This is a genomic window from Rhizorhabdus antheiae (assembly GCF_049889055.1).
Classification (GTDB): Bacteria; Pseudomonadota; Alphaproteobacteria; order Sphingomonadales; family Sphingomonadaceae; genus Rhizorhabdus.
The window spans coordinates 618,341-676,011 of record NZ_JBLTWO010000002.1 but is presented as its reverse complement, the minus strand read 5'-3'; the positions used below and the strand labels follow the sequence as shown (position 1 = coordinate 676,011).

The 57,671-nt window shown below is 65.5% G+C and carries 42 protein-coding genes and 2 riboswitches (2 of these 44 running past the window's edge); of the genes, 21 read left to right on the top strand and 21 right to left on the bottom strand.

Annotated elements, in window-relative coordinates; genetic code table 11:
* The 9 genes from bglA to ACNI3R_RS07470 form a co-directional block, all read right to left on the bottom strand.
* Nucleotides 1-1,422 carry the 5' portion of a beta-galactosidase BglA gene (gene bglA, locus ACNI3R_RS07510; RefSeq protein ID WP_426181405.1) on the bottom strand. The gene continues 204 nt to the left of window position 1, outside the view, so 1,422 of the gene's 1,626 nt are visible here — the first part of the coding sequence; the start codon lies at nt 1,420-1,422; its stop codon lies beyond the left edge, outside the window.
* Nucleotides 1,419-3,389, bottom strand: a complete 1,971-nt coding sequence (gene glgX / locus ACNI3R_RS07505; RefSeq protein ID WP_426181402.1) for a glycogen debranching protein GlgX — start codon at nt 3,387-3,389, stop codon at nt 1,419-1,421. Before glgX ends, bglA begins: the two co-directional genes overlap by 4 nt.
* Nucleotides 3,386-4,849 (bottom strand): glycogen synthase GlgA, encoded by a 1,464-nt coding sequence (glgA, locus tag ACNI3R_RS07500; protein ID WP_426181400.1) that lies wholly within the window; start codon nt 4,847-4,849, stop codon nt 3,386-3,388. Before glgA ends, glgX begins: the two co-directional genes overlap by 4 nt.
* 6 nt (nt 4,850-4,855) lie before the next feature.
* Complete coding sequence (gene glgC / locus ACNI3R_RS07495) at nt 4,856-6,139, bottom strand: glucose-1-phosphate adenylyltransferase (protein ID WP_426181398.1); 1,284 nt, start codon at nt 6,137-6,139, stop codon at nt 4,856-4,858.
* Entirely contained in the window at nt 6,136-8,295 is a 2,160-nt protein-coding gene (gene glgB / locus ACNI3R_RS07490) for a 1,4-alpha-glucan branching protein GlgB (protein WP_426181395.1), read from the bottom strand. The genes glgC and glgB overlap by 4 nt, the downstream gene beginning before the upstream one ends.
* Before the next feature lie 78 nt (nt 8,296-8,373).
* Nucleotides 8,374-10,842 carry a glycogen/starch/alpha-glucan phosphorylase gene (locus ACNI3R_RS07485; RefSeq protein ID WP_426181392.1) on the bottom strand — a complete coding sequence of 823 codons (2,469 nt, stop codon included), beginning with the start codon at nt 10,840-10,842 and terminating at the stop codon, nt 8,374-8,376.
* A 96-nt stretch (nt 10,843-10,938) separates the two neighbouring features.
* Nucleotides 10,939-12,183: an amino acid permease gene (locus tag ACNI3R_RS07480; RefSeq protein ID WP_426181390.1), complete on the bottom strand. Its 1,245-nt coding sequence runs from the start codon at nt 12,181-12,183 to the stop codon at nt 10,939-10,941.
* Nucleotides 12,184-12,245: 62 nt separating this feature from the next.
* Nucleotides 12,246-14,657, bottom strand: coding sequence for a TonB-dependent receptor (locus tag ACNI3R_RS07475; protein ID WP_426181387.1), 2,412 nt, complete (start codon nt 14,655-14,657; stop codon nt 12,246-12,248).
* Between the two features lie 50 nt (nt 14,658-14,707).
* A complete protein-coding gene (locus ACNI3R_RS07470; RefSeq protein ID WP_426181493.1) occupies nt 14,708-16,555 on the bottom strand; it encodes a sulfotransferase in 1,848 nt (615 codons plus the stop codon).
* A 197-nt stretch (nt 16,556-16,752) separates the two neighbouring features.
* Here ACNI3R_RS07470 and ACNI3R_RS07465 point away from each other — a divergent pair, with 197 nt between their 5' ends.
* The 3 genes from ACNI3R_RS07465 to ACNI3R_RS07455 all read left to right on the top strand — a co-directional run bounded on the left by ACNI3R_RS07465 (nt 16,753) and on the right by ACNI3R_RS07455 (nt 22,108).
* Entirely contained in the window at nt 16,753-18,096 is a 1,344-nt protein-coding gene (locus tag ACNI3R_RS07465) for a Xaa-Pro dipeptidase (RefSeq protein ID WP_426181384.1), read from the top strand.
* A gap of 134 nt (nt 18,097-18,230) precedes the next feature.
* Entirely contained in the window at nt 18,231-21,047 is a 2,817-nt protein-coding gene (locus ACNI3R_RS07460; RefSeq protein WP_426181382.1) for a TonB-dependent receptor, read from the top strand.
* Nucleotides 21,047-22,108, top strand: a complete 1,062-nt coding sequence (locus ACNI3R_RS07455; protein WP_426181379.1) for a phytase — start codon at nt 21,047-21,049, stop codon at nt 22,106-22,108. Before ACNI3R_RS07460 ends, ACNI3R_RS07455 begins: the two co-directional genes overlap by 1 nt.
* Before the next feature lie 4 nt (nt 22,109-22,112).
* On the opposite strand, the gene ACNI3R_RS07450 is transcribed toward ACNI3R_RS07455, so the two are convergent.
* From ACNI3R_RS07450 to ACNI3R_RS07430, 5 genes are all read right to left on the bottom strand, one after another.
* Nucleotides 22,113-23,318 carry a hydrolase gene (locus ACNI3R_RS07450; RefSeq protein ID WP_426181490.1) on the bottom strand — a complete coding sequence of 402 codons (1,206 nt, stop codon included), beginning with the start codon at nt 23,316-23,318 and terminating at the stop codon, nt 22,113-22,115.
* A 14-nt stretch (nt 23,319-23,332) separates the two neighbouring features.
* The gene (gene astD, locus ACNI3R_RS07445; RefSeq protein ID WP_426181487.1) at nt 23,333-24,733 is read right to left on the bottom strand and encodes a succinylglutamate-semialdehyde dehydrogenase; all 1,401 of its coding nucleotides are present in this window, start codon (nt 24,731-24,733) and stop codon (nt 23,333-23,335) included.
* Complete coding sequence (locus ACNI3R_RS07440) at nt 24,733-25,737, bottom strand: arginine N-succinyltransferase (RefSeq protein ID WP_426181377.1); 1,005 nt, start codon at nt 25,735-25,737, stop codon at nt 24,733-24,735. Before ACNI3R_RS07440 ends, astD begins: the two co-directional genes overlap by 1 nt.
* Nucleotides 25,738-25,803: 66 nt before the next feature.
* Nucleotides 25,804-27,078, bottom strand: a complete 1,275-nt coding sequence (locus ACNI3R_RS07435) for an N-succinylarginine dihydrolase (protein ID WP_426181375.1) — start codon at nt 27,076-27,078, stop codon at nt 25,804-25,806.
* Entirely contained in the window at nt 27,075-28,076 is a 1,002-nt protein-coding gene (locus ACNI3R_RS07430; RefSeq protein ID WP_426181374.1) for an arginine N-succinyltransferase, read from the bottom strand. The genes ACNI3R_RS07435 and ACNI3R_RS07430 overlap by 4 nt, the downstream gene beginning before the upstream one ends.
* Before the next feature lie 104 nt (nt 28,077-28,180).
* Here ACNI3R_RS07430 and ACNI3R_RS07425 point away from each other — a divergent pair, with 104 nt between their 5' ends.
* Both ACNI3R_RS07425 and ACNI3R_RS07420 read left to right on the top strand, forming a co-directional pair.
* On the top strand, nt 28,181-28,807 hold the full coding sequence (locus tag ACNI3R_RS07425; RefSeq protein WP_426181372.1) for a trimeric intracellular cation channel family protein: 627 nt from the start codon (nt 28,181-28,183) through the stop codon (nt 28,805-28,807).
* Nucleotides 28,808-28,887: 80 nt separating this feature from the next.
* On the top strand, nt 28,888-29,532 hold the full coding sequence (locus ACNI3R_RS07420; protein WP_426181369.1) for a hypothetical protein: 645 nt from the start codon (nt 28,888-28,890) through the stop codon (nt 29,530-29,532).
* A 19-nt stretch (nt 29,533-29,551) separates the two neighbouring features.
* On the opposite strand, the gene sppA is transcribed toward ACNI3R_RS07420, so the two are convergent.
* The 5 genes from sppA to ACNI3R_RS07395 form a co-directional block, all read right to left on the bottom strand.
* Nucleotides 29,552-31,432 carry a signal peptide peptidase SppA gene (gene sppA, locus ACNI3R_RS07415; protein WP_426181366.1) on the bottom strand — a complete coding sequence of 627 codons (1,881 nt, stop codon included), beginning with the start codon at nt 31,430-31,432 and terminating at the stop codon, nt 29,552-29,554.
* A 67-nt stretch (nt 31,433-31,499) separates the two neighbouring features.
* Nucleotides 31,500-32,327: a transglutaminase family protein gene (locus ACNI3R_RS07410; protein WP_426181364.1), complete on the bottom strand. Its 828-nt coding sequence runs from the start codon at nt 32,325-32,327 to the stop codon at nt 31,500-31,502.
* A gap of 1 nt (nt 32,328) precedes the next feature.
* The gene (locus ACNI3R_RS07405; RefSeq protein WP_426181361.1) at nt 32,329-33,264 is read right to left on the bottom strand and encodes an alpha-E domain-containing protein; all 936 of its coding nucleotides are present in this window, start codon (nt 33,262-33,264) and stop codon (nt 32,329-32,331) included.
* Nucleotides 33,264-34,709 (bottom strand): circularly permuted type 2 ATP-grasp protein, encoded by a 1,446-nt coding sequence (locus tag ACNI3R_RS07400; RefSeq protein ID WP_426181358.1) that lies wholly within the window; start codon nt 34,707-34,709, stop codon nt 33,264-33,266. Before ACNI3R_RS07400 ends, ACNI3R_RS07405 begins: the two co-directional genes overlap by 1 nt.
* 184 nt (nt 34,710-34,893) lie before the next feature.
* The gene (locus ACNI3R_RS07395) at nt 34,894-36,942 is read right to left on the bottom strand and encodes a lytic transglycosylase domain-containing protein (RefSeq protein ID WP_426181355.1); all 2,049 of its coding nucleotides are present in this window, start codon (nt 36,940-36,942) and stop codon (nt 34,894-34,896) included.
* 46 nt (nt 36,943-36,988) lie between these two features.
* Here ACNI3R_RS07395 and dapA point away from each other — a divergent pair, with 46 nt between their 5' ends.
* From dapA to ACNI3R_RS07355, 8 genes are all read left to right on the top strand, one after another.
* Nucleotides 36,989-37,864 carry a 4-hydroxy-tetrahydrodipicolinate synthase gene (dapA, locus tag ACNI3R_RS07390; protein WP_426181353.1) on the top strand — a complete coding sequence of 292 codons (876 nt, stop codon included), beginning with the start codon at nt 36,989-36,991 and terminating at the stop codon, nt 37,862-37,864.
* Nucleotides 37,865-37,998: 134 nt separating this feature from the next.
* On the top strand, nt 37,999-38,481 hold the full coding sequence (gene smpB, locus ACNI3R_RS07385; protein ID WP_426181351.1) for an SsrA-binding protein SmpB: 483 nt from the start codon (nt 37,999-38,001) through the stop codon (nt 38,479-38,481).
* Nucleotides 38,482-38,494: 13 nt separating this feature from the next.
* A complete protein-coding gene (locus ACNI3R_RS07380; protein ID WP_426181348.1) occupies nt 38,495-39,067 on the top strand; it encodes a DUF2062 domain-containing protein in 573 nt (190 codons plus the stop codon).
* 58 nt (nt 39,068-39,125) lie between these two features.
* Nucleotides 39,126-41,147 (top strand): M13 family metallopeptidase, encoded by a 2,022-nt coding sequence (locus ACNI3R_RS07375; protein WP_426181345.1) that lies wholly within the window; start codon nt 39,126-39,128, stop codon nt 41,145-41,147.
* Nucleotides 41,148-41,189: 42 nt separating this feature from the next.
* Nucleotides 41,190-43,598: a hybrid sensor histidine kinase/response regulator gene (locus ACNI3R_RS07370; protein WP_426181343.1), complete on the top strand. Its 2,409-nt coding sequence runs from the start codon at nt 41,190-41,192 to the stop codon at nt 43,596-43,598.
* A 109-nt stretch (nt 43,599-43,707) separates the two neighbouring features.
* On the top strand, nt 43,708-44,781 hold the full coding sequence (recA, locus tag ACNI3R_RS07365) for a recombinase RecA (protein WP_426181340.1): 1,074 nt from the start codon (nt 43,708-43,710) through the stop codon (nt 44,779-44,781).
* On the top strand, nt 44,774-45,145 hold the full coding sequence (locus tag ACNI3R_RS07360) for a VOC family protein (protein WP_426181337.1): 372 nt from the start codon (nt 44,774-44,776) through the stop codon (nt 45,143-45,145). The genes recA and ACNI3R_RS07360 overlap by 8 nt, the downstream gene beginning before the upstream one ends.
* Before the next feature lie 37 nt (nt 45,146-45,182).
* Entirely contained in the window at nt 45,183-45,809 is a 627-nt protein-coding gene (locus tag ACNI3R_RS07355; RefSeq protein WP_426181335.1) for a glutathione S-transferase family protein, read from the top strand.
* Nucleotides 45,810-45,829: 20 nt separating this feature from the next.
* On the opposite strand, the gene ACNI3R_RS07350 is transcribed toward ACNI3R_RS07355, so the two are convergent.
* Nucleotides 45,830-46,681, bottom strand: a complete 852-nt coding sequence (locus ACNI3R_RS07350) for an FkbM family methyltransferase (protein ID WP_426181333.1) — start codon at nt 46,679-46,681, stop codon at nt 45,830-45,832.
* A gap of 220 nt (nt 46,682-46,901) precedes the next feature.
* Between ACNI3R_RS07350 and ACNI3R_RS07345 the strand changes: the two genes are divergently transcribed.
* The 4 genes from ACNI3R_RS07345 to bluB all read left to right on the top strand — a co-directional run bounded on the left by ACNI3R_RS07345 (nt 46,902) and on the right by bluB (nt 52,341).
* A complete protein-coding gene (locus ACNI3R_RS07345; RefSeq protein ID WP_426181331.1) occupies nt 46,902-47,741 on the top strand; it encodes a LytTR family DNA-binding domain-containing protein in 840 nt (279 codons plus the stop codon).
* A 114-nt stretch (nt 47,742-47,855) separates the two neighbouring features.
* Nucleotides 47,856-50,519 (top strand): alanine--tRNA ligase, encoded by a 2,664-nt coding sequence (alaS, locus tag ACNI3R_RS07340; RefSeq protein ID WP_426181329.1) that lies wholly within the window; start codon nt 47,856-47,858, stop codon nt 50,517-50,519.
* 76 nt (nt 50,520-50,595) lie between these two features.
* Nucleotides 50,596-50,823: riboswitch (cobalamin riboswitch) on the top strand.
* A gap of 268 nt (nt 50,824-51,091) precedes the next feature.
* The gene (cobO, locus tag ACNI3R_RS07335) at nt 51,092-51,700 is read left to right on the top strand and encodes a cob(I)yrinic acid a,c-diamide adenosyltransferase (RefSeq protein ID WP_426181326.1); all 609 of its coding nucleotides are present in this window, start codon (nt 51,092-51,094) and stop codon (nt 51,698-51,700) included.
* 8 nt (nt 51,701-51,708) lie between these two features.
* Entirely contained in the window at nt 51,709-52,341 is a 633-nt protein-coding gene (bluB, locus tag ACNI3R_RS07330; protein WP_426181323.1) for a 5,6-dimethylbenzimidazole synthase, read from the top strand.
* Here bluB and ACNI3R_RS07325 read toward each other — a convergent pair.
* Complete coding sequence (locus tag ACNI3R_RS07325) at nt 52,328-53,176, bottom strand: ABC transporter substrate-binding protein (protein ID WP_426181320.1); 849 nt, start codon at nt 53,174-53,176, stop codon at nt 52,328-52,330. The genes bluB and ACNI3R_RS07325 overlap by 14 nt on opposite strands.
* 47 nt (nt 53,177-53,223) lie before the next feature.
* On the opposite strand from ACNI3R_RS07325, the gene ACNI3R_RS07320 reads away from it, so the two are divergent.
* From ACNI3R_RS07320 to ACNI3R_RS07305, 4 genes are all read left to right on the top strand, one after another.
* Complete coding sequence (locus ACNI3R_RS07320; protein WP_426181318.1) at nt 53,224-54,231, top strand: FecCD family ABC transporter permease; 1,008 nt, start codon at nt 53,224-53,226, stop codon at nt 54,229-54,231.
* The gene (locus ACNI3R_RS07315; RefSeq protein WP_426181315.1) at nt 54,225-54,998 is read left to right on the top strand and encodes an ABC transporter ATP-binding protein; all 774 of its coding nucleotides are present in this window, start codon (nt 54,225-54,227) and stop codon (nt 54,996-54,998) included. The genes ACNI3R_RS07320 and ACNI3R_RS07315 overlap by 7 nt, the downstream gene beginning before the upstream one ends.
* Before the next feature lie 29 nt (nt 54,999-55,027).
* Nucleotides 55,028-55,222: riboswitch (cobalamin riboswitch) on the top strand.
* A 143-nt stretch (nt 55,223-55,365) separates the two neighbouring features.
* Entirely contained in the window at nt 55,366-57,324 is a 1,959-nt protein-coding gene (locus ACNI3R_RS07310) for a TonB-dependent receptor plug domain-containing protein (protein ID WP_426181311.1), read from the top strand.
* A gap of 112 nt (nt 57,325-57,436) precedes the next feature.
* Nucleotides 57,437-57,671 carry the 5' portion of a DUF1636 domain-containing protein gene (locus ACNI3R_RS07305; protein WP_426181308.1) on the top strand. The gene runs 176 nt beyond the window's last position, so 235 of the gene's 411 nt are visible here — the first part of the coding sequence; its start codon is at nt 57,437-57,439; its stop codon lies beyond the right edge, outside the window.

Here is a 57,671-nt window from a genome sequence, read left to right as displayed (position 1 = left end):
GTCCGTCTCCACGAAGCTCAGATCGCCGCGCTGCAGCGCCTGGCTGTTGCGCCGGAAGGCGAGCGCTTCGCGGTAATAATTCAAGACCGACCGGCGGTCGGCTTCCTGCACGGCAACAGCCCGGGCCCGATGTTCGGCTGGAACGGGAAGCCAAGGCTTTCCGCTCGAGAAGCCGCCATTCTCACCATCGGTCCACGGTATCGGGGTGCGGCAGCCGTCGCGGCCCTTGAACGCCGGCCAGAAGCGGATGCCATAGGGGTCGCGCAGATCCTCGAAGGCGATCTCGGCCTCGGGCAGCGCCAGTTCCTCGCCCTGATAGAGGCAGATGGCGCCGCGCAGCGCGATCAATATGGCGAGCGCCATCCGGGCGATGCGCGCCGGGTCGTCGCCCTTGCGCGCGAAGCGCGTGGCGTGGCGGGGCACGTCATGGTTGGACAAGGCCCAGCAGACCCATCCATCGCGCGTCGCCTCGTCGAATTTCTCGACTGTCGTCCTGAACAGGACGGGGACGAAGTCGCTGCCGAACAGGTCGAAGGTATAGCAGAAATGGAGCTTGTCGCCTCCGCCGGTGTAGAGGCCGACCGTTGCGGGGGAGCGGTCCCCGTCGCCGACCTCGCCTACAGCCACGCTGCCCGGATATTCGTCGAGCAGCGCGCGGATACGCTGAAGGAAGGGCAGGTTCTGCGGCTGGGTCTTGTCGTAGAGATGCTCCTGAAAGCCATAGGGGTTGGTGTCGGGCACGTCATGGCCCGCCGCGCGCGGGGCAGGGGGATTGTCGCGTAGTGCCGCATCGTGAAAATAATGGTTGCAGGCATCGAGACGGAAGCCGTCCACGCCCCGGTCGAGCCAGAAGCGCATGATGTCGAGCAGCGCGTCGCAGACGTCCGGATTGTGGAAGTTGAAGTCGGGCTGCGACGCCAGGAAGCTGTGCATATAATATTGCATCCGCGTCCCGTCCCATTCCCAGGCGGGACCGCCGAAGATCGACAGCCAGTTATTGGGAGCGGTGCCGTCGGGTTTCGGATCGGCCCAGACATACCAGTCCGACTTCGGGTTGGTGCGATCGCGGCGGCTCTCGCGGAACCAGGCGTGCTGGTCCGAACTGTGGCTGAGCACCTGATCGATGATCACCTTCATGCCGCGCGCATGGGCTCCGGCGAGCAGTGCGTCGAAATCGGCGAGCGTACCGAACATCGGATCGACGTCGCGATAGTCGGACACGTCATAGCCCATGTCGGCCATGGGCGACTTGAAGAAGGGCGACACCCAGATCGCGTCGACGCCGAGCGAGGCGATATGGTCGAGCCGGGCGGTGACGCCCTTGAGGTCGCCGATGCCGTCGCCGTCGCTGTCCTGAAAGGAGCGCGGATAGACCTGATAGATGACGGCGCCGCGCCACCAGTCGGGATCACTGCCGGTCATGCGATATCCTCTTCGGCGAAATAGGCGACGCTGCGCGGCTCGACGGGCGCGGTCGGTTCGAGATCGGCATCGAGCCGCACCCAGCGCCGGCCCTCGTTGCTGGGAATCTGAACGGGCGCGGGATCGGCCGAGCGGTTGATCGCCACGGCGATGCGGGCCGGCTGCTCGGGCAACTGGACCAGCATGACGATCCGTTCGGCCGCAGGATCGTGCCAGTTGCCCGCTTCGAAGGGACGTCCGCCGAAGTCGAGCCAGTCGACATCCTCGGGGGTTACAAACAGCGGATCGGACAGTGCCGGATGGTCGCGTCTGATCTGCGCGAGCCGGGCGACATGCGCTTCGAGTGCCGTGTCGCGATCCGCCCAGTCGAGCCAGCTCAGCGCATTGTCCTGCGCATAGGCATTGTTGTTGCCCTGCTGGGTCCGCCCGAACTCGTCACCCGCCGTCAGCATGATCGTTCCTCGCGAGGCGAACAGCGTCGCCAGCAAAGCGCGCAGATCGCGGCGGCGGGCGTCGATCACCGCCGGGTCGCTCGATGGCCCCTCGACACCGTTGTTCCAGCTGAGATTGTCGTCATGGCCGTCGCGATTCTGCTCGCCATTGGCGTCGTTGTGCTTGTGGCGAAAGGCAACGAGGTCGGCCAGCGTGAAGCCGTCATGCGCGGCGATGAAGTTGACGCTGCGCGTATGCGTTCGCCCCGGCCGGGCGAAGATGTCGGAAGAGCCGGCGAGGCGGGTGGCGAGGTCGCCGATGGTATAGGGATCGCCGCGCCAGAAGCGGCGGACATCGTCGCGATAGCGGTCGTTCCATTCGAGGAACTCGGGGGAGAAATTGCCCAGTTGATAACCGCCGGGGCCGATGTCCCAGGGTTCCGCGATCAGGACTCGGTCGGCCAGCAGCGGGTCGCCCCGCATCGCCCGGAACAGCGCGGCGTCGGGCTCGAACCCGTCGGGTACGCGACCGAGGATCGGGGCGAGGTCGAAGCGGAAGCCGTCGACGCCCGCTGCCGCGACGAAGTGGCGCAGGCTGTCGAGGATCAGCCGCCGGGTCGCCGGGTGATCGCAGGCGAGCGTGTTGCCGCAGCCGCTGTCATTGGCGAGCGATCCCGGTTCGTCCCGCAGAGTGCGGAAATAGGCGCGGTTGTCGATCCCGCGCAGCGACAGGGTCGGGCCGTGCCGATCGCTCTCCCCGCTATGGTTGAAGACGACATCGAGGATCACGCCGATCCCGGCCTCATGGAGTGTACGAACCGTGTCGCGCAGTTCGACCAGGCCGCCGGGAGCAAGGCGCGGATCGAGCGCCATGAAGCTGACCGGGTTGTAGCCCCAGCTGTTGGTCAGGCCGAGCGGGGGCAGGTGGCGCTCATCGATCCAGGCGGTGATCGGCATCAGTTCGATCACGTCGACGCCGATCCGCTGGAGATGGGCGATGATCGCGGGGTGGGCGAGCGCGGCGATCGTTCCGCGCTGCGCCGGGTCGACCTCGGGATGGACCTTGGTGAAGCCCCGGACATTGACCTCATAGACCAGCCCGCCGGGCCGGAAGAGCGGCGGCGACCGGCGATCTCCAGTGGGAATATCGGTGACGATCGCCTTGGGCATCAGCGGCGCGCTGTCCGCGCCCTGATCGCGTGGCGCGGCAAGGTCAGGGTCGTAGCGATAGGGGCGGTCGATCTCCCGCGCATAGGGATCCATCAGCAACTTGGCGGGGTCGAACCAGTCGCCCTGCGAGGGGGCGTAGGGTCCGTCGGTGCGGAAGCCATAGCGTGCGCCCGGTGCGAGGCCGGGCACGAAGGTTTCGAATATGTCGGCAGGGCCGCGCGTCATCGCGATGCGATCGGTCTCGACATCGCCCGCCGCGTCGAACAGGCAGAGCCAGGCTGCGGTCGCGCGCTCGGTCCACAGCGCGAAGCGAACCCCGTCGCCCTGCGGCAGAGCGCCGAAGCGGTGGAGCGGCGCGTCGATCATCGCGTTGCGGCCTGCGCAACGAGGTCGGTGTAGAGCGCCGCGTAGCGCGCGCTGCTGCGCTCCCATCCCCAGTCGGCGCGCATGCCCTGCCGCCGGATCGCCTGCCAGATGGCGGGAGCGGCGTAGAGATTGGTGGCGCGCGTGATCGCCTGGCGCAGCGCGTCACCCGATCCGGGCTCGTGGAGCAGGCCGGTCGCACAGCCGGCGTTCAGCGCGGCGTCGTTGGCGTCGATGATCGTATCGGCCAGCCCGCCCGTCCGCGCGGCGACGGGGACCGTGCCATAGCGCAGGCCGTAGAGCTGGGTCAGGCCGCACGGTTCGAAGCGCGACGGGATCAGGATCGCATCGGCACCCGCCTGCATCAGATGGGCGAGCGGCTCGTCATAGCCGGTAACCACGCCGATGGCGCCAGCATGCCGCGCGGCAGCGCCGAGCAACGCATTCTCCATCGCGCCGTCGCCCGATCCGAGCACCACCAGGCGTCCGCCGAGTGCGACTAGATGATCGAGCGAGTCGAGGATCAGGTCGATGCCTTTCTGCCAGGTCAGGCGGCTGATCACCGCGAAGATCGGCCCGCGGCCGCGCTTTAGCCCGAAGCGCTTTTCGAGCGCGCGCCGGTTGGCGGTCCGGCCGCCCAGCGCGCGGTGCGAATAGGAGGCGGCGAGGGCCGGATCGCTCGACGGATCCCATTCCCGCGTGTCGACGCCATTGACGATCCCCAGCACGGCGTTGCCGCGTGCGCGGAGCAGCCCGTCGAGGCCCATGCCGCCCTCGGTCGTACGGATTTCGTCGGCATAGCTGGGGCTGACCGTGGTTACCGCATCGGCATATTGCAGGCCGGCCTTCAGAAAACCCACCCCGCCATAATATTCGACCCCATCGACCGCGAAGGCTCCGGCCGGCAGCCCGAGTTCGGGAAAGATTCCGGCATCGAAGCGGCCCTGAAAGGCGAGGTTGTGGATCGTCACGACGACCGGGAGCTCGGGGCGCCGACCATGGCGAACATAGGCGGCGCTCAGCGCTGCCTGCCAGTCATGCGCGTGGACGACATCGGCGCTCCATCCCTTGATCGCGCCCGTCGCGACATCGGCGGCGACGGCAGACAGCGCCGCGAAGCGTCGCCAATTGTCGCTCCAGTCCTGGCCGGCGATATCTGCATAGGGACCGCCGTCGCGGGTGCCGAACAAGGTAGGGGAGTCGAGCAGCAGCAGATCGTGGCCCTCATGCTGCCCGGCCATTATCCGCGCTGGACCACCGAACAGGGTCTTGTAGCTATGGACGGACCGCAGCCGGACACCGGCCAGCGCGCGCTGGACCTGCGGGTAGGCGGGTAGCAGCGAGCGGGTCTCGAGGCCATGGGCGGCCAGCGCGAGCGGCAGGGCGCCGGCCACGTCGGCCAGCCCACCGGTCTTGATCAGCGGATGAAGTTCGGACGTGACCGACAGCAGGCGCAGCGACATGGTCGGTCAGACCACCAACCGGTCGATCATGTCCTGGGTGATCAGGCAAACGCCCTTCTCGGTCCGCCGGAAGCGCTTCGCATCGGCGATCGGATCCTCACCGACGATCAGGCCCTTGGGGATCTGCACGCCCTGATCGAGCACGACCTTGTGCAGGCGTGCTTCGCGCCCAATGTAGCAATCTGGCATCACCACCGCCTCGGTGATCGAAGAGTAGCTGTTCACCCGCACGCCGGAAAAAAGCAGTGCGCGGTGCAGCGAGGCGCCGGATACGATGCATCCGCCGGCGATCAGCGAGGATGTGGCGGCGCCGCGCCGGCCGTCCTCATTGTGGACGAATTTGGCCGGCGGCATGACCTCGGCATAGCTCCAGATCGGCCAGTCACGCTCGTAGATGTCGAGCTTGGGAACCACGTCGGTCAGATCGATGCTCGCTTCCCAATAGGCATCGATCGTGCCGACGTCGCGCCAATAGGCCTCGGGCTCGCTCTCCGCGCGTACGCAGCTCTGTGAGAAGAGGTGGGCGACCGCCTTGCCGTGCTTGACGATATAGGGGATCAGGTCCTTGCCGAAATCATGGCTGGACGTCGCGTCGGCCGCGTCGCGGCGGAGCAGATCGGCGAGAAACTTGGTGCGGAAGACGTAGATGCCCATAGAGGCGAGCGCCGTGTCCGGCTTTCCGGGCATGGCCGGCGGGTCCTTCGGCTTTTCGACGAACTGGACGATGCGGCCTTTGGCGTCGACCTGCATCACGCCGAAGCCGGTCGCTTCCATACGCGGCACCTCGAGGCAGCCCACCGTCACGTCGGCGCCCGCATCGACATGCTGCCGCAGCATCAGCTCATAGTCCATCTTGTAGACATGATCGCCGGCCAGGATGATCATATATTCGGGATCATAAGCCTCGATGATGTCGAGGTTCTGATAGACCGCGTCGGCAGTGCCTTCATACCATTGGGTTTCCGACACGCGCTGGCTGGCCGGGAGGATGTCGAAGCTCTCGTTGCGCTCGGGGCGGAGGAAGTTCCAGCCGCGCTGGAGATGGCGGATCAGCGAATGCGCCTTGTACTGGGTCGCTACTCCCATGCGGCGGATGCCCGAGTTGAGCGCGTTCGACAGGGCGAAGTCGATGATCCGCGCTTTGCCGCCGAAATAGACGGCCGGCTTGGCGCGCCGGTCGGTCAGCTCATAAAGCCGGCTCCCGCGACCTCCGGCAAGGACATAGGCCATGGCGTCGCGGGCGAGAGGCTGGCTGCGACGATCGCTTCTCGAAATGCTTCCGGCCATCATTCTCCCTCCAGCATCAGGGTGGCGAGCGGAGGCAGGACAAGCGTCGCCCATCCGTCGCCGTCCGCATCGATACAGCCCTGGTTTCCGATATTGGCGCCACCGTAGAGGCCGGCGTCGCTGTTCAAGATCTCGCGCCAGCGCCCGCCATGCGGCAGGCGGAGGCGATAGGCGTGGTGAGGCACCGGCGTCATGTTGGACACCAGCACGATCGGCTTCTCGCCGGGCGCGCGGCGCTGCCAGGCGAAGACCGATCGCTCCGCATCGTCGGCCATAAGCCAGGCGAAGCCCTCCGGCTCGCAGTCGCGGGCATGGAGGGCAGGGTGCTCGCGATAGAGTCGGTTGAGGTCGCGGACGAGCAGTTTGACCCCGGCATGGGCCGGGGCGTCGAGCAGATGCCAGTCGAGCGCATGCTCCTCGCTCCACTCGTCGCGCTGCGCGAACTCCTGTCCCATGAACAGCAGCTTTTTGCCGGGATAACCCCACATCAGCGCGTAATAGGCGCGGAGATTGGCGAATTTCTGCCAATCGTCGCCGGCCATCTTGGTCAGCAGCGATCCCTTGCCATGCACGACCTCGTCATGGCTCAGCGGCAGGACATAATTCTCGCCGAACGCGTAGAGCAGGCCGAAGGTGATGTCGTCATGATGGTGGCGGCGATGCACCGGATCGCGCCCCATGTAGCGCAGCGTGTCGTGCATGAAGCCCATATTCCATTTGAAGCCGAAGCCCAGGCCGCCTTCATGGACCGGGTGCGAGACCTTCGGCCAGCTGGTCGATTCCTCCGCTATGGTGAAGCTGCCGGGATGCTGGCGGTAGAGTTCGCGGTTCATCGCCTGGAGGAAGGCGACCGCCTCCAGATTTTCACGCCCGCCATGCTCGTTGGGGATCCATTCGCCGTCCTTGCGCGAATAATCGAGGTAGAGCATCGAGGCGACCGCATCGACGCGCAGCCCGTCGATATGATATTTCTCTGCCCAGAACAGCGCGTTGTTGACGAGGAAAGCCGCCACCTCACGCCTGCCGAAATTGTAGATCGCGGTGTTCCAGTCGGGGTGGAAGCCCTTGCGGGGGTCCGCATGCTCATAGAGCGCGGTGCCGTCGAAGCGGGCCAGGCCGTGGGCGTCGGTCGGGAAATGCGCAGGCACCCAGTCGAGGATGATCCCGAGCCCGGCACGGTGGGCACCGTCGACGAAGCGGGCGAAGCCCTCGGGCGGGCCGAAGCGGGCGGTCGGCGCGTAGAGGCCGGTCGTCTGATAGCCCCAGCTCGGATCATAGGGATATTCGCTGATCGGCAGCAGCTCGATATGGGTAAAACCCATATCGAGCGCATAGGGGATCAGGCGCTCGGCGATGCGGTCCCAGTCAAGGAAGCCACCATCCTCGGCGCGCTGCCAGGACCCGAGGTGAACCTCGTAGATCGACATGGGCTGGCGCCGCGCATCGGCGCGCCGCCAATGGTCGCGGTGTGCATGATCGCCCCAGCGATGCGTGAGCGGAGCGGCGGTCAGCGAGGCATTGGCCGGCCGCAACTCGCTGCGAAAGGCGAAGGGGTCGGCCTTCAGCGGCAGAAGCTCGCCGTCTGCGGCGACGATCTCAAATTTATAGGGCTCACCCTCGCCCAGGTCGGGAACGAAGATTTCCCAGATGCCGGTGTCCCGGCGCAGGCGCATGACATGGCGACGGCCGTCCCAGTCGTTGAACAGACCGACGACCGAGACGCGCCGCGCATTGGGCGCCCAGACGGCGAAATGCATGCCGGTCGCGCCTTCATGCTCGATCCGGTGCGCCCCCATGCGATCGAACAGACGAAGGTGCGAGCCTTCGGCGATATAATAATCGTCCATCGGGCCTAGCACGGGGCCGAAGCTATAGGGGTCGGTCATGGACCAACTCGCGTCCCCCGCCGACAGGCTGTAGCGGAGCGGGCGGGGCTTGCGGATCGACAGGCGCCCCTCGAACAGCCCGGCGGGGTGGAGCATCGTCAGGCTGCCGATCCGGCGCCCCTCGAGATCGGCCGCCTCTGCCTTCTCGGCGCCAGGTGCGAAGATCCGCGCGACGAGCCCTCGGTCCGCTTTATGAACGCCGAGCACGGCAAAGGGGTCGGCATGACGGCCTTCGGCCAGAGCGGCAATCTCGTCAGAGGACAATAAGGTCACGCGATCGACTGCCTCACAGGCCCCGCGCGGGGCTGGAGCGTCATCATGGGCCCCACTTGGCGGTTGAGCAACAGCAGATCAGAGCACATCCCAGATTTCACGGGCATATTGACGGATGGTCCGGTCGGACGAAAACCAGCCCATCCCCGCTACGTTGCGGATCGCCATGGCGTTCCAGCTATCGCGATCTTCCCAGATCCGGTCGACGCGGCGCTGGGCTGCCGCATAGCCATCGAAGTCGGCGGCGACCATGAACCAGTCATGGTCGTACAGGCCGGCGACGAGCGCCTTGTAGCGATCGCGGTCGTCGGGCGAAAACACTCCGCCCGAGATCGCGTGCAGCGCCTGGCTGAGCTCCCGGGACGCTTCGATGATCGCGCGCGGCTGATGCCCCTCGGTGCGGGCCTTGCCGACGTCTTCGGCGGTCAGGCCGAAGATGATCATATTCTCTGCCCCGACATGGTCGCGCATCTCGACATTGGCGCCGTCGAGCGTGCCGATCGTCAGCGCACCGTTTAGCGCGAACTTCATGTTGCCCGTACCCGACGCCTCCATGCCGGCGGTCGAGATCTGCTCGGACAAGTCGGCAGCGGGCATCATGATCTCGGCCAGCGAGACGTTGTAATTCGGGACGAAGGCGACCTTGAGCAGGCCCTGCACGGCGGGATCATGGTTGATCACCCGGGCGACGTCGTTGGCCAGCTTTATGATCAGCTTTGCGTTGTGATAGCTCGGCGCGGCCTTGCCGCCGAACAGCTTTACGCGCGGCACCCAGTCGCGCTCTGGATGCGAGCGGATCTGGTCGTAGAGCGCGACCGCCTCGATGATGTTGAGCAACTGCCGCTTATATTCGTGGATGCGCTTGATCTGCGTGTCGAACATCGCGGCGGGATCGATCTTCAGCCCCATGCGCTCGCGCAGCAGGTTCGACAGCGCGACCTTCTTCGCGAGTTTCACCGCCGCGAATTTCTCGCGGAAGGCAGCATCCTCGGCGAAGGGCGTCAGCGCACGCAGCGCCTCGGCATCGTCGAGGAAGGCTTCGCCGATCGCCTCGCGGATCAGGGCGGTCAGCTCGGGATTGCACTGCATCAGCCAGCGGCGCGGCGTGATGCCGTTGGTCTTGTTGTTGATCCGGTCGGGATAGAGCCGGTGGAAGGCCGCGAAGACGGTCTCCTTCATCAGCTCGGTGTGGAGCGCGGACACGCCATTGACGCTGTGCGACCCGGCGAAGGCGAGATTGCCCATCCGTACGCGGCGCTCGCCGCCCTCGTCGATCAGTGAGATGGCCGAGATCGCGCCATCGTCGAAGCCATGGTCGCGGCGTGCTTCGATCAGCAGCCTGGCGTTGATCGCATAGACCAGTTGCATGTGGCGAGGCAGCAATTGTTCGAACAGATGGATCGGCCAGCTTTCCAGCGCCTCGGGCAGCAGCGTGTGGTTGGTATAGCCGAAAGTCCGCCGGGTGATCTCCCAGGCTTCGTCGAAGTCGAGACTGTGCAGGTCGATCAGGATCCGCATCAGTTCTGCGACCGACACCGCCGGATGGGTGTCGTTGAGCTGGATCGCCGCCTTGTCCGGCAGGCTGCGGATGTCGCCGAAATATTGGATGTGGCGACGGACGATGTCTTGCAGAGATGCCGAGGAGAAGAAATATTCCTGGCGCAGGCGGAGCTCCTGACCGGCCTGGTGCGAGTCCGCCGGATACAGGACGCGGGTCAGCGCCTCGGCCTTGTTGCTTTCGCGCAGCGCGCCGATGTGGTCGCCAGCGTTGAAAGCGTCGAGCAGGATCGGGTCGATCGGCTGCGCAGTCCACAGGCGCAGCGTGTTCACGCGCTTGCCGCGCCATCCGACCACCGGGGTGTCGAAGGCGGTGGCGATGATGCGGTCCTGCGGTTTCCAGCTGCGCGCATGGTCGCCGCTGCCATCGGCTGCCGCGAGATCGACGACCCCGCCGAAGCCGATCTCGTAGCTCGCTTCGCGGCGCTCGAATTCCCAGGGATTGCCATGGGCGAGCCAGGTTTCGGGCAGCTCGACCTGCCAGCCGTCCGAAATCTCCTGCCGGAACATGCCGTTCACATAGCGGATGCCATAGCCATAAGCGGGGATATCGACCGAAGCGAGCGACTCCATGAAGCAGGCGGCGAGCCGGCCCAGGCCGCCATTGCCGAGCGCTGCGTCGGGCTCGAGCTCGCGGATCAGATCGATGTCGACGCCGAGCGAGGAGAGCGCCTCGCGCATCTCGTCCATCAGTCCCATGTTCGAGATGGCATCGCGCATCAGCCGGCCGATCAGGAACTCAAGGCTGAGATAATAGACGCGCTTTCCGCCATTTTCGTAGGTCTCGCGCGTGGTCTCGATCCAACGGTCGATCACACGGTCGCGGATCACCAGGATCGACGCGGCCAGCCAGTCATGGCTCTTGGCGGCGGCGGCATTCTTGCCGATCCGGTAGGTCAGCCGCTCGATGATCTCCTCGGCGAGCGCGTCCGGCTCCGTGCTGCGCTGGGCGGGCTTGGGCAGGGTGGCACTGCTGTTGGCGCGGTTCATGTCGCGACTCCCCGAGATTATGTGTGTCGAGCGTGAGTTTATCGCGCCAAAAGCCCGCCGCAACTGATTTGCTGCACTGCGACAAAATGAATGCGGTCAGGCGGGTTGTCGGTTCTGGCGCATCAGGAACCAGACCGGCAGGCCGATGATCAGAAGAAGTGCGCCCCACAGATTGGCTTCAAGGCCGGCGCCGACCAGCGCCCACGCGCCATAGATGCCGGCCGCTACCGCGACCCAGCGCTTGACCCCGCCGATGCGCAGCGCGGCGACAGCGACGACGATGTACATCACGAGAGCGGCCGTGGTCGCGATCAGGGCGACGAAGGTGAACAGGCTCACCGTCGTCTTGCTCGCATTGAGCGCGAGAATGGCGGTGACGAGGCTGCTCGACAGGAGGTGCGCGCGAACCGGCACGCCATTGGGCGCGAGCTTGGCGAGGCCTCGAGGAAAGACCCCGCCGGCCGCCATCGCTGCCGGCATCTCACCCTGCAGCAGGATCCAGCCGTTCAGCGCGCCGAGTGCGCTGATCATCGCGAAGGCGGCGACGATATGCGCGGCATTGGGTCCCCAATACCGCCCGATCACGTCGGCGAACGGCGCGGCTGACCGGGCGGCGGCTTCGGGCGCCAGCAGCAGGATGACGGCGGTGCAGGCGAACAGATAGATGAGCCCTGTGACGGCGGTGCCGCCGAAGGTCGCGCGGGGTATGGTCTTTTCCGGCTCGGACACCTTGCCGGCAGGGACTGTCGCGGATTCGAGGCCGAGAAAGGCCCAGAGAGTAAGGGTGCCCGCCGTGGTAATCGCGGCCAGCCCGATTTCGGGACGGTGCGGATCGGGCAGGGAGAGGCCCCCCTGCGGCGCCGCAATGGCAGCGATGAGCACGACCGCGATCAGCGGCAATATCTTGAGGAGGGTCGAGACGAGCTGGACCCAGCCGGCATTGCGCGTTCCGCTGATGTTGATCAGGGTCATCGTCCAGACCAGCAGGATCGTTATTGCGGTCGACCAGAGGGCGTTGCTGGCGAGCGCCGGGATGAAGGACGAAAGGTAACTGACCGTCGCGACCGCGATCGCGCCGTTACCGACGAACAGCGAGATCCAGTAGGACCAGGCTATGAAGAAGGCGACGTCCTTCCCGAACGCCGCCCGCACATAGACATAGGGACCACCGGCCTGCGGCATCTGCCGGCACAGGCCGGCAAACACCGCAGCGATGGCGAGACTGCCGGCGATCGTGATGCCCCAGGCCGGAATGACGTTCCAGCCATAAGGCGCCAGACTTGCCGGCAGCATGTAGACGCCGGACCCGATCATGTTGCCGACGACCAGCGCCGTCGTCATCACAAGTCCGAGGGGACGGGCGGCGACACCTGTAGGTGCGCCGCCCGAGCTGTCCTCCTGCCTCAATATTCGAAGCCGAGACGAAGGCCCAGTGTCTGCGGTCGCACGAAATAGGCATAGGGGCGGATCGTGCACTGGCCACAAGGCACCGCGCGGGTGGTCTGGCCCCGGCTGTCGAAGGCGTTGGTCAGGAACAGTTCGGCGTTGATCGCGCCGAAGTCCATGCCCGCCGAGAAGTCCGCCGTCGTGTAGGATGGCAGCCGACCGACGGCATTGGCAAAGGCCGTGCGCAGGTCGGACGAGGCCGAACTGGCATGGGTGACGACGCCCTGGACATGCGCCTTGTTCGCTCCGACAGTGAAGTCGTATCGAGCCGTGCCGGTGGCCTTGAACTTCGGTGTCACGGGAAGGCGGGTGCCCTTGGCAGCGAGAATCGAATTGCCTGTGGCCGGATTGCAGACGCCGGTGGGATCGTCGGTCGCGCAGAGGTTGTTGCGTGTCTTTGCGTCGAGATAGGTGCCGCTTGCGACCAGGGAGAGCCCCTGGATCGGGCGCACCGTCACGTCCATTTCGATGCCCTTGATCCGCGCGTCGGGTCCGTTCCTGATCTCGGTGAAGCTATTGGCGCCCAGATAGGAGAATTGGAATTTCTTCCAGTCCTCGATAAAGACGGCGCCATTGACGCGCAGCTTTCCGTCGAGCGTCGTGAGTTTCCATCCCAATTCGTAGTTGGTCAGATAGTCGGCGCCATAGGGCGCCACCGTCGCGCGGCGGTTGATACCACCCGGACGGAAGCCCCGCGACCAGGTCGCATAGACGAGCGCGTCGGGCGTGATCTTCCACGACAGGTTCAGGCGGTGGGTCGTGCCATCGCCCTTCGCATGCTTCGGACGAACCTTATTGCCGGAGACGTCGCCAAGATTGGTGCAGGGAGCGCCGTCGATGATGGGACCGAGGAAGGCTCCATTGGCGTCGCGATAGCAGGCGGCTACGCCGGTGCGGCCGCTGAAGCCGGTGCCGAAACCGAAGAAGCCGAACAGCGAGTTGTCATATTTGAAAACGCGCAGACCGCCGGTCGCTGTGAGGGTAGGGGTGATGTCGTAGCTCACTTCGCCGAAGGCGGCATAGTCGCGATCAATGCGCTTCTGGTTGGTCAGCCAGATCGTGCCCGGCCGGCCGTTGACCGACGTCGCTGGATCGAGGCCGAAGATCTTGTAATCTTGCAGGATTGCGTGGGTCTGCCGCTGATAGAACAGGCCGCCGATCACCCGGAACGGCTTGTCCGATGGCGAAGCGAGGCGAAGCTCCTGACTGTGCTTCTTGTAGCGATCATTGCCCAGGATGTGCTGCGACGGATCGATGAAGGCGCCGGCGCTGTTTGTGAAGTAGCTCGAGAAGCTCGCCGCCGGGGCATAGAGGATGTCGTAGGCGACCGCGTAATCGGTGTAGTCGCTGAACTGGTTGATCTCGCGGTCGAGATAGGCGGCAGCGTAGGTCAGGTCGAAATCGGCGATCTTGCCCTGTACGGTCAGAGCTGCCTGCCAGAAGCGGTCGTTGCGATATTCGTCGCCGAAATGCTGAACCGCGAGGTCACCGACCTGGGCGTCCGAACCGAAGAAGCCGTTTGCTTTGGTTTTCTGGTAGAGGAAGGTCGGCGTTACCGTCCAGTCGTCATCCAGGTCGATCTGCAGGGCCGCGCGGCCGCCATAGCTTTCGACCGTGTTATAGTCCTTATCGACATCGGCAGTGTTGTTGATCGTAACGCCGCTGGTGAAGGTCCGGGTGCCTGGGACATTGTCGATGAAACCCGCATCCTTCTGGTAGAACCCTACCAGACGGATCGCGACATCCTCGTTGATCGGCTGGTTCACATAGCCTTCGAGCTTGCCGCCGGTTCCGCCCTTCTTGACGTTATTGATCTCGGCATCCGCTCCTGCTGCGAAGCCGCCGGTATCGGGCTTGTTGGTGATGATGCGGATCGTCCCGGCTTGCGACGACGCGCCGTACAGCGTGCCTTGCGGGCCCGACAGTGCCTCGATCCGCGCGACGTCGTAGATGTGGACGTCGAGTGTGCCACCGATTGTCGTGATCGGCTGCTCGTCGAGATAGACGCCGACCGAAGGCAGCGAGCCCGAATGGTTGCCGTCGCCGCCACTGGCGACGCCGCGGAAATAGACGGTCGTGCTGCCGGGCTGCAAACTCTGGAAGCTGACGCTGGTCAGCAGCTTCTGGTAATCCTGAAAGCTCGAAACATTGTAGCGCTCGAGCGTCGCGGTGCCGAGTGCGGTGATCTGGACCGGCACATCCTGCAGATTTTCCGATCGCTTCTGCGCGGTGACGATGATCTCGCCGTCATCGGCGACGGCCGACGATGGCGCCTCCTGGGCGAAGACCGGCGTCAGCGCGGTGGTGGCCATCACCGCCGCACAGGCTCCAGCGAAGCCGCGGAGCCGTCTTGTGTTCATGTCTCGCATTGCAAACCCCTTTTTGTTTCGTTCTTCTGCGATTCTCTTTTTTGTTATGCTTATCTCTTTGCATAGACATCCGGCAGGCTGCCGAGCGCTTCGACCAGCGGTCCGAGCCGGTCGACGAAACGCTGCCACTGGTCGACCGCATCGCGGAAGATCGGCTGGCGCACCTGTTCCGAACTGGGCGTGCGGATCGCCCGCTCGGTCCGGTGGAATTCGAGGCAGGCCGGCTCGAAGGGCAGGCCGGCAAAGTCGAGGAGGCTGGCGATCTGCGCGGCGGAATCGTCGACCATGTCTTCATAGAAGACGCGATGCACGGCGCCCGGCAGCACGCGATCGAAATGCGCCATCAGCCGCACATAGTCGGCATAATAGCGGCCAAGGTCGGCAAGATCGTAGCCATAGGCCTGTCCGCGCGCGAAATTCTGTTTGAAGACCGACCAGCAATTGCCGATCGGATGGCGCCGCGTGTCGATGATCGTGGCGCGCGGCAGGATCAGACGGATCAGACCGACATGCGCCCAGTTGTTCGGCATCTTGTCGATGAAGCGCGGCCGGTCGCTGTGCCGTTGTACCCGCGTCCGTTCCAGATATTCCTCGCCCAGCGCCCGCACCTCGTCGCGCGACAGTTCGGCGAGTTTCTCGGGATAGAGCGACGGCTGCCCCCGCCGGGCATGGCCGCTCAGCCGCTTGGCGATCGCGCCGATGTCGGGCAGCTCGGAGGTTCCCTCCACGGCGCTGTGGCTGGCGAGGATCTGCTCGAGCAAGGTCGAGCCCGAACGCGGCATACCGAGGATGAAAATCGGATCGGCCGCATCGCACCCCCAATCCTCGCGCCCGGCGAAGAAATCCGGGGTGAAGAAGGCGATGGCTCGGTCGACCTGCTCGCTCGTCTCCTCGGCGCGATAGGGCACCATGCGGCGGCGGAGCGTGTTGCCGGCGAGATAATGATCGAAGGCAGGGCCGTCATCGCCACGATCCTCATACGCCTTGCCCAGAGCGAAATCGAGCTGGGCCCGATCTTCCGGCCGGAGAGCGGGCGACGCCAGCGCGGCCTTCATTGCGACGATGTCGGCATCGTCGAAACGGAAGGTCTTGAGATTGGCGAGGCTCCACCAGGCTTCACCGGTCTCCGGACGCAGCGCCACGGCACGACGATAGGCGGCAATGGCCTCCGGCGTGCGGCCGACGGTCTTGAGCCCATGTCCGTGGCTCAGCCAAAGCCAGGGATGTCCGTCATGCTCGGCGAGCAGCTTTTCATAGAGCGCGATCGAGCGGTCATGCTCGCCGAGTTGCGCCAGTGTCGCGGCTTGCAGGTTGAGCGCGGCGCGGTCGGCGGGGTTCTTGGCCAGCAGGCGATCGACTTCGACCGCGGCATCGGCGGGGCGGGCCTGGCGGAACAGGATCAGCGCGAGATTGTGCCGGGCCGCATCGAACTCCGGAGCCAGTTCGAGAGCCCGGCGCAGCAATGTCTCGGCGTCGCGGTAGCGGCCGATGCGACCCGCCACTTCGGCCAGCATCCGGATCGCGGCTATGTCTGTCGGACGTTCGCGCAGCGTCTGCCGCAGCAGGGCTTCCGCCTTAGGAATATCGTTGGTGACGAGCGCGTGTCCTGCCTCGATCAGGCGCGGATCGGTTGCGGCTGCCGCCAGTTCGCGAGCGGTAGCGGCCTGCGCGGCGGCATCGTCCCCGGCGGCGCGCTGGAGGTCGGCGATCATCCGCCAGGCGGGGGCATGGTTCGGCACCTGCGCAACAAGACGATGGGCTGCCGCAAGCGCGCCGTCCGGATCGCCGGCGCGCTGGCACGCCTGGGCCAGAAGCAGCAGGGCATCGGGTTGGCGCGGGATGACCTTCAATATCTCGCGGGCCTGTTCGGCGGCCATGGCGGGCGCGTCGCCGAGCATGCTGCGAGCATGGCCCAACGCCGTTTCGAGATTGGACGTCGTCGCTGTGGCCCCTGAACCCACGCATTGCCCCGCAAGCTGTAGAGACGACAGAAGAAACCGGTGCGGGGGGAGTGTCAACAAGGATGTTAGCTGTTGCGGAACGCGGTTCGTCGCCGCACAAGGCCGTGATGCAAAAGACACAGTCAGGGAGATCGATGATGCGTCACGCCTTGTTCGCCGGAGTCGCGGCAATCCTGCTTTCGGTGGCCGGTCCGGCTGCGGCGCAGGAAGCGAAGCTGGTCGCGATCAAGGCCGGACGGCTCGTCGATACCGCCAAGGGCGTGGTGCTGACCGATCAGGTCATCCTGGTTTCCGGCGCCAAGGTCATGGCGGTGGGCCCGGCGGCTTCGACGGCGATTCCGGCCGGGGCGGCGATGATGGATCTGTCGGGCAAGACGGTCTATCCGGGCCTGATCGACACGCATACCCATGTGACGGGCGATCCCACGACCAGCCCCTATGAAAGCTACCATCTGTCGGTTCCGCGTCAGGCGGTGACCGGCGCCGCCAATGCCCGCAAGACGCTGCTTGCCGGCTTTACGACAATCCGCGACGTCGGTTCCTCGGGCTATTCGGACATCGCTCTGCGCGACGGCATCGACGCGGGCGAGATCCCCGGACCGCATATCTTCGCCTCGGGTCCCGCTCTGGGCATCACGGGCGGGCATTGCGACGATAATCATCTGGCGCCCGAATATAGATATGAGGAGGAGGGCGTAGCCAATGGCGCCGATGCGGTGCGCGCTGCCGTGCGGCGCAACATCAAATATGGCGCAGACCATATCAAATATTGCGGCACCGGCGGCGTTTTCTCGCGCGGAGACAAGCCGGGCGCGCAGCAATATACGCAAGAGGAAGCCAACGCGCTGATCGCCGAGGCCCATCTGCACGACCGCCCCGTCGCGGTGCACGCGCATGGTGCCGACGGCATCAAGGTGGCGATCCGCGCCGGCGCGGACTCGATCGAACATGCCAGCCTGATCGACGACGAGGGCCTGAAGATGGCCAAGGCCGCTGGAACGGTCCTGTCGATGGACATCTACAACACCGAATATACCCAGTCGGAGGGGCGCAAGAATGGCGTGCCTGAGGAATCGCTGCAGAAGGATCGCGACATCGGCGATATCCAGCGGGAGAATTTCCGCAAGGCGGTGAAGATGGGCATCAAGCTCAGCTACGGCACCGATGCCGGTGTCTATCCCAATGGCGACAATGCGCGGCAGGCGGCAATCATGGCGCGTTACGGTATGACGCCCATGCAGGTGCTGCAGTCGGCAACGGTGGTGGGCGCGGCGCTGGTGCGCAAGCCGACGACGCTCGGTCAGATCGCGCCGGGCTTCTCGGCCGACATCGTTGCGGTCGACGCCGATCCGCTGGCCGATATCCGTGCGATCGAGAAGCCGAGCTTCGTGATGAAGCAGGGCGACGTCTATCTGGGCGACGCCGCGATCTGCGCGGCTTCGCCGTCGCGCTGGGGCTGCGCCGCACCCGCGCGCTGAGCGGGTGTTGCATCCGGCGCGACGCTTTTCCGGGCGTCGCGCCGTCGATGCAACGAAACCGCAACAGGATCTTCATGCGCACGTCACTCTGAGAGCCGAGAGGCGCCTCCCATAGGATTTCGAGGGAGGCAGATATGTTCAGGGATATGTTCGGCGCGAGCCGGGCCGTCATTGCGCTCGGCTTGATGGCGTCGAGTGGTGCCATGGCCGGCACCATCGTCGGTATGGTTTCGGACGCGTCGGGCACGCGCGCGCTGGAAAGCGCGCAGGTTCGCATCGTCGAGTTGAAGCGCGTCGCCGAGGCGGGGCGTGACGGCAGTTACCGCTTCGCCGACGTGCCGGCGGGTACCTACACGATCGAGGCCCGCTATGTCGGCGCCCCCACCGTGACGAGCAGCATCGTCGTTCCCGAGAGCGGCGAGATCCGTGCCAATCTGGCGCTGGGCGGCGATGAAGCCGGATCGATCATCGTGATCGGGCAGCTGGCGAACCAGGCGAGCACATTGTCGCGCCAGCGCGCCGCGGATGGTGTCGAGAGCGTCCTCACCCGCGATGCGATCGGCCAGTTTCCCGATCAGAATGTCGCGGAATCGCTGCGCCGTCTGCCGGGCATCAACATCCTGAACGATCAGGGCGAAGGCCGCTTCGTCTCGATTCGCGGCCTCGACCCCGAGCTCAACGCCTCGACGGTCAACGGCGTGCGGCTTCCGGCACCGGAATCGGACGTCCGCTCGGTCGCGCTCGACGTGATTTCCAGCGACATCATCGAATCGATCGAGGTGCGCAAGTCGCTCACCCCCGACATGGACGCCGATACGATCGGCGGCTCGATCGACATCAAGACGACCAGTGCCTTCGACCGCAAGAAGGACCTCTACAAGATTTCGGCCGAGGGCAGCTATAATGAGCTGACCGACAAGACCTCACCCAAGGGCAGCCTCGACTTCTCGACCCGGATCGGCGAGGATTTCGGGATTTCCGGCGGCCTGTCTTATTACCGGCGCCGCTTCGCGACCGATAATATGGAGATGGATGGCTGGGACATCGACGACGCCGGCAACGCCTATGCCGACACGGTCGAATATCGTGACTATGACGTGACCCGTAAGCGCATCAGCGCCTCGCTGTCGTTCGATGTCCGCGTCGGCGACTACACCAAGCTCTATGCGCGCGGCCTCTACAGCCAGTTCGACGACCAGGAATATCGCCGTCGCCTGATCTTCGAGATGGACGAAGCGCCGAGCAGCAGCACCGCCAATGGCGCGACCTTCCTGTCCGATGATGGCGAGATCAGCGTGCAGCGCGACCTGAAGGATCGCTTCGAATCGCAGAAGATCCGGACGCTGTCGCTGGGCGGCGAGACCGACACCGGCGTGTGGAAGGCCGTCTATTCGGCGAGCTGGGCCAAGTCTTCGGAGCGCGAGAATGGCTCGATCGATCCGGTCGTGTTCGAGCGCAAGTTCGAGGATCCCGGCGAGTTCGGCGTCGCCTTCGACTATAGCCGTCCGAAGTTTACCGGTTACAGCATCACCACGGGGCAGACCGCATTTCTCGACCCCTCGGAATATGAGTTCGACAAGGTCGAGCGTACGACGCTGAGCGATTCCAAGGACGAGGAATTCGCGATCAAGGGTGATCTGTCGCGTGAGTTCGCGATGGAGAACGGCGTCTTCACGCTGCAGGCGGGCGGCAAGCAGCGCTGGCGCAAGAAGAGCTACAACGCGCAATTCGACATATATGATGGATATCCAACCGACCTGACGCTCGAGGACTTCCTTGGCGAGCAGGACTATGGGCTGGCGTCGATCGATCCCGTTCCGGCCAAGCGCAGCTTTCGCGGCTTCTTCTCGAACAATCTCGGCGCGTTCGAGCTCAATGACCTCGATACCATCCAGGCGTCGGCGGAGTCCGACTACAGCGTCCGCGAGGACATCACCGCCGGCTATCTGCTCGGCCGCTGGGACAGCGCGAAGCTGCGTCTGATCGGCGGCGTCCGCGTCGAGCGCACCCGCAACCGGATCGGCGGCAACCAGGTCACGCTGGTGGCCGAGGGCGACGAGTTTGGCGGTGTGACGGTCGATGAGGACAGCGTTTTCGTCGACGCGCAGACCTTCAAGCGGACTTACACCGACTGGCTTCCCAGTTTTACCGTCCGCTATGAGCCGGTCCGCAACCTGGTGTTGCGGGCGGCCGGCTATAAGAGCCTCGTCCGCCCGAAGCTGTCGCAGCTGGCGCCGCGCGCGATCATCGAGGATAATGAGGGCGAGTTCGGCAATCCCGCGCTCAAGCCCTACAAGGCCTGGAATGGCGATCTGGCCGTCGAATATTATTTCGGCCGGAACGCCGCGATCACCGCGGGTGTCTTCTACAAGAATATCAAGGATTATGTCGTCGAGGTCGTCAATCAGGACGTCCCCTATAACGGCCTGATCCTCGACGAGGCGACCACCTTCGCCAATGGTCCGAAGGCGACGGTCAAGGGCTTCGAGTTCAGCTACAGCCAGGCCTATACCTCGCTGCCGGCGCCGTTCGACGGGCTGCTGACCCAGATCAACTACACCTATACCGACGCCACGGGTCGCGTGGGCACCGATGGCGACATTACCGATCTGCGCCGTATCCCGCTGCCGGCTTCGTCCAAGCACACGTTCAACGTCGTGATCGGCTATGAGAAGGGCCCGCTCAGCCTGCGCGCGGCCGGCACCTTCCGCGACAAATATCTCGACGAGCTGGGCGACGATGCGACCACCGACCGCTATGTTTCCAATCACTTCCAGCTGGATCTGAGCGGAAAATATCGGATTACCGACAATATCCGCATGTTCGCCGAATGGGTCAACGTGTTCGACCGACCCTATTTCGCCTATCAGAATCTCGACGACCGTCGCCGGCTCCTGCAATATGAAGAATATAGCTGGACGGCGAAGTTCGGCGTGACGGCAAGCTTCTGATGCGCGGTTTCAGCCTAGCCTTGGTAGTCCCGCTACTGGCGGGATGCGCGGCGCGGGAAATCCCGGTCGAGCAGCGCATCGCGATGGCGGCTCCCGCCGCGACGGTCACCGCCAAAAGCGAGACCGTGCCGGTGGGGACGTCGAACGCAGATGCGGCCGACGATCCCGCCATCTGGCGCAACCCGGCATCCCCGGCGGACAGCCTGATCGTCGGAACCGACAAGAAGGCGGGGCTCTATGTCTACGGGCTCGACGGGAAGAGCCGGGACTTCGTCGATGCGGGCCGGGTCAACAATGTCGACCTGCGCGATGGCGTGGCGATGCCGGGTGGACCGGGCGTGCTGGTCGTCGCCAGCGATCGCAACGACGTCACCCAGGCAAAGCTCGCGCTGTTCCGGCTCGATACTGGCACCGCCAAGCTGACCCCGCTCGGAACGCTCGCGGCCGGCAGTGGCGAGGCTTATGGCGTCTGCCTTTATCGCGAGGGGATCGTCCTGCACGCCTTCATCGTGTTGAAGGACGGCACGATAAACCAGGTCGCGATCGACGCCAGTGGCGCCCAACCGACGGGCCGCATCGTCCGCACGATGAAGCTCGGCACCCAGTCGGAGGGTTGCGCCGTCGACGATCGCTCCGGTCGGCTCTATGTCGCGGAGGAGGATATCGGCCTGTGGCGTTTCGATGCCCATGCCGCCGGGGCGACGACGCCGGTCAAGGTTGCGGCTGCGGACGGGCGCAACATCGTGACGGACGCCGAGGGCGTGGCCATCGCGGCGATCGGCGCCGATCAGGGCTATGTGCTCGTGTCGAGCCAGGGCGATAATGCCTACGCCGTGTATCGCCTGTCCGACGACAGCTATGTCGGCCGCTTCCGGATTGCGCGCGGTTCGGTTGGTTCGGTCGAGGAAACCGACGGCATTGACCTGATGCTGGGCGACTTCGGACCGGATTATCCGGGTGGCCTGTTCGTCGCGCAGGATGGCCACAATGATGGCCGGGCGCAGAATTTCAAGCTGCTTGCCTGGCGTGACATCGCGGCCGCGCTTGGGCTGACCGACTGACGGCTTAGAGGGTGCCGCGCTCGGCGAGCCGCAGCATGACGAGCGTCGAGAGCATCGCCCGTTCGGGCAGGCTCTCGACGATCAGATATTCGTCGGCCGAATGGATCGCGCCGCCGCGCACGCCCATCGTATCGACCACCGGTACCCCGCAGGCGGCGATGTTGTTGCCGTCGCAAACCCCCCCGCTCGGACGGTGACCGATCGGCCGACCCAGCAGCGCGGCGCTGTCCTCGACCAGCGCGAACAGTCTCTCCGCTTTCGCATCGAGCGGTTTGGGCGGCCGGCCGAAGCTGCCGTGGCGATGGATCGACACCCCGTGCGCGGCCTCGACCTCGGCGATGATCGCGGCCATCAATGCCTCGGCGTCACGCTGGTCTTCGGGCAGGGCGGGACGGAGATTGACGCGCAGCACGGCGCGGTCGGGGACCATGTTGTTCGGCCCGCCACCGTCGATCTTTGCGGGATTGATCGACAGGCCCGGCCGCCTCGCCTGATAGAGCCGCAGCGCCAGATCGGCAGCGGCGACGACCGCATTGCGGCCATCCTCGGGATTGCGGCCGGCATGGGCCGACCGGCCGCTGACGATCAACGAGAAGTTGCCGCTGCCGGGCCGGGCGCCTGCCAGCGTACCGTCGGGCAGGGCGGAGGGTTCATAGGTCAGTGCGGCAAGCTTGCCCAGCGCGGCGCGCGCGATCAGCGCGGCGGAGCCGGGCGATCCGATCTCCTCGTCGGAATTGATCACGACCTCATAGCCGATGCGGTCGCGCAGGGGGGACGCCTCGACGCCGCACAGTGCCGCCAACATCACCGCTATGCCGCCCTTCATATCGGCGACGCCGGGGCCGTTGAGGACAGAACCGCCTTCCAGATCGGTCAACGTCTGGAAGGGGTGATCGACCGCAAAGACCGTATCCATATGGCCTGTAAGGATGAGCTGGACGGGGGCTTCCGGCCGCACGCGCAGGTGCAGATGGCGGCCATAGGCGACCGGTTGCAAAGATCCGCCGCTGTCGACGCTCTCGCCGGAGACGGCCTCGACGAGATCGAGTGCGCCCGGCAGGATCGCGAAGGCATCGGCGAGCAGCGACGCCTGAATGGCGAGTCCCTCGAGATTGCGCGACCCGCTGTTGATGCTGCTCCACTGCCGCACCTGCGCCAGCATCGGCGCGGCGGCGGCGACGTCCAGCGCCGCGCGGTGCGCAGCGACGATGGCAGCGCCCTCGCTCACAGCAACCGGTCCCCGAGTTCGGAGGTCAGGTCGATCACCGCGTCGGCCTCGAAGCTGGCCACCGGATAGGCGCAATAGTCGGCGGCATAATAGGCGCTGGGCCGGTGGTTGCCCGACTGGCCGAGCCCGCCGAAGGGCATGTTCGCGGCAGCGCCCGTGGTCGGCCGGTTCCAGTTGACGACTCCGGCGCGCGAGCGGTGGAGGAAGCGATGCCAAAGCTCGGGATCTTCGCTCAGCAGTCCGGCCGACAGACCGAAACTGGTGGCGTTCGCCGCCTCGATCGCCGCGTCGAAATCCGGCACGCGGACGACCTGCAGGATCGGCGCGAAAATCTCCCGGTCGGGAGCGGCGATGCCCGTGACGTCGTACATGCCGGGCATGACGAAGGCTTCACTGCGATCGAGCCGCTCGAAGGGGAGGAGCGGGCGGGCGCCCAGCGCCTTGAGCGCATCGACCGCGTCGAGCGCGTTTCGTGCGGCTGCGGGCGAGATCAGCGGCCCCATATAGGGTTCGGCGGGATCGTCCCACGCCCCGATCCGCAACCGGGCCGCCAGCGTATGGACCGCCTCGATGGTGGAATCGCCTTCATGGCCCTCGGGGATGATCAGCCGCCGGGCGCAGGAGCAGCGCTGACCGGTGGTGACGAAGGCCGATTGCACGATCGCCGCCGCCATGACGTCGGGGTCGCCCCAGGCGATCAGCGGATTGTTGCCCCCCAGTTCGAGCGCAAGCACGACATGCGGACGATCCACCATCGCGCGGCGAAAATGGCGTCCGGTTTCGGCCGAACCCGTGAACAGAAGACCGTCGATGTCGGCATCGACCAGCGCCGCGCCCTGATCGCGGCCGCCCTGCACGATATGAAGGACGTCCGCCGGCACGCCCGCGTCATGGAGCGCGGCGATCATGTTCCCGCCGGTCAACGGCGCTTCCTCGGACGGCTTGAAGATGACCGCATTGCCCGCCAGCAGCGCCGGGACGATGTGGCCGTTTGGCAGGTGCCCGGGGAAGTTATAGGGCCCCAGCACCGCCATCACGCCATGGGGACGATGGCGCAGAACAGCCCGCCCGAAGCCGGTATCGGCTTGCCGGCTGCCGGCGCGCTCCGCCTGCGCCGCGATCGAAACTCCGACCTTGGCCGCCATCGAGCCGAGTTCCGCGCGGCTTTCCCAGAGAGGCTTGCCTGTTTCGCGGGAGATGTCGCGCGCGAGCGCTTCTGCGCGCTCGCTCAATATCTCGGCATAGCGTCTGAGGATCGCGATGCGGTCCTCTAGCGGCCGGTCGGCCCAGGCGGGAAGCGCCTTGCGCGCAGTCTGAACGAGCGCCGGAACCCGCTCCGGGGGCATTGCTTCGCCTTCCCAGACGGTTTCGCCGGTGGCGGGATCCAGCGAGCGCATCACTGCCTGACCCTCACCATATCTCCGTCGCCGATGCGCAATGCGTCCATCGTTTCACCGTCGAGCATCGCCGCGTCCGCATCGATGCGCACTTTGGTACGAACCGCGCGGAACGTGCCGATGGCGTCGACCGACACGAGATGCTCGGCTGCTTCGCCGGGATCGCCGCGCCTTGCGGGCAGCCGCGTCGAACGCTCGATCGTGCGGATCGCATCGCGCGGCGCGGAATAGGTCGGTCCGCCGTCGAATATGTCGACGAGGCCCGAGCCGCGAAACCCCTCATGGTCGAGCATGGCGCGCGCGGCCTCGCCCTCGACATGGACGCGGCCGATCGCCTCGGCGGCGCTGTCGGGGATGAGCTCGACATAGATCGGGTGCCGCGGAGCGAGGTCGAGGATGAACTGGCCATCGGTCGACATCACCATATGATCGGCTTCGTCGAAAGGCAGACGGAAGAATTTGCTCGCGACGCCGTCCCAGAAGGGACAGGTGCCGTCCGGTGCGAAATAGCCGCGCAGTTCGGCCATGACGGTTTCCGAGAAGCGCTTGGGCTCGGCACCGATCAGCATGTAGCGCGAGCGGGCGAGCAGGCTGCCGGCGCCGCCCGAGCGTCGCTCGGGGCGCAGGTAGAGCGAACCGACCTCGGTCCACCCGGCGCATTCGTTGACCAGCACCAGCGCCTGATGGTCGAAGCGCGTGTTGATCGCCGAGGAGAATTGCGCGAGCGTCATCACCCGGAAGGAGAAATGCGGCCGACCGACGCCGACCGCCGCGCGAACCCCACACAGCCCTTCGATCCGTCCAGTCGCGCTGTCCTCGAGCATCAGCGTATACCAGGCTTCGCGCGGCGCCATTTCGCCCCGGAAGCTGGCTTCCGACAGGGTCAGACGGTGGAGCAGAGTCGCCTCATCCTCAGGCAGGCTGGTGAAGCCGCGACCCGACAGGATGGCGAGTTCCATGAGCGAGCCCAGGTCCGGCGTCGCAGCTGGGCGGACGATCAGCATGGGCTAGCCGCGCGGTGGCAGGGGCGTTTCATCATTGCTCGCTTGTGCGTCATTACGCGTCCGAGTTCAAACCCGGGCCAGCAGATCGTCCAACGCATCATGGGCCCGGCCGATGCTGTCCCAAAGGTCCGGGAGCGCGAGATCGGACGTGCCGATCTGCTCGGGCCAGTGGCGGTCGACCACCGCGCACAGCGCGTCCCAGCGCCGCTCGTCGAGCAGGAAGCGCGGGTCGATCGCGGCGCGCTGCGCTTCCGTGACCGGAACACGCAGGCGCAGGCAGGCCGGGCCGCCGCCATTGCGCATGCTCTCGCGCACATCGACGACGATTGCCTGTGCAATCGGGTTGTTACCCGCGACGATGCCTTCGACCGCCGCCCAGACGCTCTTATGCTCTTGTGCCTCGGAGGGGAGAATCAGCGCCATGCTGCCATCGGGCAGCGTGATCAGCTGCGAATTGAACAGATAGGAGCGGATCGCATCGTCGAGCGTGATGCTGTCGACCTCGACCGGCACGAAGCCGGGCACGTCGCGTGCCAGGGCCGCAAACAGCCCATCGCGGTCCTCGAAGGCCTCGGCATGGGCCAGCAGGACATATTCGTTGGCGACGGCGACGACATCATTGTGGAAGGCGCCGGCGTCGATCGCGCGCTGCGACTGCAGCATATGCAGCGCCGGTGCGCCCGACAGACGCGCAACCGCTTCGCCCGCTCGCCGCGCCTGGCGTTCGGGAAAGCGGCTGCCGCGCTGGGTGCCGTGGATGAAGACGTTGATTCCGCGCGTACCATGCGACGGCGTCAGCCGCATATGGTTCGCTGCACCCTCGTCGCTGAAATGCTGCGAGGCTGGGAGCGGGGCGTGGACGGCGAAATGGGCATCGTCGGCGAAAATGCGGCGCAGCATGGCAAAAGTGTCGGCCGCCTCGAAACTCCGGTGGAGCATCGTCGACAGATTGGCGGTCACCAGATGCACGCGCCCGTCTGCGCTGTCCGCCGGAGCGATCACGGTCGCGGCATTGGCCGCCCACATGGCCGAGGCCGAGCAGATATTGTTGAAGAGCAGCGGGTCTTCCCCTGCCGCCGACGACAGGACTTCGCGGTCCGTCCCCTCGAACCCCAGAGCGCGCAGCGCCGGCACTGCCGGGCGGCGAGGTGGAGGAAAGAAGCCCTGTACGAGGCCGAGGTCCATCAGCCTGCGCATCTTGCCCAGGCCTTGCAGCGCCGCCGCGCGCGGGCGTGAAACCGCACCCGCATTGCTCGCACTGGCGATGTTGCCCGGCGACAGACCGGCATAATTGTGGATTGGCCCGACAAGGCCGTCGAAGTTGATTTCGATGGTGGTCATAGCGCCAGATATCCGATCGGGTCATGCTCCGCGAGGCCCAGCACATCGGCGCTCAACCGGTCGGTGCGGATATGCCCGCCGGCAGCTTCCACCGCTGCGGGGACGCAGCAGAAATCGGCGCCGCTGCCTTTGACCAGCATATGGTCGCGCACCGTATCCGTGATGGTGCCGCCGGCGAATGTTGCGTGATGCAGATCGCGGACGGCGCGCAGCTGGTCGATCTCGGCCACGAGTGTGGGGCCGGCATCGAATATGTCGACATAGCCTTCCTCGCGGAACCCCTCTTCGAGGAGCAGCGCGCGCGCTGCACGGCCATCGTCATGGACCTTGCCGATCACTTTCTGCGCGTCCGTCGAGAGCATGTTGACGTAGATCGGCGCGCGCGGGCCGAGATCGGCGATGAACTGGTTGCCGGTCGTTGCATTGATATGGTCGGCCTCGGCAAAGCTCATCGCATAGAAGCGGCCGCCGACCGCGTCCCAGAAGGGCGAGCGGCCGTCGTCGAGCCATCCGCGCAGATCGGCCACGACCCGATCGCCGAACAACGCGCGGTGGGTGGCGATGAACAGATAGCGGCTGCGCGCCATCATCCGCCCATAGCCGCCCTTGCGCAGTTCGGGGTCGACCATCAATCCACCGACCTCGGCGCAATCCTCCAGATCGTTGGTGAGGGTGAGGACGGGGAAGCGTACCATACGCCCGTCGATACTCGACCGCTGCGTCATATGGCTGATGCGGTAGCTGTAGAAGGGCCAGTCGACGCCCAGGCGGGGAAAGACCATGCCGCATCCGCGCAGCCGGCCATCGATCTCCAGCCCGAGTATGATCGCACCGCCCAGCTTTTCGCCCGACAGCAGGCGGCGGCTGCAATTGATCTTGCTCTCCAGCGTCGCGCGGTCGGGGGGCAAATTGGTAAAGCCCGGACCTGCCAGCCGGGCGAGGCTCATCAAGGCCTCGAGATCGTCGGGCCGTACCGGCCGGATGCGGGGGATCGTCATGGAGTCGGGCATTGCCGGACGACAGTAACAATCGAAACGATCAAGTCCATATGCCGCCGGGTGCGATGGCTTGCCTCCCGCGCCGTTCCATAGGACAGCGGGCCATGGACATGCCCGATCTCCTCATGGTGCGCTCTGCGCTGCCGATGCTCGACATTTTCGGCATCGCGATCTTCGCGGTCAGCGGCGCGCTGGCGGCGGCGCGGCGCGGGCAGACGATCGTCACTTTCACCTTCTTCGCGGCTGTAACGGGAACCGGCGGCGGGACGTTGCGGGACCTGCTGATCGGAGCCCCGGTCTTCTGGATCCACGATAACCGCGCACTCGCGGTCTGCTTGCTGGCGGCGCTCGCCGTCTGGATGACACCGACGCGGATCTGGCCGGTGCGGGCGCTCGAATGGTTCGACGGGGTCGGGCTGGCCGCCTATGCGGTCTTCGGCTCATGGAAGGCGCTGGCCTTCGGCATTCCACCACTCGGCGCCGCCACCATGGGGGTGGTGACCGCCTGCATGGGCGGCATCGTCCGCGACGTGCTGGCGGGGGAGCCCTCGATCCTGCTGCGGCCGGAGCTGTATGTGACCGCAGCGGCACTGGCTGCAGGACTGTTCGTCGTCCTCACCTTGCTCGGCGCGCCCCTGTATGTGGCTGCAGCTCTGGCGGCGGGCGCCGGCTTCGCTTTGCGCGCGCTGGCCATCGCCCGTGGCATTGCGCTGCCCGGCTACCGCGACTGAGGCACGTTCGACCGATCCCGTTCAGGAACCGGCCCTGCGCTGAGACGTAGTTAAGGGCCTGTAACGGTAAGGATGTAGAGATGCGTAAAGTCACGATCGCCTTGTCTGCGACGCTGGTCCTGCTGGCCGGCTGCGGGCCGAAGAAGCTGGCGTTGCCGACCGACCCGATCGACCGGGCGGCGACCTGCGCCGTCGTCAGTGCGGCCTCCGCACGGGCGGGGAACAGCAACGTCAAGGCCGATCTGGATTTCCCGGCGCAGACCCGAATCCTCCATTATGCGATGCTCGCCGCCTCGGACGGCAATCGCTTCGACACGCCCACGGCTTCGGCGGTAGTGTCGCGCATGAGCGAACTGGAAGGCGACGTCACCGCAGGCAACTGGCAGGATCTCGTCCAGCCATGCAACCAGAGCTTCCCGCTTGCGGCGAAGATCGGCGGCGTCGAACTGCCTGCGCAGCGGTTCGAGGCGGCCATCGGCTGCTATGCGCTGGGCGATTTTCTCACCAAGTCGGTGACGAGCAAGGAGCCAGCCACTGAGAAGATGATGTCCGAGCTTATGGCGATGCGGCGGAACCTCGATGCGACGATCGGCGATGGGCTGAAGGCGCGCGGCGCGAGCAAATATGAAAGCACGCTCGAATTGAAGCAGGAGGCGCTGGTCCGCATGACCCGCCTCGGGCCGCCGAACGAAACAGCCCAGGCCTGCACGGCGCGGTTCGGCTGATCCGCAGGATCCGGCTGGCCTAGCGAAGCAGCCAGGCCAGCAAGCTGCGCGCCTCGCTTATGTCCTTGGCGCGCGGCGCGCCGGACAGGCTTTGGCATTCGAGGCAGCGCACCTGCATCGAGGGACCCGTCAGCAAGGACTTGGCTGTGCCGACCGCCTGCAGCATCTGCCGCTCGGGCCGACCGAGAATGACGGCCCAGGGATCGGTCGCAACCTGCGCCTCACGGCTTTCCTCGGGGGCAGCGAAGTCGCGCAGCAACTGACGCCAGGGCGACAGCGGTTCCTCGATGTAGAGCGGGTGGACATTGGCGGGGTCGAGCTTGGCAAGCTTGGCGGCAGCGGCGACGGCATCGTCGACATTGCCGAAGCTGTCCACGAGGCCGATCTGCCGCGCGGCGACGCCGGACCAGACGCGGCCCTGCGCGATCTGGTTGACCCGCTCGGGAGTCATCTTGCGCGACTGCGCGACGAGACCAACGAAGCGACCATAGATGTCTTCGATCGAGCCTTGCACCATCGCATCGAACTGCGGGGATGTGCCGCGCAGCACGTCGGGCTCGCCTGAAAGGGGGGTCGTCTTTACCCCGTCGGCACCGATGCCGAGCTTTTCGAGCGATCCCTGAAATGTCGGGATGATACCGAACACACCGATCGAACCGGTGATCGTCGAGCGGTCGGCGATGATGCGATCGGCAGGGGTCGAGATCCAGTAGCCGCCGCTGGCAGCAAGGCCGCCCATCGACACCACGACGGGCAACCCCATCGCCTTGGCTTCGAGCACTGCCGAACGGATGCGGTCAGCCCCGGTCACCGAGCCGCCGGGCGAATCTACCCGCAACACCAGCGCCTTGATGCGCTTGCGGGCCAGTTCCTCTTCGAGCAACTCGGCGATGGTCGTGCCACCGGCAGTGCCCGGCGGGGCATAGCCGTCGACAATTTCTCCGGCGACCGTCAGCACGCCGATGGGCGTTCCGGCAGACTTTTCCGGGTTGGAAGACACCCAGCGATCGAAGTCGATCGTCTTGAAGCCGTTGGGAAGGTCGCCGGCATCCTCGCCCGTGATCGCGGCGATGCGCGAACGGAAGGCGTTGCGGTCGCCGAGCTTGTCGACCAGGCCATTGTCGACGGCGGCCTGCGACATCCTGCCCCCGGATGCGCCGATCAGCGCGGTCGGACGGGCGATATAGTCGGCGATGCGGGCCTTCGGCCGTGCCTTGCGGACGTCAGCCTGCCACTCGGCCCAGATCGCGCCGTACAGCGCCTGGCTGGCCTCGCGCGCCTCGGGTGACTGATCGTTTCTCAGGAAGGGTTCGACGGCGGCCTTATAGGTGCCGACACGGTATATCTTGGCGGTGATGCCAAGCTTGTCCATCAGCCCCTTAAAATAAGGCTGCGATCCGCCGGGCCCGGCGATGGCGACGGCGCCGAGCGGGTCGAGCCAGATCTCCGTAGCGTGGGCCGCGAGGCGATAGCCGTCGTCTGCATAGGCCGTGGCATAAGCGAAGACCGGTTTGCCGCCGGCGCGGACCTTGTCGATGGCGGCGGATGCGGCGGCGAGTGTCGCGGGTTCGGCGCCTATGAAGCCGTCGAGGTCTAGCACCACCGCTTTTACGCTGCTCGAACGCGATGCAGCGGACAGCGCGCGCTCGACATCGCGCAGGCGGGTTTCGCGAACGAGGCTGTTACCGCCCGACAGCAGCGACAGCGTATCGGTCTCGGACGGCTGTTCGACCAGGCTGCCCGCCAGATCGAGAACGAGCGCGCCGGAGGAAGGCAGGGCGCTGTTCGGTTTCATCGACAGGGCGAAAGCGAGCGTGCCGAAGAACAGCAGCATGGCGATCAGGACGAGCGCGTCCTTGATCCCCACGAGCAAGGCCCAAAGCCCCCGTACCAGTTTCATCGCGCGATCAACCTTCGTTCCGTTATGCGGAGGCAGATAGGGACCCCGCGACGCGGCGTCCATGGGATCAGCTGTGATATTGCGCCTGAGACATGCTGATGTCGACGCCCACGTTCATCACCTCATGCCCGCCGCCGACGCGGGCGCCCGAGATCGGCGCGGCATCGCGGAAGTCGAGGCCTTTGGCGACGCGGACATAGCGCTCGTTCGGGCACATGTCGTTGGCCGGGTCGAAGCCGATCCAGCCGAAGCCCGGAACGTCGATCTCCGCCCAGAAATGCGGGGCATGGCGATGCTCCGGATCGGGAGATTCGCGATAGATGTATCCGGTGACGAAGCGCGCAGCGAAGCCCGCAGCGCGCGCGACCGACACGAGGACATGGGCGAGGTCCATGCTGCAGCCATGTCCCGCCTCGATGATCTCGGCGACCGATCGAACCTCGGTGCTGCGCTGAAGATTGCAGCGGAAGAGCGCTGCCACGGCAGAATTGAGTGCATGGGCGCGGGCAAGATCGTCACCGGTGGTCCCGCCATGGCGCTCGGCCAGATCGACCAGCGGCTCCGGTGCCTTGGTGAGTTCGGTCGGGCGTCGAAAAATGGCCGCCGGTAATGTTTCGGCGGTCCCGGTAACGACCCCGGCGCGATCCTCGGTCAGGACCTCGCCCGAAACCCGCATCCCGATCCGCTCGATCGGACCCGCCAGATAGAGCATCGAGACGACATTGCCGAAACCGTCGCGCGAATGTTTCAGGCGCGCATCGCAATCCACGTCGATATGCCAGTTGACGATATTCTGCCCGACATGGCTCGTCGGTGTCATGCGCAGCATCTGCACCACGCGCGACTGCGGGATGGTGAAGCGATATTCGGTCTGGTGCTGGATCAGCAGGCGCATGTCAGGAGAACCGGAACTGTTGACCGACGGCATGGTGGATCCGCGTATTCTCCCGAATGAACGCGGTCAGCCATTCGTGCAGGCCCTGGTTGAAAATGGCGTCGATCGATGTGCGCTCCAGCGCGTTGTGGCGGACGCGCGCGAGACGGTCTGCCTCGCCCTGAAGGCCGGTGCGCTTCCCGATCGCGTTGAGGTGACCGATCGCCTCCTCCGATGAGGCGATGAGCGAGCGTGGCAACTCCCGGCGCAGGCTGAGCAGTTCCGCCACCAGCCAGGGCTTCAGCCCCTCGCTGTACAGCCAGCGATAGGCGGTCACCGCCGAAACGGTGTGGAGGATGGTCGTCCACTGATCGCGGTCGATCGGTCCGCCCACCTTCTCGCCCTCGGGCAGGAGGAGGTGATATTTGACGTCGATCAGCCGGGCCGTGTTGTCCGCCCGCTCCATCGCCGCGCCGAGGCCTATGAAGGCATAGGCTTCGTTGCGCAGCATGCGGTGCAGAGCGCCCTCGAAACCGCGCGTCTCCGCACGAATCTGTTCGACGAGGCTGAGCGTTGCCTGGCTGCCCCCGGTGGAAGCGCGGCCACGCAGGCCCAGCCAGGCGCGGTTGATCGCTTCCCAGGCATCGCGGCTGAGCGCCGTTCGCACCGACTTCGCATTGCTGCGCGCAGCATCGAGGCAGGAGCGCACCGAATTGGCATTGTCGGTCGACAGCGTCAGGTAGCGGCTGATGGCGAGCGGGGTCCTGGTTTCGCCGGTGAGCGCGAAATCCTGGTCGGCGGCAGCGACGAGCAGTGCGCTGTCCCAGGCGCCCTGGCCCGCCGGGCGGGCGGACAGGGCGTCGAGCCTTATGGTGGCCTCGATCAGCTTGGCGGTGAACTCGGCCCGTTCGACATAACGGCCGATCCAGTAGAGCGAGTTGGCGGTACGCGAGAGCATCAGGCGCGCACCTCCCGGCCGGTCAGGATGAGGCTGTCCTTGGTGCCGCCGCCCTGGCTGGAGTTCACCACCAGCGATCCCTCCCGCAATGCCACGCGGGTCAATCCGCCCGGCGTTATGGTGACGCCCCTGGCGCCCGACAGGACGAATGGCCGGAAGTCGACATGGCGTGGTGCCACCCCGGCTTCGGTGAGGGTGGGGACGGTGGACAGGGCCAGCGTCGGCTGTGCGATGTAGCGTTGTGGCTCGGCGATCAGGGCGGCGCGGAACTCTTCGATCTGCGCCTTGGTCGCGGTAGGGCCGACCAGCATGCCGTAGCCGCCGGATCCGTCGACCAGCTTGACCACCAGCTTGTCGAGATTGTCGAGCGTATAGCGCAACGCATCGGCCTCGCGGCAGCGATAGGTCTCGACATTCGGCAGTTTGGCGTCGCTCCCCGAATAATAGCGGACGATTTCGGGCATGTAGCTGTAGATCGCCTTGTCGTCGGCGATGCCCGTACCCGGGGCATTCACCAGCGCGACATTGCCCGCCATATAGGCGGCGATGATGCCCGGCACGCCCAGCAGCGAGTCCGGACGGAAGACCAGCGGGTCGAGATAGTCGTCATCGATCCGGCGGTAGATCACGTCGACCTGGACTCGCCCCTCGATCGTGCGCATCCAGACCTTGTCGTCGTCGACCTCCAGATCGGCAGCCTCGACCAGTTCGATGCCCATCGAATCGGCGAGGAAGCTGTGCTCGTAAAAGGCCGAGTTGAAATGGCCTGGGGTCAGCAGGACGCAGGTGGCACCAGCGCCCTGATTGCGCGGGGAGACCGACTGGAGCGTTTCCAGCAGCGCATCGGGATAGGAGTCGATCGGGGCGACCTTGAACTGCTCGAACAGTTCGGGGCAGAGCCGCAGCATCGCCTCCCGATTTTCGAGCATGTAGGACACGCCCGAAGGTGTGCGCGCATTGTCCTCGAGCACCCAGAAATCGTCGGGCCCGGTCCGCACCAGATCGATGCCGCAGATATGCGCGAACACACCGTGCGGCGGCTTGGCTCCCGCGAGCATCGGACGGAATTGCGGATTGGACAGGATCAGTTCTTCGGGAACGATCTTGTCGGCGAGGATCTTCCGGGGGCCGTAAATGTCGGCGAGGAAGGCGTTGATCGCCTCGACGCGCTGGACGAGGCCTTCGGAGAGATTGGCCCATTCGCGGGCGGTGAAGATACGCGGGACGATGTCGAAGGGAATGATGCGCTCGGCGGATTCGTCTTCGCCGTAGACGGCGAAGGTAATCCCAAGTTGTCGGAAGGCGGCTTCGGCGGCCTTCTGTCTTCGATCGAGTTCGCTAGACGGCGTGTCCTCTATCCATTGCAATAACTCCGCGAACTCGGGTCGTCCTGCCGGGTCGCCCGGTGTGCCGCGGATCTCGTCGAAAGCGCCTGTCCCTGCCATACAGCTCCGTTATTGTTCGTATCGAACAAGTGGATGGTGCATCGCTTTGTTGCGACGCACAAGAGGTTTTGCGGCTTCATGGATATGGCATGTTTCCAGCCCGCGCGAGCGCGTACAACGCGGCAGATATTGTGCCAGTTCCATCAAGGACTTGGCGCAAAGAAAAAGAGAAAAACGCGGCTGATCAACCTGGCTTCGCCTTGCCGAGATAGCTCGAAAGACGATTCCGGTTGGAGCCGCGCGCACGGGCCGGGTTGAGCAGATCGTAGACCACGGCATTCTCCAGCACCTTCTGCACATAGCCGCGCGTCTCGGCGAAGGGAATCGCTTCGATCCAGTCGACCACGTCGACGCCCGGCAGGCGTGGATCGCCATTGGCGCGGATGAACTTGTTCACATTGCCCGGACCGGCATTGTAGCTGGCGACCGCCAGCACATAATTGCCGCCATAATGACTGAGCATGCGATCGAAGAAGGCCGATCCGATCGTGACGTTGTAGCCGACCTCGCCCAACCGGACCGGATCATAAGGCAGTCCCATGCGCCCGGCTTGCTCGCGCGCGGTCGCCGGCATCAGCTGCATGATGCCGCGCGCACCGGTCCTGCTGGTGGCTTCCCGATCGAATTGGCTTTCCTGGCGTCCGATCGCGTGGATCAGGGTCCAGTGGTCGCGCATCGCCTCGGGGACCGGGACTTCGGGAAAACCGATCCGCAGCGGGTCGGGCGTGCCGCTGGTGCGTGCATTACGGGAGACCATGACGCCCAGATCGGGCCGGCCGATCGATCGGGCCAGTTCGCCCGCGAGGATATGGTCGGCATCGCTCGAGGCATTATTGGCGATGAGGCGGATGAACTGCGTCTGGTCCTGCCATGGGCCGGTCCGGCCCAAAAGGCGGGCGGCGCGAACGACCTCGCTCGCCTCGAAGCTGGCGCGCGCCTGATTGGACACCGCCGCCTTGGGCGGCTCCGGCGGCAGCGCGATTTCGCGACCAAGGCGTTCGGTTGCGAGCTGGCCGTAGAATTGATCCACATGGACGGCCGCCTGGCCGAGATAGCTGCGCGCCCAATCGGGCTTGCCGCCGCGTTCGGCTGCGCGGCCGGCCCAGTACCAACCTTTTGTCTGTGTGCCCGGTGTCTGCGCGGCCCGCGAATAGCGGTCGAACATGGTGACCGCATCGTCATAGCGGCCGAGCTTTTCCATCGCCACGGTGCCCGCCAGCCACATCAGGCTGGTATAATCGTCGCGTTCGGCGAAGGGGCGGTCGCGGATGCGGGTGCCCGGCGGGAAGGCCTGTTCGGCATGTTTGGCGATGGCGAGCGCAAGATCGAACTGGCTGTCGGCGCGCGCCGCCTGCGCGAAGCTCAGCAGATTGTCGAGGAAATAGGCCGTGTCGAACGGTGCGGCCGTCAGGTTGCGCGACTGGGCGAGCCATATCCGCGCCGCCATGCTGTCGCCCTTGTCGCGCAGATAGCGGGCGCGCTCGATCATGAAACCGGGATCGTGGTTGATCGCGTCGCCGGCGGCATCGATCTGCGCCTGCACGTCGGCGTCCTGCCGGACGAGCGCGAGGCGCGCGGCATAGAGCGGTCGTCGGGCGGGCGAGGTATTGGCGAGTTGGCGTGCTGCGGGCGTCGTCGCGCGATCGAGCAGCAGGCGCTCCATGCGGCGATCGTGATCGGCCGCCGTCATGCTGGCGCCGAACCGTGCGGTCAGCCTGGCCTCGTCTTCCTGCGTCAGGCCTTTGGTAACCCAGGCGGCTGCCGCATTGCGCCGCGCCTCCGCCATCCGGCCGGTCGTCGCAAGCGCCTCGGCGAAGCGGGTCTGGCCGGCGGCGGTGAGTGGCGGGAAGCGGGTGAAGAAGTTGATCAGATAAGCGGCGTCGAAGCCGCCGGCATCAATGCGGCGTTCGGCCGCGCGCCGCATCGCGCTTTCGCCGGGCCAGCCGGGATGGGCCATCAGAAAAGCGGCATAGTCGCGGAAGGGCGGGGAATCGCTCTGCTGGAGGCGTCGCCATTCTGCGATCACACCTTGCAATATATCGTCGCGCAAAGCGGGTGCACTTTGGACAGGCGACAGTGCCGCGGGCGGCGGTGCAGCCTGCGGCACGATCGTTGCGGCGATCGCAGCGGTGGAGACCAACAGCGCGACGCTCAGAAAAAGGCGGCGTGAGCGTCTGGACAGGGGAGGGGGCGCGAACCTATGGGGCGCTGTCGTTTCTCGGACGGACGTCATCGGGCCACTATGGCCATTGCGGTTGCCGAGGTGAAGGGAGTGCGTGATGTTCAGCGGGTCGATTCCAGCCTTGGTGACGCCATTTCGCGACGGGACGTTCGACGAGAAGCTCTTTCGGACCTTCGTCGACTGGCAGATCGCGGAGGGATCGAGCGCACTGGTGCCGTGCGGTACGACCGGCGAGAGCGCCACGATGTCGATCGAGGAGCATAATCATGTCGTCCGGGTCTGCATCGAGCAGGCGAAAGGCCGCGTTCCCGTCATTGCGGGCTGCGGATCGAACGATACGCTGGTCGCGCTCGAACATATGAAGTCGGCGCAGGCCGCCGGCGCGGATGCGGCGCTGGTCGTTCTGCCATATTATAACCGCCCCAATCAGGACGGCATCCTGCTCCACTATCGCTATCTGGCCGAGCATTGCAGCCTGCCGATCGTGGTCTATAACGTCCCCGCCCGTACCGTGACCGACATCATGCCGGAAACGCTTGGAAAATTGTCCGAACTTCCCGGTATCGTCGGGATCAAGGATGCCAGCGGGAAGGTCGAACGGGTTTCTGCCCAGCGGCTGCATTGCGGCCCCGATTTCTGTCAGTTGTCGGGCAATGACGACATGGCACTTGGATTCATGGCGATGGGTGGCCGGGGCTGCATCTCGGTCACCGCCAATGTGCTGCCGGGCCTGTGCGCCCAGTTCCAGACGGCCTGCCTCGAAGACCGCTGGAAGGATGCGCTGGCGCTGCAGGACAAGCTGTTTCCGCTGCATGCCGCGCTGTTCAGCGACGCCTCTCCGGGCCCGGTCAAATATGCGCTGAGCCGCACCTATCCCGACTTCCCGCCCGAGCTGCGCATGCCGATGACCTGGCCGTCCGAGGCGAGCCGCGCTGCGGTCGACGCGGCGCTGCGGCACGCGGGCGCATTGTAAGGCCGGGGCGGCTTCGGGAACAGCTTGCGGCCGGGCTTCGTATGCCTACTTTACAACGACGACACGCCGGTTGTTCCGGCCGGCGCGGTCGTCTTCCTCGATAAGGCCCGCCGTTCGCGGGTAGAATGAGATTTATGGCCCGACCGCGTCCTGTAGAGTTCGAGAAGAAGAAGGTGGTCGCCGAGAACCGGCGGGCGCGCTTCGACTATTTTCTGGACGAGTTTTTCGAGGCCGGCGTCGCGCTGACGGGCACCGAGGTCAAATCGCTCCGCTTCGGCGAGGGATCGATCGCGGAGAGCTATGCCGAGGTGAAGGACGGCCAGGTGTGGCTGGTCAATTCGAACGTACCCGAGTTCAGCCATGGCAACCGTTTCAACCATGAGCCCAAGCGTCCGCGCAAGTTGCTGCTGCATGAACGCGAGATCGAGAAGATGCGCAACGCCGTGTCGCGCGAGGGCATGACGCTGATCCCGCTGTCGATCTATTTCAACGGTCGTGGGCGGGCGAAGGTCGAACTGGCGCTGGCCAAGGGCAAGAAACTTCACGACAAGCGCGATACCGAAAAGGCGCGCGACTGGAAGCGCGAGCAGCAGCGCCTGCTGCGCGATCGCGGCTGAGGGCGGGCGGGGGATGTTCGACCGAATCGGCAATTGGTGGCGGAAGAACGCGCCGACGCGGGAATCGCTCGAACAGGTGCGGTGGCTGCAGCCATTTGCGCACCGCATCCTTGAACCTTCGCTCTGGCGCTTTACCCGCCGCTCGGTTCCGCGCGGCGTCGCGCTCGGCCTGATCGTCGGGATCTTCCTGATGATCCCCGGTATCCAGATCATCGGAGCGGCGCTGCTCGCATTGCCATGCCGAGCGAACGTCCCGATCGCGGTTGCCATGACCTTTTTGAGCAACCCGGCGACGACGCCCTTCATCCTCTATTTGTCGATCGTCATCGGCAACCGCTTCGTTCATTCCTCGGCCGATGTCGGCACGGTTATGGTGATGATCAATCAGGGCGCGACCTTGGCCGACTGGTTCGCCTGGCTTGCCTCGTCGGCGGCGCCCGCACTGGTGACCGGCCTGTTCGTGATCTCGGTCGTGGCGGCGGCGATCGGTTATCTGCTGTCGGGATGCATCTGGACCGCGTGGGTCGCCCATAAGTGGAAGCAGCGCGAGCGTCATCGTGACGAGGCTGCCCCCCTCGAGGTTTGATCCTGACATTCTTGATGGTAAGCCTCCCGTCATAGTCAGATCATACACCGAGGTTTTCATGAAACGCTTTGCAATCGCGCTAGTCGCCGGCTCCGTGCTGGCAGGGGCCCCTTATGCCGTCTGGGCGGCGGATGCTGGCAAGCCGGCCTATGGCAGTTTCGGCTTCGACACCCAGGGCATGGACAAGACGGTCAAGCCTGGCGACGATTTCTACGCCTTCGCCAATGGCAGCTGGACGAAGGCTACGCCGATCCCCGCAGACCGCTCCAATTACGGTATGTTCACGGTGCTCGACGAACTTTCGATGAGTCGCAGCCGCGCCATATTGGACAAGGCGGCGGAGCGGCCGGGTTCGCGGATCGGCGATCTCTATGCCAGTTTCATGGACGAGAAGGCGGTCGAGGCCGCCGGCATCACCCCCTTGAAACCCATGCTCGACTCGATCGCGTCGCTGCCCGACAAGTCTGCCGTCGCCGCCAAGATGGGCGATCTCGTCCGCCAGGGGATATCCTCGCCCTTCGCTGCCTATGTCGATCAGGACGACAAGAATCCCGATGCCTATATCGCCATGCTGCGGCAGGGCGGGCTCGGCATGCCCGACCGCGATTATTATCTGAAGGACGACGCGGCGCTGACCAAGACGCGTGGCGAATATCAGGCCTATCTGGCCCGGCTGCTGAGTCTGGCCGGGGAGCAGCAGGCGGAAGAGCGCGCCGCGCGGATCGTGGCGTTCGAGGCCGACCTCGCGCGGGTCCACTGGACCAAGGTGGACTCGCGGGACAGCACCAAGACCTACAACAAATGGAGCCGCGCCGATTTCGACGCGAATGCGGCGGGCTTCGACTGGGACGCCTATCTGAAGGCCGCCGGCCTCGACCAGCAGCAGCAATTCCTGGTGGGCCAGCCCAGTGCCTTTGCCGGCACTGCCAAGGCCGTCGAGGCGGCTCCGCTGGGGGTGCTCAAGGACTATCTGCTCGTCACGGCGCTGAACGCCTATGCGCCCTATCTGTCAAAGCCGTTCGTCGATGCCGAGTTCGGCTTCAATCAGACGGTGCTTTCGGGGACCCCGGAGAACAGCGACCGCTGGAAGCGCGGCGTGACCCTGGTCAAGAATCTGGTCGGCGAGGATCTGGGGCAGGAATATGTGAAGCTGCATTTCACCCCGGAGACCAAGGCCGCTGCGGACGAACTGGTGCGCAACGTCATCGCCGCCATGGGCCGGCGGATCGATGCGCTCAGCTGGATGTCGCCGGAAACCAAAGTGAAGGCGCGCGCCAAGCTGGCGGCCTTTACCCCGAAGATCGGCTATCCGAGCAAATGGCGCGATTATTCGGCGCTCAAGATCGACCGAAGCGACCTCGTCGGCAATGCGATGCGCGGCAATGCCTTCGAATGGCAGCATAATCTCGACAAGCTCGGCAAGCCGATCGATCGGACCGAGTGGCATATGACGCCGATGGAGATCAACGCCTACGCCAATTTCGGGATGAACGAGATCGTCTTCCCAGCGGCTATCCTGCAGCCGCCTTTCTTCGATCCGAATGCCGATCCGGCGATAAACTATGGCGGGATCGGCGCTGTCATCGGTCATGAGATCAGCCATCACTTCGATGACCAGGGCGCCAAATATGATATGCATGGGCGGCTGTCGGACTGGTGGACCGAAGAGGACGTCAAGAAGTTCGCGGCGCTCACCGACCGGATCGTCAAGCAATATGACGCCTATGAACCTTTGCCGGGCCTGCATGTCCAGGGCGCGCTGACGCAGGGCGAGAATATTGCCGACCTTGCCGGCCTGACGGTGGCGCATGAGGCCTATCTGATGTCGCTCGGCGGCAAGCCTGCTCCGGTGATCGACGGCTATACCGGCGATCAGCGCTTCTACCTCGGCTGGGCCCAGGTCTGGCGGCGCAGCTATCGCGAGGCCAATCTGCGGCAGCGGCTGCTGACCGACCCGCATTCGCCGTCGATCCAGCGCGCCTGGGTCGTCCGCAACCTCGATCCTTTCTACTCGGCCTATAAGGTTCAGCCCGGCGAACGACTCTATCTGTCGCCGCAGGATCGCGTCAGGATCTGGTAAGCGCCGCTTGACGGCGGACAAGGGGCAGGGGAACTAGGCGGCATGTCGACCTTGTATCCCGCCAAGCCCATTTCCGCCGGCACAGGCCGCTTCATGTTCAACGCGCTGCTGCTGTTGCTGACGGCGGTTGCGTCGTTGGGCATGGCCGGAATGATCTGGGGCGCGACCGACGATCTGATGATCGCGGGCCTGTTCATGCTCGCTTTCTGTCTGGGCATCGGCATGATCCTGTTCGTGGCGATGCTGCGGTCGCAGATCCACGTGCGCCCGATGCGGCATATCGACGTGTCGCTGCTGCGTGGGATCGTCGAGGACGGCGACGCGGGCATTGCCGTGACCGGTGGGCGTGGCGAACTGATCTGCGCCAATGGCCAGTTCGAAAGCTGGTTCGGCGGATTGCCGACGCCCCCGGCGCTGCCGCTGGATGAGGACGCCCGAAAGCAACTGGCCGCCGCCGCTGTGGCCGCCCGGCGTGACGGGCACGCGCAGATCGCCAATCTGGCAAGCGACCGAGGGTTGATCGACGTCGTCGTTCGTCGGGCCGGCAGCACCGACGACCATCTCGTCTGGCGCTTCCGCCGGTCCGGACGGTTCGACATGATCGGCGACGTCATGCGCCTGCTGACCAGCGATGTAGGACGCCGCGTCGGCAGTTCGGGCGTGATGGCTGCGCTCGTCGACGGCAATGGTATCGGGCTGGTCGCGAACAAGGTGTTTCTGCGCCGCGCCCTGGGGTCGGCCGAGGCGCCTTCGTCCGGTTGGGCCTTCGCCGATCTGCTCCGCAGCGACGGCGACGTTATCCGCCTCGCCGCAGAGCCGGCTTCGGCCGATCCGATCCGGCTGATCCAGATCCCGCTGGGCGATCAGGGGACGATGAAGGCCACGTTGTTCCTGATGCTCGACGATGCGTCGGCGGCGGGCGACAATCGCAGCTATGCGACGGGCGATCTGCACGCGCTGCTCGGCATGTTGCCGATCGGTCTCGCGCTGGCGGAGCGCGACGGGCGGGTGGCGTTCATGAATTCGGCTTTCCGCCGTGCCGCAGGGCTCGGCCCGGATGCCACGGTCGTCTATCCGAGCGATTTGGTGGTCGAGGAGGACAAGGCGGCGGTTTCGGACGCGGTGCGCCGTTTCTCGGCCGGGCGCGGTTCGGCGAGCGACCTGTCGGTCCGTCTCAAGGCCCGCTCGGAGGAGAATGTCTCGCTGACCATAGCGGCGGCCAAGGGACTGGGCGCCACGGCCTCCGTGCTGCTCAGTCTGAAGGACAATAGCGAGGAGTCGAAGCTCAAGCGGCAGGTCGCCCAGGCGATGAAGATGCAGGCGGTCGGCCAGCTCGCCGGCGGCGTCGCGCATGACTTCAACAATATCCTCACCGCGATCATCGGCCATTGCGATCTGATGTCGATGCGCCACATTCCGGGCGACAGCGACTATGACGATATCCAGCAGATCAAGCAGAATTCGAACCGCGCGGCCGCACTGACCCGCCAGCTGCTGGCCTTCTCGCGCCAACAGACGCTGCGCCCGCAGATATTGCAGATCCCCGACATCATCTCGGAAATCAGCAACCTGCTCAAGCGACTGCTCGGCGAGACGATCCGCCTCGAGGTCAGCCATGGGCGCAACCTCGGCACCGTCCGTGCCGACCCCGGGCAGCTCGAACAGGTGATCGTCAATCTCGCGGTCAATGCGAGGGATGCCATGCCCGAGGGCGGGGCCCTCTCGATCCAGACCTATGCGGTGTCGCAGGCCGACGTCCGCGCGCTGGGTATCGAGATTATGCCTGTCACCGAATATACCGCGCTCCGCGTGACCGACACCGGCACCGGCATTCCGACGGACAATCTCAACAAGATCTTCGAACCCTTCTTCACGACCAAGGAGGTGGGCAAGGGCACTGGTCTCGGCCTGTCGACGGTGTACGGCATCGTCAAACAGACCGGCGGTTTCATCTTCGCCGAGAGCGAGATCGGGCGGGGGACCAGCTTCGTCATCTACCTTCCGGTACATCAGGCGCCCGCCGGGACGGCCGCGCCAAGGGCGGCCGTGAAGGAAGTCAGCACGGAATTGTGGGGCACCGGCACGATTCTGCTCGTCGAAGACGAGGCCATGGTGCGCGCGGTGGCCGAACGGGCGCTGGTCCGGCAGGGTTACAAGATCCTCACCGCGACCAATGGCGAGGAGGGGCTGGAGGTCCTCGAGGACCGCATGCAGCAGATCGATCTCGTGATCTCCGACGTGGTGATGCCGACGATGGACGGTCCGACCATGGCGCGCGCGGCGCGCGCGAAGCGGCCCGATCTGCCGATCATCTTCATGTCCGGCTATGCCGAGGAGCAACTCCGCAAATCGATCGACATCGACAATATCGGCTTCCTCCCCAAGCCCTTCTCCGTCCAGCAGATCTGCCAGGCGGCGCGCGAGGCGCTGGCCGATCATGTGCGAGGCTAGGGCTGGAACAAAATAAGAAAGTTCTTCTCTTGTTCTCATGGAACATCTGCGGTACGTAACTTCCAGTTTGAGGTTTCGGATGGCCCGCTCTACGAGGGGAGAACGCACAATGTCGGCGCAGTTGAAGCTCATCGGATCCGAAAAGGAAGCAGCTAATATGGACAGGCAGAAGGCCCTTGAAGCCGCGCTGGCGCAGATCGATCGCGCCTTCGGCAAGGGCTCGGCGATGAAGCTCGGCAGTCGCGAGACGATGCAGATCGAGGCGGTTTCGACCGGCTCGCTCGGCCTCGATATCGCGCTGGGCATCGGCGGCCTTCCGCGGGGCCGCATCGTCGAGATCTTCGGGCCGGAAAGCTCGGGCAAGACGACGCTCGCGCTTCATGCGATCGCCGAGGCGCAGAAGGCCGGTGGTACGGCCGCCTTCATCGACGCCGAACATGCGCTCGATCCCGTCTATGCCAAGAAGCTTGGCGTCAACATCGACGAACTGGTCGTCTCGCAGCCGGATACCGGCGAGCAGGCGCTCGAGATCACCGATACGCTGGTGCGCTCCAATGCGATCGACGTGCTGGTGATCGATTCGGTCGCCGCGCTGGTTCCGCGGGCGGAGATCGAAGGTGAGATGGGTGACAGCCATGTCGGTCTGCAGGCGCGGCTGATGAGCCAGGCGCTGCGCAAGATCACCGGTTCGATCAGCCGGTCGCGCTGCCTTGTCATCTTCATCAACCAGATCCGCATGAAGATCGGCGTGATGTATGGTTCGCCCGAGACGACGACGGGTGGCAACGCACTGAAATTCTACGCATCGGTGCGTCTCGACATCCGTCGCACCGGCGCGATCAAGGACCGCGAGGACGTCGTCGGCAACACGACCCGCGTCAAGGTGGTGAAGAACAAGGTCGCCCCGCCGTTCAAGCAGGTCGAGTTCGACATCATGTATGGCGAAGGCGTGTCGAAGGTGGGCGAGCTGCTCGATCTCGGCGTCAAGGCCGGATTGGTCGAGAAGTCGGGCGCCTGGTTCAGCTATGACTCGATCCGCATCGGGCAGGGTCGCGAAAATTCGAAAAATTATCTGCGCGAAAATCCCGAACTCGCGGCGAAGCTCGAAGCGGCCATTCGCGGCAATGCCGAGGATGTCGGCGAGGCGCTGATGGCCGGCCCGTCCGAAGACGACGATGTCTGATCGCGCGCCAACCGCGCGGCTGAACTATGTCGAGCTCCCGACGGCCGATGTCGCGGCGAGCCGGCAGTTTTTCGAGGCGGCCTTCGGCTGGTCCCTGACCGTCTTCGGTCCGGCTTATGCCGGTACCGTCGCGGCGGGAGCAGGGGGCACCAGCGATCTGGGTCTGAACGGCCATGGCGAGGATGCGCCCTCCGCTCCCTTGCCCATCATTGAGGCAGACGATCTCGAAGCCAGCCTTGCTGCCGTGCAAGGCGCGGGCGGGGTGGTGACAAGGCCGATCTTTGCCTTTCCGGGCGGGCGGCGCTTTCACTTCCGGGAGCCTTCCGGTAATGAAATGGCGGTCTATGTGAACGAGCCGGGCTGACGGGGGCGGAGCCGGTTTTCATCGCCGGAGCCGTATCTTGACCATCATCGTCCACCATCTCGAAAATTCGCGGTCCCAGAGGGTTCTCTGGATGCTCGAGGAGCTTGGCCTCGCTTATGAGGTCAAGCGTTACGAACGCGATCGCAAGACGATGCTGGCGCCGCCCGAGTTGAAGGCCGTCCATCCGCTCGGCAAATCCCCCGTCGTCGAGCATGACGGCCGCATCGTGGCCGAGACCGCGACGATCCTCGAATATCTCGTGGCGCTGGCAGGGGGGCAACTCGGTCCGCCCGAGGACGCCGATGGCGCGCTGCGCTGGCGCTATTTCCTCGACTATGCCGAGGGTTCGCTGATGCCACCGCTGCTGCTCAAGCTGGTCATCGACCGCATGGGGCCCTTTGGCTGGCCGGCACGCAAGATCGTCACCGGCATGGCGATGACCCATATCGACTATGTCGAAAGCGAGCTGGTCCGCCACAGCTGGTTTGCTGGCGACAGTTTCTCTGCCGCCGACATCATGATGAGCTTTCCGCTCGAGGCGGCGCGCCAGCGGCTGAAACTCGATGGGCGGCGCCCGAACATCTGCGAGTGGCTCGACAAGATCCACCAGCGACCGGCTTATGCTGCCGCCCTGGAAAAGGGCGGCCCCTATGCCTATGCCTGACGCTGGTCGGGCAAGCGGGTCTATCGTGTCCGGCTTCTCTTCAAGATGATCGCTGCCTGATAGGGCAGGCTTGCCAGCTTGGAGATGTGGAGGGGCCTCTCCGAGTGCCGCTCCAGGATCGAGACCTGCAGCTCCCGCGCATCGATTTCGTCGACGAACTCGGCGACATCGAATCCAGCGGCCGCGATCTGCCCGGGCGACCATTCCATCACGATCGACAAATTCCGATTGTCGCGGATGACATCGGCGGCACCACGCAGCGCCAGAGGTTCGGCCCCCTCGACGTCGATCTTGATGAAATCGACCCGGCCGCCGAGCCGATCCGCAAGGTCGTCGATCTTGCGGCCCTGCACGGTGAAAGGCTGGGACGGCTGTTCGCCCATATGGGTGGTGAAGCTCTCCCCCATATCGACGATGCTCGTATTCCCGGACCGCGACATGCGGCGGTACAGGGTTATGTCCTCGTTGCGATCGCACGCAGCCGCCCAGATGACATCGCCTCTTTCGTGGAGGCCGTTGATGAACAGATTGTCCCTTGCCAGTTCGGCGATGTGGCGATCGGCCTCGACGCCGAGGACGCGGCCCGCCGGACAGAAGCGCGCCATCAGGCAGCTATAATAGCCGAAATTGGTTCCGACATCGATACAGTGACTGTCCGCACGAAGGTGTCGGAGCAGATAGTTGGTCACCTCGGTTTCGAACTGTCCTGTGACGATGAACCAGGGACTGAGCAGCCGGTCGTCTGCTTCGACATAATAAGCGATGGTGCGGTCGCCGACGCGGGTCCCGACAAGTACGCGGTTGTTGCCGACATAGGTCACGGTCGGCCGGAATTCGGCAGCGAGCCGCTCATTCATCAGGGTTAGCAGCATGTTCAGTCGTCCGGCCGTTCCATCATCGCGCCGCCGCATGAAGTTCCGTACGCGTTGTAACATCACCCGCCTTTCCTGCTGATCCGCCGGTCGGGCATGAACCTGTCACCGGCGTTGAGCGGCGGCGAGCCCGGCTTCGCGAATGGGCGAGCGGGCGAACTGGCGAACGGTACGGCAAAGCCACTTGCCGTCAGCCCACGCTTTGCAGCAATGATGCACTGTGGAATCGAGCGACCTTCTCAAGCGCCCCGAGCGATGGGCCAGCGTCCTGGGCTGGGCGACCCTGGCCGGTCTCGAATTCGGCCTGCTCGGTCCTTTCGGTAGTTATGAGTCGGACGTCTTCCGGCGAATGGCCTATTGGACCTGCCTGTTCTGGATCGGCAGCCTCCTTCTCTGGCCGGCCATGGTCGCAGCGCTGGACGCCGGGCGGCGGCGGGGCTTTCCGGCACTTTTCTGTTTCTTCGCGGCGGTCATCGTGACGAGCGTTCCGCTGGCCCTGCTGGGCGCGCTCCAGACCTATGCCTTCTGGCCGCGCCGCGCCGCCGCCATGTCGATGTTCGACTGGTATGGTCTCACGATCATGGTCGCCTTGCCGGCAATGGCGGCCCTGACCTGGATCGAGATGGGCCGGAACAGGCCATCCTTCTGGCGGGCGGGTGGCCCCTCGGTATTGACCGCCATGCCTCAGCCGGGGCTGTCCGTACCGGACAACGCCCCTGATCCGCTCGCACTCGATCATCCTGCAGCTCTGCCCGATCACTTGCTCGAACTCGCGCTGTGCTTGCAGATGGAGGACCATCATGTCCGCGTCCATCTTCCTGGCCGATCCTATCTGCACCACGGGGTGTTGCGGGACGTTGTGGCGGCGCTCGACGAGGAGCGCGGTATGCAGGTGCACCGGTCCTGGTGGGTCGACCGCCGCGCGATCGACCGGTGGGAGCGGGATGGCCGCTCGGTCGTGCTGCTGCTGACCAATGGACTGCGTGTGCCCGTCGCCAGAAACCGCATCGCCCATCTGCGTGAGCGGGGATGGCTGGACGAGCCGGCATCGGCCGCCTGATCGGTGGCTTCCCGATCCGTGACGGCATGGCGCCGTCGGGACGAGCATCACCGACATCCCGCGAAACCACCATCACCGCTTGAGAAGCGGTCGGCTCTCGCCTAAGTCGCTGGCATGACCTCGACCAACGACATCCGCCGCTCCTTCCTCGATCATTTTGCGCGGGAGGGCCACGAACTGGTCCCGTCGGCGCCGCTGGTGCCGCACAACGATCCCACGCTGATGTTCACCAATGCGGGGATGGTGCCGTTCAAGAATGTCTTCACCGGTCTCGAGAAGCGCGGCTACACCACCGCGACGTCTTCGCAAAAATGCGTGCGCGCCGGCGGCAAGCACAATGACCTCGATAATGTCGGATATACGGCGCGGCATCACACCTTCTTCGAGATGCTCGGCAATTTCTCGTTCGGCGACTATTTCAAGGAACGGGCGATCTCGCTGGCCTGGAATCTGATCACCGGCACCTGGGGCATTGCCCCCGACCGGCTGACGGTGACGGTCTATCACACCGACGATGAGGCGTTCGGGCTGTGGAAGAAGATCGGCATGCCCGAAAGCCGGATCATCCGGATCCCGACCTCGGACAATTTCTGGTCGATGGGCGACACCGGGCCCTGTGGTCCCTGTTCGGAAATCTTCTACGACCATGGCGACCATATCTTCGGCGGTCCGCCGGGCAGCCCGAACGAGGATGGCGATCGCTTCGTCGAGATCTGGAACCTCGTCTTCATGCAATATGAGCAGGTCGACAAGGAGACGCGGATCGATCTGCCCAAGCCGTCGATCGACACCGGCATGGGGCTGGAGCGCATCGCCGCCGTGATGCAGGGCGTCCACGACAATTACGACACCGACACCTTCAAGACGCTGATCGCGGCCTCGGGCGAACTGACCAGGAGCGCCACCGACGGCGACTTCAAGGCCTCGCACCGCGTCATCGCGGACCATCTTCGCGCCTCGGGCTTCCTCGTCGCCGACGGCGTCCTGCCGGCGAATGAAGGGCGCGGCTATGTGCTGCGGCGGATCATGCGCCGGGCGATGCGCCATGCCCATCTGCTGGGTGCGGCTGAGCCGCTGATGCACCGCCTGGTGCCCAGCCTGGTCGCCGAAATGGGCGCGGCCTATCCCGAACTGGTCCGCGCGCAGCCGCTGATCGAGGAGACGCTGAAGCTGGAGGAAACCCGCTTCCGCCAGACCCTCGCCAATGGCCTCAAGCTGCTGGATGAGGCCACCGCCGGCATGAAGGCCGGCGACGTGCTGCCCGGCGAGGTGGCGTTCAAGCTCTATGACACCTTCGGCTTCCCCTATGACCTGACCGAGGACGCCCTGCGCGCGCAGGACCTGTCGGTCGATCGCAGCGGCTTCGACAGCTCGATGGCCGAGCAGAAGGCGGCAGCCCGCGCCGCGTGGAAGGGCTCGGGCGAAAAGGCCTCCGACGAGATCTGGTTCGATATCGCCGAAGAGTTCGGCGGCACCGAGTTCACCGGCTATGTCAGCGAGGAAGGCGACGGCCAGTTGCTCGCGATCGTGAAGGACGGGCAGCGCACGGACAAGGCGACTGCCGGCGACGAGGTCGTGCTGATCACCAACCAGACGCCCTTCTACGGCGAGAGCGGCGGCCAGATGGGCGATGCCGGCACGATCACCGGCGACGACGGGCTGGAGATCGCGGTCGAGGACACCGCCAAGCCGCTCGGTCGCCTGCACGCGCATCGCGGCCGGATCCTGTCCGGCAGCGTCAAGGTCGGCGCTGCACTGCACCTGTCGGTCGACGGCGAGCGTCGTGCGCGCATCCGTGCCAACCACTCGGCGACCCATTTGCTGCACGCAGCACTCCGCAACCGGCTCGGCGGCCATGTCACCCAGAAGGGCAGCCTGGTCGCCGCCGACCGCCTGCGCTTCGACTTCTCGCACCCCAAGGCGTTGACCCCCGAGGACATCGCTGCGGTCGAGGCCGAGGTGAACCGCCACATTCGCGAGAATGAAGAGGTCACCACCCGGTTGATGACCCCCGACGCGGCGATCGAGGCCGGCGCTATGGCGCTGTTCGGCGAGAAATATGGCGATGAGGTTCGCGTCCTGTCGATGGGCGCGCTGGGCGCCGACACGCCCGGCAAGAATTACTCGGTCGAACTGTGCGGTGGTACCCATGTGTCGGCGCTTGGCGACATCGCGCTGTTCAAGATCGTTGGCGAGAGCGCGGTGTCGAGCGGGGTCCGCCGCATCGAAGCGCTGACCGCCGAGGGCGCACGCCAGTGGTTCACCCAGCGCGACGAGAAGCTGAAGGAGGCTGCGGCCGCGCTCAAGACCTCGCCCGACGAGGTTCCGGCGCGCATTGCCGCACTGGTGGAAGAGCGCCGCCGGCTCGAACGCGAACTGGCCGACGCCAAGAAGGCGCTGGCGCTGGGCGGCGGCGGCAAGGCCGAGGCTGCAGGCCCGGAGACGGTCGGTGGCGTCGCCTTCCTTGCGCAGCATGTCGAAGGGCTCGACCCCAAGGGCCTGCGCGGGCTGGTCGACGATGCCAAGGCGAACCTCGGCTCGGGCGTTTCGATGATCGTGGCCGTCAACGAGGGCCGCGCGAGCGTCGCCGCCGGGGTGACCGCCGATCTGGTCGAGCGGGTCAGCGCCGTCGATCTCGTCAAGACCGCAGTGGCGGCGCTGGGTGGGCAGGGCGGCGGTGGCCGTCCCGACATGGCGCAGGGCGGCGGTCCGGACGGGGCGCGTGCGGCAGAGGCGATCGACGCGGTTCGCGCGCAGCTGGCGCAGCTTTCCGACTGATTTCCAGATCGACGCGCCGGCTTGGCAGGCGCGTCCCCATCTCCTATGAGGCTTGCGAACCCGGCGCCCTGCGTCGGGCTCGACAGATCGCGCCGGTGCCCGAAAGGGCTTAAAATGGGAACGCGGTGAGGAAGGCTCCCTTCCGAATCCGAGGCTGTCCCTGCAACTGTAAGCGGCGAGCGCGATGCGCAGCGCGTCTTCTCCGGGAAGGCGCAGGCCACTGGATGCCGCAAGGCGACTGGGAAGGCCGCGCATCGTGCCGTGACCCGTGAGCCAGGAGACCTGCCGGCGCTCGGTCGCTCTTGCCTGGTCCAGGGGATGGCCATGGCACGGTTTTCTCTCCGTCTGAGCGACGAAGCAGTGCGGCAGGGGCCGCGCGGTCGGTCTTCCGTGGGCGCGTGCGCCTGCCCGGGGAGGACGGCCGGTCGTCGCGCGCCGGCTTTCGCCGGCCAACGATGCTCGCCCCCGCCGATCGTCGTCGGCGCACGGGGAATGAGCATGACCGAACCCGCCTATCATCCGATGTCCGCTTCGCCGGACGAAGCTTCCTCCGCTTGCCGGGAGGTTGTCGCATGAAGACCCGCACCGACGAGGAGCATAAGGAGAAGATGGTCAAGCTCCAGGCGGCCCAGGCGCGCAAGATCGCGACCAAGACCGTCGAGAAGGGGCTGATCATCGTCCACACCGGCACCGGCAAGGGCAAGACGTCCGCCGCACTCGGCATGGTCATCCGCGCGATCGGCCACGGCATGAAGGTCGGCGTGATCCAGTTCGTGAAGGGCGCGATGGACAGCGGCGAGAAGGTCGTGTTCGATCAATTTCCGCAGCTCGTCGAGTTCAAGCCGATGGGCGAGGGCTTCACCTGGGACACGCAGGACCGGTCGCGCGACATCGCGGTCACGCGCACGGCCTGGGAAGAGGTCAAGCGCATGATCGCCGATCCCAGCTATCGGCTCGTGCTGGCGGACGAACTGAACATCGTGCTGCGCTATGGCTATCTGCCGGTCGAGGAAGTGCTCGAGGTACTGCGGACGAAGCCGCCGATGACCCATGTGGTCGTGACCGGCCGCAACGCGCCGCAGGAACTGATCGACATGGCGGATCTCGTTACCGACATGGGCTCGATCAAGCACCCCTTTCGCGATCAGAACGTCCGCGCCCAGCCCGGCATAGAATATTGACCATGCCGATGTCGTGCCCGCCGGACCTGCCGGGGGCGCTGGAGGAACTGCTGCTCTGGCGTCGCGATGTCCGGCACTTTCGCAGCGATGCGCTGGACGAGGCGCTGGTCGAGGATCTGCTGCGCATCGCCCAGCTGGCGCCCTCGGTCGGCAATGCCCAGCCATGGCGCTACGTCCGCATCCGCAGCACGGATCTGCGTGCGGCGCTTGCAACCCATGCCGACGAACAGGTCCGGGCGGCGGGCGATCGGTACAGCGATCCCCGCCTGCGGGGGCGTTATGACGCGCTCAAGCTGCACGGGCTGCGCGAAGCTCCGGAGATCGTGGCGGTCTTCTGCGACGAAGACGGACCCCGCGGCCGTGGGCTCGGGGCTGCGACCATGCCCGAAGCGCTGCGCTATTCGGTCGTGCTGTCGATCCACACGCTCTGGCTTGCCGCGCGGGCCCGCGGGATCGGACTGGGTTGGGTGTCGGTTGTGCGGCCGGACCATGTGGCGACACTGCTCGGGGCCGAGCCGTCCTGGCGCTTTGTCGCTTTGCTGTGTCTCGGACAAGCCGAGCGTGAAGATGATCTCCCTGAACTGCAGCGACGCGGTTGGCAGGCGCGGGTGCCGTGGCAGGAGAATGTCAGTGTGCTGTGATCGCAGCCGCAATCGCCCGCGTCGCGCGGACATAGTCGGGGGTGCCGCACACCGTCCAGGCCTGCGGGATGCTGATCCGGGGAATGTCGCGCAGCGCCGGATGGTGCAGCATTTCGGTCCCCTGATCGGTGATCCGGTCCGTCGCGCTCTCGACGATCAGGAAGTCCGGGTGGGCAGCCACCATCTCCTCGACGCTCAGCTGCGCCAGCGCGGGCTTGCCGAGGCGGCCGGCCAGATTGACGAGGCCGACGCGCCGCATGATGTCGTCGATCAGCGTGCCGGTACCCGTCATGAAGCCGCGGCGCTGATAATAGGCGGCGACACGGCCGCGCCCGGCGGACTGGATGCCGGCCAGGCCGCGCTCCATCTCGGCGATCAGCATCTCGCCCCGTTCGGGATGGCCGACCGCTTCGGCCGTTGCGCGGATCGACGTGTATATCCCGGCAAGGTCGTCGGCAGTCTCGAGATCGAGCAGCTTGTATTTTTGCGAGCGCAGCATGCGCATCGCGGCGCTGCGGCGGGCGGGCATGCCGACCACCAGATCGGGATTGATCGTCAATATCCGTTCGGCCGAGTTGTCGGCGACCGGCAGGCCAACCGCCTTGCTCGCCATCGCCGACATCTCGACGTCGGTGGCGTTGCGCGTCAGCCCCGCAATCTGGTCCCGATCGGCCAGCGCCAGCACCAGCTGGTCGGCGCACAGATTGAGCGACACGATCCGCTTGGGCGCGCTCGCGGGGCGTGCATCGGCCATGGTGGCGGGGATCAAGGCGAAGGCCAGGGTCGCAAGACCGGCGAGAAGAGCAGGGCGCAGGTGCATGGTGCCGGCGCTCATAGACAGAGTTTCACGGCAGGCAAGCCGCCAGAGGCAGGAGCGCTCTTATGATAAGCGCGACCAGACAACGCCATCACCCCGCGCTGATGCCGATTCTCTTGCTGCTGCTCCTGATGGCGGCTGTCGGTTCGATCGCGCTCGGCGCTGTGCCGATCAGCCTTGCGCGCATGGCGGCGGTTCTGGTCGGCAAGGGCGATATGGTGGCGCGCATCATCCTGATCGATCTTCGACTGCCGAGAGCCCTGGTCGGGCTTGCGGTCGGAGCGATGCTGGGTCTCGCCGGGGCGGTCCTCCAGGGCTATCTGCGCAACCCGCTCGCCGAGCCCTCGGTGCTCGGCGCGTCGAACGCGGCGGCGCTCGGGGCGGTGGGTGCGATCTATTATGGCTTGTCCGAATGGAACGTCGTGCTGCTGCCGCTGATGGCGATCGGGGCGGCGCTGATCGCGCTGGCGCTGCTCGTCTTCCTGGCCGGCCATGGCGAAAGCCCGCTCACCCTGATTCTGTCGGGCATCGCGATCGCGACGCTGGCGAGTGCCGGGATCAGTCTGGCGCTCAATCTGTCGCCCAATCCCTTCGCTGCGATGGAGATCATGACCTGGCTGCTCGGATCAGTCGAAAATCGCTCGATCGAGCATGTCTGGATCGCGCTGCCCTGCGTCGCGCTCGGCGCGTTTCTTCTGCTGCGTGACGGTCGGGTGCTCGATGCGCTGGCGCTGGGGGAGGACGGCGCCCGCTCGCTCGGCTTCGATCTCGGGCGGAGCAGGCGTCGGCTTTTGCTGGGCGTCGCGATCGGCGTCGGCGGTGCGGTCGCCGTGTCGGGGGCGATCGGCTTCGTCGGACTGATCGTGCCGCATCTGGTCCGTCCCTTTACCGACCGGAGCCCGTCGGCGACGCTGGTGCCGTCGATGATTGCGGGCGCAACGCTTTTGACCCTCGCCGACATATTGGTCCGCCTGCTACCGACGTCCAACGAACTGAAACTGGGCGTGGTGACGGCCTTTCTGGGCGTGCCGGTCTTCATCGTCCATCTTCTCCGGGAGCGCCGCGCATGGTGACCATCTCTGTTCGCGATCTGGTGCTCAGACTGGGTGATCGCGCGGTCGTCGACGGCGTCAGTGCCGATCTGCAGGGTGGATCGCTGATCGGGATCATCGGGCCCAATGGCGCCGGCAAGTCGACCCTCGTGCGCGGCATGCTGGGCCTGCTCGGCGCTGCGTCGGGGGAGGTGCGGATCGACGGCCGTGCGATCGCGGATATTGCGCCGTCCGATCGGGCGAAGCGTCTGGCTTATCTGCCACAGGGGCAGAATCTCCATTGGCCGCTCAGTGTCGAACGCCTCGTGGCGCTCGGCCGCTTGCCCCATATGGGCCCTCTGTCGCGCATGAGCGACGCCGACCGCGCTGCGGTGACCGAGGCGATGCAGCGGACCGAGATCGAGCATCTCGCCCAGCGCACCGTCACCGAATTGTCGGGCGGTGAGCGGGCGCGGGTGATGATGGCGCGGGCTCTCGCCGTGGGCGCAGGTGGTTTGCTGGCGGACGAACCCTTGGCAGCGTTGGACCCCGGTCATCAGATCGACATGATGGTGCTGCTCGAGCGGGAGGCGAAACAAGGCGCGCTGGTCGTCGTGGTGCTCCACGACTTGACGATGGCGGCTCGCCATTGTGGTCGGCTGCTGCTGATGAATCACGGAAAGCTGGTTGCCGATGGGTCACCGGAACTTGTGGTGACTTCGAGAAACCTCTCGGAAGTCTATGGAATTAAAGCGCATATGAATGAGGCGGACGGAGTTCGCTCCGTCGTGACGGCAGGACGTGGATAGACGATTGACGCCCGCTGCCGCACTGCGGTAACGACCCGGTTGCGACAGGTTCCCCGGAGACGGGGATGAAAAGGGAACGGGGTTCGAGACCCCGGCTGCCCCTGCAACTGTGAGCGGCGAGCCATCGGGCCACATGCCATTGGGATCTTTGCGATCCTGAGAAGGCGGCACGAACACGGCGTTGACCCGCAAGCCAGGAGACCTGCCCGTCGCGGTCGTCCTTCGCGCGGACAGGGTGTGCCGAGCGGACGGGGGTAAACCCGAGAGACGACATGTCTGGACCGTGCTTTGCGCGGGGATATGTCGTGCCTTCTTGGCCCGCTTGTCCCCCTGCGGGTGCGGCTCCTTCGTCATGGGGTGCCCATTCGTGTTGAAACAATTGTCTCTGTTCTGCCTGCTTCTGACCTCCGCCACCTCGGCCGCACTGGCCGACGACGGTCAGGAGGCTCCGCCGCCCGACGCCGCTGCCGATGTGGACACCATCCTGGTCACGGCGACCCGCCTCCCGCTGAGCATCGAGCGCGTGCCGGACTCGATCACCCTGCTCGACAAGGCCGCGATCGACCGCAGCCAGGACATTGGCGTCACCGAATTGCTTCTGCGCACGCCCGGCATCAGCATCGCCCGCAACGGCGGCTATGGCACGTCGACCTCGCTCCGCATCCGGGGTGCCGAGAGCGACCAGACCGTGGTCGTGATCGACGGCGTCAAACTCAACGATCCCTCGTCCACCGGCGGTGGCTATAATTTCTCCAACCTGCTGGTCGGCGACGCGGCGCGGATCGAGGTGCTGCGCGGGCCGCAGTCGATCCTGTGGGGCAGCCAGGCGATCGGCGGCGTGGTCAACATCGTCACCCCGCTGCCCAAGGCGCCGCTCGAAGGCAGTTTCGACATTGAGGCCGGATCGCGCGAGACCGCCAGCGCCCGGGCCGCATTGGGCGGCAAGCAGGGGCGGCTCACCTGGCGGATCGGCGGCCAGGCCTTCACCACCGACGGCATCTCGGCTTTCGCCTCATCCTTCGGCGGGCGCGAACGCGACGGTTATACCAACCGCAACCTGTCGGGTCGCGCCGAACTGGAGATCAGCGACAATGTCCGTGCCGATGTTCGCGGCTATTATGCGCGCGGCCGCAACGACTTCGACGCAGTGGGGGCGGATAACCCGGCTTATGGGACGAGCCGGGAGTTCGTCGGCTATGCTGGCCTGAACGTCGACCTGTTCGACAAGCGGCTGCGCAACCGCTTTGCTTATGGCTATACCGACACCAACCGCGACAATTATGACCCGCGCAACCAGCGGGCCAAGACCTTCGATGCCGCCGGGCGCAACCAGCGGCTCGAATATCAGGGCAGCTTTGCGATCAGCGAGCGCGACATCCTGATCTTCGGGGTCGAGAATGAGCGCTCGCGCTTCCGCAGCGTTTCGCCTCCGGCCTCCTTGTCGACGCCCATCCCAGCGCCTGTGAGCGGCAAGAGCGAGATCACCGCAGTCTACGGACAGCTCAGCCTGCAGCCGATCACGGCACTCACGCTCAACGCCGGGGTGCGTCGTGACGATCACGCGCGCTACGGCGCCAAGACCCTGTTTTCTGCCGGCGGCGTGGTCAATTTGTCGACCGGCACGCGGATCAGGGCCAGCTATGGCGAGGGGTTCAAGGCGCCGACGCTCTATCAGCTCTATTCGGAATATGGGAACGACGCCCTGTCTCCCGAGCGGGCGCATGGCTGGGAAGCGGGTGCCGAACAGCGGCTGTTCGGAAACCGCGCGCAGATCGGAGCGGTCTGGTTCGAGCGCACCAGCCGGGACCTGATCGTCTATATCGGTTGCTCGAGCAGTTCGACCACGCCGCTCTGCTTCCAGCCCGGCACAACGATCCGCCGTTTCGGCTATTATCAGAATGTGTCGCGGGCGAAGGCCCAGGGCATCGAGGCGCAGGCCAGTCTGACGCCGGTGGCCGGCCTGTCGATCGACGCCAATTACACGTGGACTATGGCCGAGGACCGGTCGCCCGGAACCGCCAATTTCGGCAAATGGCTTCCCCGCCGACCGCGCCAGCAGGCCAATGGCTCGATCAGCTACGCCTGGCCGATGGGTCTTACCACCGGCGTCGCGCTGCGCTGGTCGGGACATAGCTTCGACAACGCATCGAACAGCCAGCGGCTCGACGATTACACGCTGGTCGATCTGCGCGCCGAATATGCGCTGTCCGATCAGCTGCGCCTGTTCGCCCGCGTCGAGAACCTGTTCGATGAGGGCTATATGACGGCCTATCGCTACGGCGCTCTCGGTCGCAGCATCTATGCCGGCGTGCGGGGACGCTTCTGATGCGAATCTCCCCCGCATCGAGGATCTCGCTTCGGCGGGGGAAGGGCGGCGGTCGCATCCTGAGGATGCGGCCGCTTCCCGCTGCCGTCCAATATAGAGACGGGAGGACGGCATGACCTTTCAACCGGTCGGATCGGGCCTCTCGATCGTCGCGTGCAGCACCTGCAGATTGTCCCCGGAACAGCGCGGAGAGGGCGACGGGCGCGGCGGCGGTGCGCTGTTCGGTCAGATGCTGAAGACCGTCCGCGACTGCGACCCGCGCTACCAGGGGATAGACATCCAGGCGATGCCCTGCCTCTTCGCTTGCGGTGAGCCTGTGGCGGTGCATCTGCGGGCGGCGGGCAAGT

Coding starts and splice junctions, on each gene's coding strand:
- ACNI3R_RS07400 (WP_426181358.1), bottom strand. CDS start 34,709: ATGGCAGGGACAGGCGCTTTCGACGAGATCCGCGGCACACCGGGCGAC.
- ACNI3R_RS07375 (WP_426181345.1), top strand. CDS start 39,126: ATGAAACGCTTTGCAATCGCGCTAGTCGCCGGCTCCGTGCTGGCAGGG.
- glgC (WP_426181398.1), bottom strand. CDS start 6,139: ATGATGGCCGGAAGCATTTCGAGAAGCGATCGTCGCAGCCAGCCTCTC.
- ACNI3R_RS07465 (WP_426181384.1), top strand. CDS start 16,753: ATGATGCGTCACGCCTTGTTCGCCGGAGTCGCGGCAATCCTGCTTTCG.
- recA (WP_426181340.1), top strand. CDS start 43,708: ATGTCGGCGCAGTTGAAGCTCATCGGATCCGAAAAGGAAGCAGCTAAT.
- alaS (WP_426181329.1), top strand. CDS start 47,856: ATGACCTCGACCAACGACATCCGCCGCTCCTTCCTCGATCATTTTGCG.
- ACNI3R_RS07475 (WP_426181387.1), bottom strand. CDS start 14,657: ATGCGAGACATGAACACAAGACGGCTCCGCGGCTTCGCTGGAGCCTGT.
- sppA (WP_426181366.1), bottom strand. CDS start 31,432: ATGAAACTGGTACGGGGGCTTTGGGCCTTGCTCGTGGGGATCAAGGAC.
- ACNI3R_RS07360 (WP_426181337.1), top strand. CDS start 44,774: ATGTCTGATCGCGCGCCAACCGCGCGGCTGAACTATGTCGAGCTCCCG.
- dapA (WP_426181353.1), top strand. CDS start 36,989: ATGTTCAGCGGGTCGATTCCAGCCTTGGTGACGCCATTTCGCGACGGG.
- ACNI3R_RS07480 (WP_426181390.1), bottom strand. CDS start 12,183: ATGACGACGGCGCTGGTCGTCGGCAACATGATCGGGTCCGGCGTCTAC.
- glgX (WP_426181402.1), bottom strand. CDS start 3,389: ATGATCGACGCGCCGCTCCACCGCTTCGGCGCTCTGCCGCAGGGCGAC.
- ACNI3R_RS07410 (WP_426181364.1), bottom strand. CDS start 32,327: ATGCGCCTGCTGATCCAGCACCAGACCGAATATCGCTTCACCATCCCG.
- ACNI3R_RS07460 (WP_426181382.1), top strand. CDS start 18,231: ATGTTCAGGGATATGTTCGGCGCGAGCCGGGCCGTCATTGCGCTCGGC.
- ACNI3R_RS07425 (WP_426181372.1), top strand. CDS start 28,181: ATGGACATGCCCGATCTCCTCATGGTGCGCTCTGCGCTGCCGATGCTC.
- ACNI3R_RS07405 (WP_426181361.1), bottom strand. CDS start 33,264: ATGCTCTCGCGTACCGCCAACTCGCTCTACTGGATCGGCCGTTATGTC.
- ACNI3R_RS07370 (WP_426181343.1), top strand. CDS start 41,190: ATGTCGACCTTGTATCCCGCCAAGCCCATTTCCGCCGGCACAGGCCGC.
- ACNI3R_RS07395 (WP_426181355.1), bottom strand. CDS start 36,942: ATGACGTCCGTCCGAGAAACGACAGCGCCCCATAGGTTCGCGCCCCCT.
- smpB (WP_426181351.1), top strand. CDS start 37,999: ATGGCCCGACCGCGTCCTGTAGAGTTCGAGAAGAAGAAGGTGGTCGCC.
- ACNI3R_RS07325 (WP_426181320.1), bottom strand. CDS start 53,176: ATGAGCGCCGGCACCATGCACCTGCGCCCTGCTCTTCTCGCCGGTCTT.
- cobO (WP_426181326.1), top strand. CDS start 51,092: ATGAAGACCCGCACCGACGAGGAGCATAAGGAGAAGATGGTCAAGCTC.
- ACNI3R_RS07455 (WP_426181379.1), top strand. CDS start 21,047: ATGCGCGGTTTCAGCCTAGCCTTGGTAGTCCCGCTACTGGCGGGATGC.
- ACNI3R_RS07350 (WP_426181333.1), bottom strand. CDS start 46,681: ATGCTGCTAACCCTGATGAATGAGCGGCTCGCTGCCGAATTCCGGCCG.
- ACNI3R_RS07320 (WP_426181318.1), top strand. CDS start 53,224: ATGATAAGCGCGACCAGACAACGCCATCACCCCGCGCTGATGCCGATT.
- ACNI3R_RS07380 (WP_426181348.1), top strand. CDS start 38,495: ATGTTCGACCGAATCGGCAATTGGTGGCGGAAGAACGCGCCGACGCGG.
- ACNI3R_RS07470 (WP_426181493.1), bottom strand. CDS start 16,555: ATGCTCGGCGACGCGCCCGCCATGGCCGCCGAACAGGCCCGCGAGATA.
- ACNI3R_RS07430 (WP_426181374.1), bottom strand. CDS start 28,076: ATGACGATCCCCCGCATCCGGCCGGTACGGCCCGACGATCTCGAGGCC.
- ACNI3R_RS07440 (WP_426181377.1), bottom strand. CDS start 25,737: ATGCTGATCGTCCGCCCAGCTGCGACGCCGGACCTGGGCTCGCTCATG.
- astD (WP_426181487.1), bottom strand. CDS start 24,733: ATGCGCTCGCTGGATCCCGCCACCGGCGAAACCGTCTGGGAAGGCGAA.
- glgA (WP_426181400.1), bottom strand. CDS start 4,849: ATGTCGCTGCGCCTGCTGTCGGTCACGTCCGAACTTCATCCGCTGATC.
- ACNI3R_RS07435 (WP_426181375.1), bottom strand. CDS start 27,078: ATGACCACCATCGAAATCAACTTCGACGGCCTTGTCGGGCCAATCCAC.
- bluB (WP_426181323.1), top strand. CDS start 51,709: ATGTCGTGCCCGCCGGACCTGCCGGGGGCGCTGGAGGAACTGCTGCTC.
- ACNI3R_RS07315 (WP_426181315.1), top strand. CDS start 54,225: ATGGTGACCATCTCTGTTCGCGATCTGGTGCTCAGACTGGGTGATCGC.
- ACNI3R_RS07420 (WP_426181369.1), top strand. CDS start 28,888: ATGCGTAAAGTCACGATCGCCTTGTCTGCGACGCTGGTCCTGCTGGCC.
- ACNI3R_RS07485 (WP_426181392.1), bottom strand. CDS start 10,842: ATGAACCGCGCCAACAGCAGTGCCACCCTGCCCAAGCCCGCCCAGCGC.